The sequence below is a fragment of the Amycolatopsis sp. NPDC088138 genome, assembly GCF_044741685.1.
Classification (GTDB): domain Bacteria; phylum Actinomycetota; class Actinomycetes; order Mycobacteriales; family Pseudonocardiaceae; genus Amycolatopsis.
Genome location: NZ_JBIUTB010000012.1, coordinates 56,631 through 112,201, shown reverse-complemented (window position 1 = coordinate 112,201; position 55,571 = coordinate 56,631). Strand labels below are relative to the sequence as shown.

At 72.8% G+C, this 55,571-nt stretch carries 54 protein-coding genes (2 of these 54 cut by a window edge); 25 read left to right on the top strand and 29 right to left on the bottom strand.

Translation table 11 applies throughout. The features are described from left to right. From ACIOD2_RS49020 to ACIOD2_RS49010, 3 genes are all read left to right on the top strand, one after another. Positions 1-938, top strand: the 3' portion of a protein-coding gene (locus ACIOD2_RS49020) for an aldehyde dehydrogenase (RefSeq protein WP_400552968.1). The gene continues 541 nt to the left of window position 1, outside the view; only the last 938 of its 1,479 coding nucleotides appear in the window; its start codon lies off the left edge, out of view; its stop codon occupies positions 936-938. 106 nt (positions 939-1,044) lie between these two features. After that, positions 1,045-2,211: a glycosyltransferase gene (locus ACIOD2_RS49015; RefSeq protein ID WP_400552966.1), complete on the top strand. Its 1,167-nt coding sequence runs from the start codon at positions 1,045-1,047 to the stop codon at positions 2,209-2,211. A gap of 48 nt (positions 2,212-2,259) precedes the next feature. Further along, the gene (locus ACIOD2_RS49010; RefSeq protein WP_400552964.1) at positions 2,260-2,553 is read left to right on the top strand and encodes a putative quinol monooxygenase; all 294 of its coding nucleotides are present in this window, start codon (positions 2,260-2,262) and stop codon (positions 2,551-2,553) included. Between the two features lie 3 nt (positions 2,554-2,556). On the opposite strand, the gene ACIOD2_RS49005 is transcribed toward ACIOD2_RS49010, so the two are convergent. From ACIOD2_RS49005 to ACIOD2_RS48975, 7 genes are all read right to left on the bottom strand, one after another. Then, positions 2,557-3,156, bottom strand: coding sequence for a GNAT family N-acetyltransferase (locus ACIOD2_RS49005; protein ID WP_400552962.1), 600 nt, complete (start codon positions 3,154-3,156; stop codon positions 2,557-2,559). A 395-nt stretch (positions 3,157-3,551) separates the two neighbouring features. Further along, the gene (locus tag ACIOD2_RS49000; RefSeq protein WP_400552960.1) at positions 3,552-4,850 is read right to left on the bottom strand and encodes a DUF2185 domain-containing protein; all 1,299 of its coding nucleotides are present in this window, start codon (positions 4,848-4,850) and stop codon (positions 3,552-3,554) included. A 12-nt stretch (positions 4,851-4,862) separates the two neighbouring features. After that, positions 4,863-5,057: a ferredoxin gene (locus ACIOD2_RS48995; protein ID WP_400552958.1), complete on the bottom strand. Its 195-nt coding sequence runs from the start codon at positions 5,055-5,057 to the stop codon at positions 4,863-4,865. Next, a complete protein-coding gene (locus ACIOD2_RS48990) occupies positions 5,054-6,184 on the bottom strand; it encodes an NADH-ubiquinone oxidoreductase-F iron-sulfur binding region domain-containing protein (protein ID WP_400552955.1) in 1,131 nt (376 codons plus the stop codon). The genes ACIOD2_RS48995 and ACIOD2_RS48990 overlap by 4 nt, the downstream gene beginning before the upstream one ends. After that, positions 6,181-6,750 (bottom strand): ferric reductase-like transmembrane domain-containing protein, encoded by a 570-nt coding sequence (locus ACIOD2_RS48985; RefSeq protein ID WP_400552953.1) that lies wholly within the window; start codon positions 6,748-6,750, stop codon positions 6,181-6,183. Before ACIOD2_RS48985 ends, ACIOD2_RS48990 begins: the two co-directional genes overlap by 4 nt. Next, the gene (locus ACIOD2_RS48980) at positions 6,747-7,697 is read right to left on the bottom strand and encodes an FAD:protein FMN transferase (protein ID WP_400552951.1); all 951 of its coding nucleotides are present in this window, start codon (positions 7,695-7,697) and stop codon (positions 6,747-6,749) included. The genes ACIOD2_RS48985 and ACIOD2_RS48980 overlap by 4 nt, the downstream gene beginning before the upstream one ends. Further along, positions 7,694-7,960 carry a hypothetical protein gene (locus ACIOD2_RS48975; RefSeq protein ID WP_400552949.1) on the bottom strand — a complete coding sequence of 89 codons (267 nt, stop codon included), beginning with the start codon at positions 7,958-7,960 and terminating at the stop codon, positions 7,694-7,696. The genes ACIOD2_RS48980 and ACIOD2_RS48975 overlap by 4 nt, the downstream gene beginning before the upstream one ends. Before the next feature lie 255 nt (positions 7,961-8,215). Between ACIOD2_RS48975 and ACIOD2_RS48970 the strand changes: the two genes are divergently transcribed. The 3 genes from ACIOD2_RS48970 to ACIOD2_RS48960 are packed head-to-tail and all read left to right on the top strand — an operon-like array spanning position 8,216 to position 11,321. Next, positions 8,216-9,088 carry an alkaline phosphatase family protein gene (locus ACIOD2_RS48970; RefSeq protein WP_400552947.1) on the top strand — a complete coding sequence of 291 codons (873 nt, stop codon included), beginning with the start codon at positions 8,216-8,218 and terminating at the stop codon, positions 9,086-9,088. A gap of 5 nt (positions 9,089-9,093) precedes the next feature. Further along, complete coding sequence (locus tag ACIOD2_RS48965) at positions 9,094-10,344, top strand: MFS transporter (protein WP_400552945.1); 1,251 nt, start codon at positions 9,094-9,096, stop codon at positions 10,342-10,344. Then, on the top strand, positions 10,341-11,321 hold the full coding sequence (locus ACIOD2_RS48960; RefSeq protein WP_400552943.1) for a TolB family protein: 981 nt from the start codon (positions 10,341-10,343) through the stop codon (positions 11,319-11,321). Before ACIOD2_RS48965 ends, ACIOD2_RS48960 begins: the two co-directional genes overlap by 4 nt. 98 nt (positions 11,322-11,419) lie before the next feature. On the opposite strand, the gene ACIOD2_RS48955 is transcribed toward ACIOD2_RS48960, so the two are convergent. Both ACIOD2_RS48955 and ACIOD2_RS48950 read right to left on the bottom strand, forming a co-directional pair. Continuing rightward, the gene (locus tag ACIOD2_RS48955) at positions 11,420-11,833 is read right to left on the bottom strand and encodes a hypothetical protein (protein WP_400552941.1); all 414 of its coding nucleotides are present in this window, start codon (positions 11,831-11,833) and stop codon (positions 11,420-11,422) included. 562 nt (positions 11,834-12,395) lie between these two features. Continuing rightward, positions 12,396-13,712 carry a tannase/feruloyl esterase family alpha/beta hydrolase gene (locus ACIOD2_RS48950; RefSeq protein WP_400553065.1) on the bottom strand — a complete coding sequence of 439 codons (1,317 nt, stop codon included), beginning with the start codon at positions 13,710-13,712 and terminating at the stop codon, positions 12,396-12,398. 202 nt (positions 13,713-13,914) lie between these two features. Here ACIOD2_RS48950 and ACIOD2_RS48945 point away from each other — a divergent pair, with 202 nt between their 5' ends. After that, a complete protein-coding gene (locus ACIOD2_RS48945) occupies positions 13,915-15,126 on the top strand; it encodes an alpha/beta hydrolase family esterase (protein ID WP_400552939.1) in 1,212 nt (403 codons plus the stop codon). On the opposite strand, the gene ACIOD2_RS48940 is transcribed toward ACIOD2_RS48945, so the two are convergent. After that, on the bottom strand, positions 15,123-15,545 hold the full coding sequence (locus tag ACIOD2_RS48940; RefSeq protein WP_400552937.1) for a nuclear transport factor 2 family protein: 423 nt from the start codon (positions 15,543-15,545) through the stop codon (positions 15,123-15,125). The genes ACIOD2_RS48945 and ACIOD2_RS48940 overlap by 4 nt on opposite strands. A gap of 71 nt (positions 15,546-15,616) precedes the next feature. On the opposite strand from ACIOD2_RS48940, the gene ACIOD2_RS48935 reads away from it, so the two are divergent. The 3 genes from ACIOD2_RS48935 to ACIOD2_RS48925 all read left to right on the top strand — a co-directional run bounded on the left by ACIOD2_RS48935 (position 15,617) and on the right by ACIOD2_RS48925 (position 18,291). Next, the gene (locus ACIOD2_RS48935) at positions 15,617-16,537 is read left to right on the top strand and encodes a LysR family transcriptional regulator (RefSeq protein ID WP_400552935.1); all 921 of its coding nucleotides are present in this window, start codon (positions 15,617-15,619) and stop codon (positions 16,535-16,537) included. Between the two features lie 228 nt (positions 16,538-16,765). Continuing rightward, positions 16,766-17,026 carry a hypothetical protein gene (locus ACIOD2_RS48930; protein WP_400552933.1) on the top strand — a complete coding sequence of 87 codons (261 nt, stop codon included), beginning with the start codon at positions 16,766-16,768 and terminating at the stop codon, positions 17,024-17,026. 290 nt (positions 17,027-17,316) lie between these two features. After that, the gene (locus ACIOD2_RS48925) at positions 17,317-18,291 is read left to right on the top strand and encodes an ArsR family transcriptional regulator (protein ID WP_400552930.1); all 975 of its coding nucleotides are present in this window, start codon (positions 17,317-17,319) and stop codon (positions 18,289-18,291) included. A gap of 10 nt (positions 18,292-18,301) precedes the next feature. Here ACIOD2_RS48925 and ACIOD2_RS48920 read toward each other — a convergent pair whose 3' ends face one another. Both ACIOD2_RS48920 and ACIOD2_RS48915 read right to left on the bottom strand, forming a co-directional pair. Then, positions 18,302-18,865, bottom strand: coding sequence for an Ltp family lipoprotein (locus tag ACIOD2_RS48920; protein WP_400552928.1), 564 nt, complete (start codon positions 18,863-18,865; stop codon positions 18,302-18,304). 192 nt (positions 18,866-19,057) lie between these two features. Continuing rightward, the gene (locus ACIOD2_RS48915) at positions 19,058-19,597 is read right to left on the bottom strand and encodes a TetR/AcrR family transcriptional regulator (protein ID WP_400552926.1); all 540 of its coding nucleotides are present in this window, start codon (positions 19,595-19,597) and stop codon (positions 19,058-19,060) included. 72 nt (positions 19,598-19,669) lie between these two features. Here ACIOD2_RS48915 and ACIOD2_RS48910 point away from each other — a divergent pair, with 72 nt between their 5' ends. Then, positions 19,670-20,557, top strand: a complete 888-nt coding sequence (locus ACIOD2_RS48910) for an NADP-dependent oxidoreductase (RefSeq protein ID WP_400552924.1) — start codon at positions 19,670-19,672, stop codon at positions 20,555-20,557. On the opposite strand, the gene ACIOD2_RS48905 is transcribed toward ACIOD2_RS48910, so the two are convergent. The 4 genes from ACIOD2_RS48905 to ACIOD2_RS48890 all read right to left on the bottom strand — a co-directional run bounded on the left by ACIOD2_RS48905 (position 20,554) and on the right by ACIOD2_RS48890 (position 25,010). Beyond that, on the bottom strand, positions 20,554-22,419 hold the full coding sequence (locus tag ACIOD2_RS48905; RefSeq protein WP_400552922.1) for a helix-turn-helix domain-containing protein: 1,866 nt from the start codon (positions 22,417-22,419) through the stop codon (positions 20,554-20,556). The two genes, ACIOD2_RS48910 and ACIOD2_RS48905, sit on opposite strands and share 4 nt — an antisense overlap. A 1-nt stretch (position 22,420) precedes the next feature. Next, positions 22,421-23,749, bottom strand: a complete 1,329-nt coding sequence (locus ACIOD2_RS48900; protein WP_400552921.1) for an MFS transporter — start codon at positions 23,747-23,749, stop codon at positions 22,421-22,423. A gap of 39 nt (positions 23,750-23,788) precedes the next feature. Continuing rightward, entirely contained in the window at positions 23,789-24,538 is a 750-nt protein-coding gene (locus ACIOD2_RS48895; protein WP_400552919.1) for a 3-hydroxybutyrate dehydrogenase, read from the bottom strand. Positions 24,539-24,620: 82 nt separating this feature from the next. Beyond that, positions 24,621-25,010: a VOC family protein gene (locus ACIOD2_RS48890; RefSeq protein WP_400552917.1), complete on the bottom strand. Its 390-nt coding sequence runs from the start codon at positions 25,008-25,010 to the stop codon at positions 24,621-24,623. Between the two features lie 85 nt (positions 25,011-25,095). Here ACIOD2_RS48890 and ACIOD2_RS48885 point away from each other — a divergent pair, with 85 nt between their 5' ends. The 3 genes from ACIOD2_RS48885 (at position 25,096) to ACIOD2_RS48875 (ending at position 28,602) form a co-directional block, all read left to right on the top strand. Continuing rightward, complete coding sequence (locus ACIOD2_RS48885; RefSeq protein ID WP_400552915.1) at positions 25,096-26,031, top strand: helix-turn-helix transcriptional regulator; 936 nt, start codon at positions 25,096-25,098, stop codon at positions 26,029-26,031. A 217-nt stretch (positions 26,032-26,248) separates the two neighbouring features. Further along, positions 26,249-28,315: an AMP-binding protein gene (locus ACIOD2_RS48880; RefSeq protein WP_400552914.1), complete on the top strand. Its 2,067-nt coding sequence runs from the start codon at positions 26,249-26,251 to the stop codon at positions 28,313-28,315. Then, entirely contained in the window at positions 28,315-28,602 is a 288-nt protein-coding gene (locus ACIOD2_RS48875) for a hypothetical protein (protein WP_400552912.1), read from the top strand. The genes ACIOD2_RS48880 and ACIOD2_RS48875 overlap by 1 nt, the downstream gene beginning before the upstream one ends. 2 nt (positions 28,603-28,604) lie before the next feature. Here the strand turns inward: ACIOD2_RS48875 and ACIOD2_RS48870 are convergent, their stop codons facing one another. From ACIOD2_RS48870 to ACIOD2_RS48850, 5 genes are read right to left on the bottom strand one after another with little or no spacing between them, the layout of a single operon-like run. After that, the gene (locus ACIOD2_RS48870) at positions 28,605-29,195 is read right to left on the bottom strand and encodes a GyrI-like domain-containing protein (RefSeq protein ID WP_400552910.1); all 591 of its coding nucleotides are present in this window, start codon (positions 29,193-29,195) and stop codon (positions 28,605-28,607) included. Then, positions 29,195-29,716, bottom strand: coding sequence for a PadR family transcriptional regulator (locus ACIOD2_RS48865; protein ID WP_400552908.1), 522 nt, complete (start codon positions 29,714-29,716; stop codon positions 29,195-29,197). The genes ACIOD2_RS48870 and ACIOD2_RS48865 overlap by 1 nt, the downstream gene beginning before the upstream one ends. Positions 29,717-29,749: 33 nt before the next feature. Continuing rightward, positions 29,750-30,619 (bottom strand): alpha/beta hydrolase, encoded by an 870-nt coding sequence (locus ACIOD2_RS48860; RefSeq protein WP_400552906.1) that lies wholly within the window; start codon positions 30,617-30,619, stop codon positions 29,750-29,752. Then, entirely contained in the window at positions 30,616-31,677 is a 1,062-nt protein-coding gene (locus ACIOD2_RS48855) for a tartrate dehydrogenase (protein WP_400552904.1), read from the bottom strand. The genes ACIOD2_RS48860 and ACIOD2_RS48855 overlap by 4 nt, the downstream gene beginning before the upstream one ends. Positions 31,678-31,722: 45 nt before the next feature. Continuing rightward, entirely contained in the window at positions 31,723-32,613 is an 891-nt protein-coding gene (locus tag ACIOD2_RS48850; protein WP_400552902.1) for a LysR family transcriptional regulator, read from the bottom strand. Positions 32,614-32,755: 142 nt separating this feature from the next. Here ACIOD2_RS48850 and ACIOD2_RS48845 point away from each other — a divergent pair, with 142 nt between their 5' ends. From ACIOD2_RS48845 to ACIOD2_RS48820, 6 genes are all read left to right on the top strand, one after another. Next, complete coding sequence (locus tag ACIOD2_RS48845; RefSeq protein ID WP_400552900.1) at positions 32,756-34,075, top strand: SWIM zinc finger family protein; 1,320 nt, start codon at positions 32,756-32,758, stop codon at positions 34,073-34,075. A gap of 511 nt (positions 34,076-34,586) precedes the next feature. Continuing rightward, on the top strand, positions 34,587-35,978 hold the full coding sequence (locus ACIOD2_RS48840; protein WP_400552898.1) for a DUF5691 domain-containing protein: 1,392 nt from the start codon (positions 34,587-34,589) through the stop codon (positions 35,976-35,978). Beyond that, positions 35,975-37,063, top strand: coding sequence for an AAA family ATPase (locus ACIOD2_RS48835; protein ID WP_400552896.1), 1,089 nt, complete (start codon positions 35,975-35,977; stop codon positions 37,061-37,063). Before ACIOD2_RS48840 ends, ACIOD2_RS48835 begins: the two co-directional genes overlap by 4 nt. After that, entirely contained in the window at positions 37,060-39,246 is a 2,187-nt protein-coding gene (locus ACIOD2_RS48830; RefSeq protein ID WP_400552895.1) for a DUF5682 family protein, read from the top strand. The genes ACIOD2_RS48835 and ACIOD2_RS48830 overlap by 4 nt, the downstream gene beginning before the upstream one ends. Then, on the top strand, positions 39,243-40,412 hold the full coding sequence (locus ACIOD2_RS48825) for a VWA domain-containing protein (protein WP_400552892.1): 1,170 nt from the start codon (positions 39,243-39,245) through the stop codon (positions 40,410-40,412). Before ACIOD2_RS48830 ends, ACIOD2_RS48825 begins: the two co-directional genes overlap by 4 nt. Before the next feature lie 91 nt (positions 40,413-40,503). Beyond that, complete coding sequence (locus ACIOD2_RS48820) at positions 40,504-40,626, top strand: ribosomal protein bL36 (RefSeq protein WP_323325885.1); 123 nt, start codon at positions 40,504-40,506, stop codon at positions 40,624-40,626. 64 nt (positions 40,627-40,690) lie between these two features. On the opposite strand, the gene ACIOD2_RS48815 is transcribed toward ACIOD2_RS48820, so the two are convergent. From ACIOD2_RS48815 to ACIOD2_RS48785, 7 genes are all read right to left on the bottom strand, one after another. Next, positions 40,691-41,167 (bottom strand): DUF6294 family protein, encoded by a 477-nt coding sequence (locus ACIOD2_RS48815; protein WP_400552890.1) that lies wholly within the window; start codon positions 41,165-41,167, stop codon positions 40,691-40,693. 132 nt (positions 41,168-41,299) lie between these two features. Beyond that, positions 41,300-42,769, bottom strand: coding sequence for a flavin-containing monooxygenase (locus ACIOD2_RS48810; protein WP_400552888.1), 1,470 nt, complete (start codon positions 42,767-42,769; stop codon positions 41,300-41,302). A gap of 66 nt (positions 42,770-42,835) precedes the next feature. Further along, positions 42,836-45,208 carry a polysaccharide lyase 8 family protein gene (locus ACIOD2_RS48805; RefSeq protein WP_400552886.1) on the bottom strand — a complete coding sequence of 791 codons (2,373 nt, stop codon included), beginning with the start codon at positions 45,206-45,208 and terminating at the stop codon, positions 42,836-42,838. 147 nt (positions 45,209-45,355) lie between these two features. Next, entirely contained in the window at positions 45,356-46,810 is a 1,455-nt protein-coding gene (locus tag ACIOD2_RS48800) for an aldehyde dehydrogenase (NADP(+)) (protein ID WP_400552883.1), read from the bottom strand. 15 nt (positions 46,811-46,825) lie between these two features. Then, positions 46,826-47,956, bottom strand: coding sequence for a hypothetical protein (locus ACIOD2_RS48795; protein WP_400552882.1), 1,131 nt, complete (start codon positions 47,954-47,956; stop codon positions 46,826-46,828). A gap of 4 nt (positions 47,957-47,960) precedes the next feature. After that, entirely contained in the window at positions 47,961-49,217 is a 1,257-nt protein-coding gene (locus ACIOD2_RS48790; protein WP_400552881.1) for a glucarate dehydratase family protein, read from the bottom strand. Further along, the gene (locus ACIOD2_RS48785) at positions 49,217-50,152 is read right to left on the bottom strand and encodes a 5-dehydro-4-deoxyglucarate dehydratase (protein ID WP_400552879.1); all 936 of its coding nucleotides are present in this window, start codon (positions 50,150-50,152) and stop codon (positions 49,217-49,219) included. Before ACIOD2_RS48785 ends, ACIOD2_RS48790 begins: the two co-directional genes overlap by 1 nt. 277 nt (positions 50,153-50,429) lie before the next feature. On the opposite strand from ACIOD2_RS48785, the gene ACIOD2_RS48780 reads away from it, so the two are divergent. The 3 genes from ACIOD2_RS48780 to ACIOD2_RS48770 all read left to right on the top strand — a co-directional run bounded on the left by ACIOD2_RS48780 (position 50,430) and on the right by ACIOD2_RS48770 (position 52,935). Continuing rightward, a complete protein-coding gene (locus tag ACIOD2_RS48780; RefSeq protein WP_400552877.1) occupies positions 50,430-51,239 on the top strand; it encodes an IclR family transcriptional regulator in 810 nt (269 codons plus the stop codon). Positions 51,240-51,266: 27 nt separating this feature from the next. Next, entirely contained in the window at positions 51,267-52,073 is an 807-nt protein-coding gene (locus ACIOD2_RS48775; RefSeq protein WP_400552875.1) for an NAD-dependent epimerase/dehydratase family protein, read from the top strand. Positions 52,074-52,203: 130 nt separating this feature from the next. Further along, positions 52,204-52,935 (top strand): polysaccharide deacetylase family protein, encoded by a 732-nt coding sequence (locus ACIOD2_RS48770; RefSeq protein WP_400552873.1) that lies wholly within the window; start codon positions 52,204-52,206, stop codon positions 52,933-52,935. Here the strand turns inward: ACIOD2_RS48770 and ACIOD2_RS48765 are convergent. Continuing rightward, positions 52,877-53,866: a histidine kinase gene (locus ACIOD2_RS48765; RefSeq protein ID WP_400552871.1), complete on the bottom strand. Its 990-nt coding sequence runs from the start codon at positions 53,864-53,866 to the stop codon at positions 52,877-52,879. The genes ACIOD2_RS48770 and ACIOD2_RS48765 overlap by 59 nt on opposite strands. Positions 53,867-53,889: 23 nt before the next feature. On the opposite strand from ACIOD2_RS48765, the gene ACIOD2_RS48760 reads away from it, so the two are divergent. Continuing rightward, positions 53,890-54,474: a LuxR C-terminal-related transcriptional regulator gene (locus tag ACIOD2_RS48760; protein WP_400552869.1), complete on the top strand. Its 585-nt coding sequence runs from the start codon at positions 53,890-53,892 to the stop codon at positions 54,472-54,474. A 22-nt stretch (positions 54,475-54,496) separates the two neighbouring features. Then, positions 54,497-55,571, top strand: partial view of a hypothetical protein gene (locus tag ACIOD2_RS48755; protein ID WP_400552867.1) — the 5' portion only. It continues 227 nt past the right edge of the window; the window shows 1,075 of its 1,302 coding nt (coding positions 1-1,075); its start codon is at positions 54,497-54,499; its stop codon lies beyond the right edge, outside the window.

The following is a 55,571-nucleotide window of genomic DNA, read 5'->3' as shown; positions in this document are numbered from 1 at the left end:
AACACTCCCCCGTCTCCACGCTCGGGCTGGCCGAGCTGATCACCGAGGCCGGGTTCCCGCCCGGCGTGGTCAACGTCGTCACCGGCCTGTCCCGCGAGACGGGCGCGGCGCTGGCCGGGCACCCCGGCGTCGACAAGGTGGCGTTCACCGGGTCGACCGCCACCGGCCGGGCCGTCGCGGTGGCGGCCGCCGAGCTGCTGAACAAGGTGACACTCGAGCTGGGCGGCAAGTCGCCGCAGGTGGTGTTCCCCGACGCCGACCTGGCCGCGGCCGCGAACGGCGTGATCGCGGGCGTGTTCGCCGCCACCGGCCAGACGTGCATGGCCGGCTCGCGGCTGATCGTGCACGCCGACGTCCACGACGAGCTGATCCGCCTCATCGCCGAGCGCGCGTCGGCGATCAAGCTGGGCGACCCGAACGACCCGGCCACCGAGATGGGCCCGGTCGCCAACGCGCCGCAGTACGCGAAAGTGCTGCACTACCTGGAAACCGCGAAGGCCGAAGGCGCCACGGTCGCCTGCGGCGGGGTGGCCGACCCCGGGCTGGGCGGGCTGTTCGTGCAGCCGACCGTGCTGACCGGCGTGACGCCGGCGTCGACGGTGTTCCGCGAGGAGGTGTTCGGGCCGGTGCTGGCCGCGCTGACCTTCACCGACGAGGCGGAGGCGATCCGGCTGGCCAACGACACGCCGTACGGCCTCGCCGGCGCGGTGTGGACGAAGGACGTGCACCGCGCCCACCGCGTCGCGGCGAAGATCAAGGCCGGGACCGTGTGGGTGAACGCCTACCGCGTGGTCGCGCCGTCCGTGCCGTTCGGCGGGGTCAAGGACTCCGGCCTGGGCCGCGAGAACGGCGTCCACGCGATCGACGAGTACCTGACCGACAAGGCGGTGTGGGTCGAGCTGTCCGGAGGCACCCGCGATCCGTTCACGCTGGGTTGATTCCCCTCTCCCCTTTTCAAGGTATAGCCGAGAGGGGGACTTGCGGCAAGACCCCGGGGCGGGTCCACACTGCGGGCTCACCATTTCTCGTCGAGGGGATTCCTTCATGCGCGTGCTGCTGTCCACGATCGGTTCCCGGGGCGAGGTCCAGCCGGTCCTGGCGCTGGCGTCGGAACTGCGGGCGCTCGGCCAGGACGTCCGCCTGTGCGTACCGCCGGACTTCCGCGACTGGCTCGCCGGGCTCGGCTTCACGGTCACGCCCATCGGCCCCGAGCTGCGCGGGACGGCGAAGGCTCGTCCGTCCGGTGACCTGCGGAAACTGGCCGAGGAGACCGTCGCCACCCAGTTCGCGACGGTCGCCGAGGCGGCCGAGGGCTGCGACGTGATCGTGGCCGCCGGCGCGCCGCAGCTGGCCGCCCGGTCGATCGCCGAGCGGACCGGCGCCGCCTACGTCTACGCGAGTTTCTGCCCGATCACGCTGCCGTCGGACCGCCATTCACCGCCGCCGATGCCGTGGCGCTCGGCGGAAACGCATCACGACCGGTGGAATGAGGATGCTCAGCACTTGAACACCCTTTTCGGCGCGACGCTGAACGCGCACCGGGCGGATTCCGGGCTCGCACCGGTCGACGATCTGCAGACCCACGTTTTCACCGACCGGCCGTGGCTCGCGGCCGACGCCGCCCTGGCGCCGTGGCCCGGCCCCGCCGGCGTCGTGCAGACCGGTGCCTGGATCCGGCCCGACGAGCGGCCGCTGCCGGCCGAGGTGCGGGAGTTCCTGGACGCGGGTGAGCCGCCGGTGTACTTCGGCTTCGGCAGCATGCGCGCCGAGGACGGCCTCGCCGAGACGCTGCTGGCCGCGGCCCGGGCGCACGGCCGCCGGGCGATCTTCGCCCGCGGCTGGGCGGACCTGGCCCTGGCCGACGCGCAGCCGGACGCCCTGGGTATCGGCGAGATCAACCAGCAGGCCCTGTTCGGCCGGGTCGCGGCGGTCGTCCACCACGGCGGCGCGGGCACCACGACTACGGCGGCCCGCGCGGGTGCGCCCCAGGTCGTCGCGCCCCGGATGTACGACCAGTTCTACTTCGCCGACCGGGTCGGTGAGCTGGGTATCGGCGCATCCGGTGCGCCATCACTCGTCGAGGCTCTCGGTGCCGCGTTGCGGCCGGAGATCGCTTTACGGGCGAGCGAGTTCGCAGGCCGGGTGCGCCCCGACGGCGCGAGCGTCGCGGCGCGGCACCTGCTGGAGATGGCGCCACTCACGTCGGCCTGAGTGTCTGTCCGGCCCCGCGCCGTTCGTCGGCCTGGTATGGACTCACCCATGACTGTCATCATCGCCGGACCGGTGTTCGTCGAGCCCGCCGACCGCGACCGGGTCGTGGCCGGGCTCCGGGTCGTCGTCGAGGCGGCTCGGCAGCACCCGGGCTGCCTCGACGTGTCGATCTCCCCCGACCCGGTCGACCCGGGCCGGGTGAACATCTTCGAGCACTGGGAGACGCAGGAGATCCTGGACGCGTGGCGGGCCATCGCCCCGCCGCCCACGTCGTCGGCGGAGCTGACGGAGGACCGGGTGCGCAAGCACGTCGTCGCGCGGACCGGCCATCCGTTCGAGTAGCGGTCAGCGCAGGTCGAGCCACATGATGCGCAGGCCGACGTCGCCCAGCCGGGGGTGGCGGAACGCGCCGGGCGCGACGCCGAGGGTGACGAACCCGAGGCTCTCGTAGAGGCAGATCGCGGCGGTGTTCACGTCGACGACGGCGTTGAACTGGACCGCCGCGAAGCCGGTGCGGCGGGCCCAGGCGACCAGGTCGGTGGCCAGGGCCCGGCCCACGCCGGTGCCCCTGGCCTCGGCGGCGACCATCAGGCTCCCGGACGCGACGTGGCTGCCGGGCCCGGGCCGGTTGGCGTACATGTTCGCGGTCCCGGTCACCCGGCCCCCGTCGGTCGCGACGACGGTTCTGGCGGGTGGACGCAGCAGCCACATCCGCCGGGCGGCGTCCTCGGTCATGGCCGGGTCGTAGGGGAACGTCTCCTGCTCGGTGACGACGTCGTGGAGGATCGGCCGGATGCCCGGCCAGTCCGCCGCGCGGGCGTCACGGATCACCAGCGTCGTCCCGGCCCGTACCGCCACCGCACGCGGGAACGGCTCCACCGGTGGCGAACCGCCGGCGGCCACGAGGAATCCCCGCGCCGTGGCGAGGTTCCGCACATCGCGCATCTGTCCGAAAAGGACGGAGACCGCGCCGCGCTGCGGAACCGCCGGGTCGTCGGCGCCCGCGACGCACGCCAGGACTCCCGGCACACGACGATCTCGGTCGGTGCCCAGTCGACGTACTCCTCGGTCATGGTGACCGAGGTTAACCAGCGTCGGGCGGCGCGACGACCGATTTACCGCGCGGGATCGGTGATCAGCAGGGGGTTGCCGGCCCGCACGGGTTCAGGTGATGGCCGGCTCGGACACGCGGCCGGTCAAGAACTTGACCACCGAGCCGTCACAGAAGGTTCAGCGATCGCGGGCCGACGTGTCTGTCCCCCAGTGCAGCGGCTCCTGCGCCGGAAGGTGCGCCGCCACCGCCGCTTCGATCGCGTCCCATCCCGGGGCGGCTTCGTCGGTCATCGGCCCTCCTCCGGTATTTGCACGAACGCGACGTCCGGGCCGGCGCGCTCGAACGCCGCCGGGGCCGGATGGCCGAACAGCTCCTCCAAGCCCGGGTCCGCGCGGATCAGGTCACGCAACGGCACCAGCTGGCAGTTGGCGGCGTCGTCGAGGTAATCCTGCGTCTCGTCGCCCGCGAAGACGCGCCAGCCGCTGTCCCGGTCGTTGTCCGGGGCTTCACGGTGCAGCCACGTCACCGGCGCGCCCTCGCGCGCGACCCGGGCCGACACCAGCGCCAGCTTCGCGAGGTCGCCGAACCACAGCCGCTCGAAGCGGCGCTGGCGCCGGACGATCTCCGGCGCGCCCAGCTCCACACGCACGCGCAGCAGGGTGCCGTCGGCGGCGAGGTCGCGGAAGACGGGGTACGCGCCGTCGCCCCAGCCGGTGAACCAGCCCGTCATCGTCGCGCCGGCCACCTCGATCGCGCCCGACTCCGTCGGCGAGCGGTACATCTGCCGCAGCACGCGGTAGTGGTCGTCGTGCGGGCGGACGTCGAAGCGGAACCGCAACTCCCCCAAGTCCTGGAGTTCTCGGTGCCAGGACGCCGCTTCGTCGCGGGTAAGGCCGGTCCACCCGTACACGCCGTCGTCGTCCACAGTGGACGCCGAAACCCGGTCCGCGACCGTGGAGGCGTCGGCGCCCCAGAACACGAGGTCGTACCGGCCGTCGTACGGCTCGTCGTTGCGCCAGCCGTTCAGCGCGGCCGGGTCGGCGAACAGCAGCCGGGCCTCGTCCACCAGCACGTACCCGCACTCGACCGTCTTGACCGGCGCCCCGTCGGCGCACTCGACCCACACCGAGTGCCACTTGCCGGCGTCCGGGCCACCGGGGTCCATCCGCTCGCCGAGCACCCGCAGCTCCCGCCCGGCCGGCACCCCGCGCACCGCCACCGCCCAGCCGCCGGGGAACGGCACCTCGGCGCCTTCGGGGTGGTCCTCGAGCAGCCGCCGGACGCGGGTGTGGTGCGCCGTCCGCGGGGTCGGCCGCAGGGTGGCGTCGAGCCCGGTCGTCCGGCAGACCTCCGCGACCTTGGCGGCCACGGCACTGCCGTCCTCGAGGTCGAACGCGTACCGGCCCTTGACGACGGCCAGGTCGAGCGCGGCCGCGACCGCCCGGGCGTCCGGGCCGGTGATCTCGAAGTCCGTCTCCGGGCCGGGCTCCGGCACCCGGTCACCGGACCACAGGCGCAACAGCCCGAAGTCGATCAGCAGGACGTCTCCGGACGGGAACGACGCGGTCCCGAGCAGCTCTCCCATGTGGACATCCAATCAGGACGGCCGCAGCCGCAGGGCCAGAACGGGGCAAGCCGCCGCCGCGCGGCGGGCTTCGGCCACCAATCCCGACGGGACCGGACCCGACGCCATGATCGGGTAGCCCCATTCGTCGAGCCGGATCCGTTCCGGGAGCAGGTCCGCGCACAGCCCGTGCGCCCGGCAGCCGATCGGGTCCACCGTGAGCCTCATGCCACACCCGCCGGGACCCGGCACCGGCCGCCGGCCAGGTGCGCGTCGACGTCGGCCGCGAACGTCCGCAGCGCCGACGCCGCGAGCCGCGCCGCGCCGTCCGGGTGGGCGCACGCGCCGCGGCCGCTCAGCAGCGGGACGCGGCGGGCGAGACGGTCCGCCGAGGCGCCGCCGCGGACCAGCTCGGCGAAGTCCGCCGCGACGGCCGGGAGGCCGAACATGCACGGCCCGCACTGCCGTGCCGACTCCGCAGCGAGAAACGCCAGCACCTTCGCCGTGTAGTCGAGCCCGCACGCCGACGCCGGCAGGACGTGCACCGCCGCGATCCCGGACAAACCGCCACGCAGCTCGGCCGTCCAGGTTCCGCCGTAACCGCCGACGAGCACCGCCTGCACCGGCTCGGCCTCGCCGCCCGCGGCCTCGAGTATCTCGGCCAAAGTCGCGCCCGGCCGCACCGAGACGACGCCTGGCCGGCGCACCGCGCCGGTCACCGTGACCAGGTCCGTCCGCGCCGCGCGGTAGTGGTGCGGCCCGAGCAGGACGACCAGCGCGAGCTGGGCCAGGGTGTCGACGTTGTCCACCAGCGTCGGCCGTCCCCGCACCCCGCGCTCGGCGGGCCGTGGCTCCTTGCCGAGCGGCCGCGCGTCCCCCGACGTCAGGTAGTGGACGAGCGCCGACTCCTCGCTGGCGACGTACCGGCGCGGGATCTCCGCGACGCGCACCGGCACCCGGTCGTCCCGCTCGGCCAGCGCCGCGGCGACGCTCCCGAGCACCGGGCTGCCCGCGTGCACGCACAGCACGGCCTCGGCGGCGCCGATCGCGTGCGCGGCCAGCTGCAGGCCGTCCAGCACCAGGTGCGGGGCCAGCGCGAGCAGGGTCGTGTCCTTCCGGCTCAGGGGGTCGCCCTCACAGCCGTTCGCGACGACGATCGAGCGCCGGGCCCGGGCCGCGCGCAGCTTGACCGCGGTCGGGAACCCGCCGCCGCCGCGGCCGCGCAGGTCCGCCGCCCGGGCGGCCTCGATCAGCCGGTCGCGGCCGTCGTCACCGTGGTAGGCGACCCAGGGCACGACGCCGTGGTGCCGCCGGTGACCGGCCAGGTCGAGGCGATGCGGGGTGAGCGTGCTCATCGGGTGCCTCCGAGCGGGGAGAGCCTGCGGGTTTCGGTGTCGGCGTGCCGGGTGCCGGCGCGGAAGGCGATCCCGCCCAGCACGGCGAGCACGCACAGGACGTCGAGCGCGATCAGCCAGCCGTGCGCGGCGTCGCTCTCGGCCATGCCGATGCCGTGCACCAGCGCGACCGGCCAGCACAGGTAGGCCAGCCAGTGCACGGCCTTCCACGCCTTCGCCGGGATGCGGGTGCGTACCAGGCTGGTGACGACGATCGCGAGCAGCAGGTCGATCGCGACGGCGCCGAGGCCGACCCAGAACGGCTGGTAGTCCGCGCCGAACGGGATGACGACGTCGAGCCAGCTCAGCGAGACGTACCCGTCGAGGATCGCCGACGCGATGTGCACGGCGAGGAACACGAGGCTGGTCAGGGCCAGGTTCCGGTGCACCGCGGCGACGGTGAACCGCGGCCACTCGCGCGTCGCGAACCGGCCGGCGCCGAGCGCGCCGAGGACGACGACGGCGGTGAAGAGCACCAGCGACACCAGCCCGGTCGCGCGGCTGAAGTACCAGACGGCGGAGCTCACGACGCCTCCCGCAGCCCGGTCTCGCGCGGCCAGCCCGGCGTCGTGACGACGTCGCCGCCGACGCCGACGAGCCGCGCGGGCAGGCCGCGTCCGGCGAGCCACGACGGCGCGGCGTCGCCGAGGACGACCGCCGCGGTGCTCGCGGCGTTGGCGTCCACAGTGGACTTCGCCGCGACGGAAACCGTGCGCCAGCGCGGTTTCGGCACGTCGCCGGTGCGCGGGTCGACGATGTGGTGCACCGCGCGGCCGCCTCGTTGCCAGCGCCGCCGGGTCGTCCCGGACGTCGCCAGCCCGCCACCGGACAGCGCGACCGTCGTGTCCGGCCGGGTGACGGCGTCGGCGTGGTCGTCGCCGATCGCGACCTGCCAGCCGCCCGCGGGTGCCGGGCCCTCGACGCGGAGGTCGCCGCCGAGGTTCACCAGCGTCCCGCAGCCGGTCGCGGTGTGGATCCGGCGGGCCGCGCGGTCGGCGGCCAGCGCCTTCGCCGTCGCGCCGAGGTCGAGGTGGACGCCCCGGGGCAGCACGACCAGCGCGCGGACCGGGTCGAACAGCACCCGGTGCCAGCCCGGGGCGGGTGCCGCCGCGCCGAGCGGGCCGTCGGTGACGGCGGCGAAGTCGCGGTCGTACCCCAGCGCCCGGACGGCCGTCCCGACGGTCGGGTCGACCAGCCCGCCGGTGAGCCGGGCCGCGCGCAGGGCGGCGGCCAGGGCCTCGGTGAGCAGCGGGCCGACCCGGACCTGCCGTCCGGCGGCGTCGTGCAGCCGGGAGATCTCGGAGTCGGCGCGGAACCGGCTGCATGCCGCGTCGACCGCGTCCAGCTCGTCGTGCAACAGCTCGACGGCGGTATCGAGGCGGGCCGGGTCGGTGACGAGCACCTCCGCGGTGGTGCCCAGCGCGCGGAACGCCGCCGCAGCGACGCCGCTCGGGGCAGCACTCGCGCTGGTCACGACGCACCCGAGCCGGTGTGCGCGCTGCCGGAGCCGGAGTCGAAGCCGCCGCTGTCCGGCGACTGCAGCTGGTCCTGCGACGTGGTGTTGTCGGTGGTCGTGGTCTGCGTGGTGGTGTCGTCGGCGGCGTTCGCCGACGACAGGCCGAAGCCGATCGCGCCGACGGCGGCCGCGCCGAGCACGGCGGCGGCCGCGGTGGCCAGCGCGGCCTTGCGGCGGCCGTGCTCGCGGCGGGCGGTCCTGGCTGTCGTTTCGGGGTCCATGGGAACGAGTCTCGGCGCCGCTCCTGTGAGCCCCCTGGGAACAACCTGTCAGATCCCTACTACCCATTCCTGCTACCAAAGGAGGTTGACGCCGGAAAGCGATTCACCCACCCTTTCCCTTGTCCGACGGTGGTTTCCCGGTGTTCACGTGCTGGACCGCAGCACGGCACGCACCGGCTCCCTGCCGTCGGCACCATGAGGCGCTCCCACCACGAAGCCCGCGGCCGGACCGGCCGCACCAGCGCTGGAGGACCCATGATCCGCAAGCGGATCTTCGCCGTGTTCGCCGCAGCCGCCCTCGTCACCGCCGGTGCCGTGACGGCGGCCGTCGTCACCCGGCCGGCCGAGCCCGCCGTGCAGCCGACGGCGGCGGCCGTGCCCGCGTTCGACCACATCGTCCTGGTGATGTTCGAGAACAAGAAGTACTCGTCGATCAACGGCAGTTCCAGCGCGCCCTACTTCAACACCCTGGCCTCGCAGAGCGCGAAGTTCACGAACTCGTTCGCGATCACGCACCCGAGCCAGCCCAACTACGTCGCCCTGTTCTCCGGCGCTACGCAGGGGGTCACCAGCGACAGCTGCCCGGCGAACCTCGGCGCCAAGGACAACCTGGGCCAGCAGCTGATCGGCGCCGGGAAGACGTTCAAGGGCTACTCCGAGTCGATGCCGTCGGACGGCTACACCGGCTGCTCCAGCGGCACGTACATGCGCAAGCACAACAGCTGGGTGGACTTCTCCAACGTCCCGGCGGCGAGCAACGTGCGCTACACGAGCTTCCCGACCGACTTCACCCAGCTTCCGACGGTCGCCTTCGTGACGCCGAACATGTGCAGCGACATGCACGACTGCTCCGTCGGCACCGGCGACACCTGGCTCAAGGCCCACCTCGACGCGTACGCCCAGTGGGCCAAGACGCACAACAGCCTGCTGATCACCACCTTCGACGAGGACAGCGGCACGTCGGTCAACCAGATCTTCACCTCGTTCACCGGCGCGCACGTCAAGGTCGGCAGCTACAGCGAATCGATCAACCACTACACCGTGCTGCGCACGATCGAGGCGTCCTACGGCCTGCCGGGCATCGCCGGTGCCGCGAGCAAGTCGCCGATCCTCGACGTCTGGCAGTAGGCCGCGTGTACCTCTCGACCATCGGCCGCCGAGAGCATGCCGGGGCAGCGTCGCCTCGCAAGCTCTCGGCGGTCGGCGCCAACGTGTTCGCGCTCGGCGCCGTCAGCCTGGTCACCGACGTCTCCTCGGAGATGGTCACCGCGATCCTGCCGGTCTACCTGGTGCTCGGCCTGCACCTGAGCCCGGCGGCCTACGGCCTGTTCGACGGTCTCTACACCGGCGCGACGGCGTTGCTGCGGCTCGTCGGCGGGTATGTCGCGGACCGGGTTCGGCGCCGCAAGGTCGTGGCCGGCGTGGGTTACGCGCTGTCCGCGGTGATGAAGCTCGGCCTGCTCGCGGCCGGGTCGTCGGCGGCCGCGATCGGTGCCGTGATCACCCTCGACCGCACCGGCAAGGGCCTGCGGACGGCGCCCCGCGACGCGCTGATCACGTTGTCGGCGCCCGAACCCCTGCTCGGCCGGGCGTTCGGCGTGCACCGCGCGATGGACAGCATGGGCGCGTTCGCCGGCCCGCTGGTCGCGCTCGGCGTCCTCGCGGTGGTCGGCGCCACGAACCCCGAGGCGTTCGACGCGGTGTTCGTCGTGAGCTTCTGCATCGCGGCCATCGGCGTGCTGCTGCTGGTGCTGTTCGTGCGCGACCGCCGGACGCCACGAACGGCCGCCGCGGTGTCCCCTCGTGCGGCACTGGGACTGCTGCGCGGCAGCGGCGTCCGGCGACTGCTGGTCGCGGCGTGCGTGCTCGGGCTGGCGACCGTCGGCGACGGGTTCGTCTACCTGCTGCTGCAGCACAAGGAGGACGTCGCCACCGGCTGGTTCCCGCTGCTCGCGGTCGGCACCAACCTCAGCTACCTGCTGCTCGCGGCGCCGCTGGGCGCGCTGGCCGACCGCGTCGGGCGGCTGCCGGTGGTGCTCGGCGGCTACGGCGCGCTGGCCGTCGTCTACCTGCTGCTGGCCGGGCCGGTGACGGGCTGGCCGCTGTTCGCGCTGGCGCTGGCGTTGTACGGCGCGTTCTACGCCGCCACCGACGGCGTGCTCATGGCGCTGGCCGGGCCGCTGCTGCCGGAAGCGTTGCGCACCACGGGGATTTCGCTGGTGCAGACGGCGCAAGCGCTAGCGTACTTCACCTCGTCCGTCCTTTTCGGACTGGCCTGGCAGTTCTGGGGCGCGGAACAGGCGATCGGCGTCGCGGCCGGCGCGGCGGTGGTCGCGATCGGCGTGACGTTCGCAGTCCTCACCCCGCGGAAGGTGACGGCGTGAAGGCGCGGATCCTGATCGCGCTCGCCGGGGTGCTCGTGCTGGCCGGGGTGGCCGTCGCGTACGTCGGGTTCGCCAGCGCGCGCAACCACGACGTCACCGCGACCGGGTCGGTCAGCCTCACGCCGGGGCCACGGCTGCTGTTCCGCAGCACCGCGGACGCCGACCGCGGGCACGTCACCACCGTCGCGGCCGCCGACCCCGGCGGCGCGCGGACGGTGTCACCGCTGTCGTGCGCCCGGGTCTACGCCGCCGGCGGCACCGGCCTCTGCCTGCGCCCGGACGGCGACCTGACCACCTACCAGCTGGTGGTCCTCGACGCGCGGCTGGCGTCGCAGCGGGAGATCCCGCTGGTCGGGCTGCCGAACCGGGCGCGGGTGTCGGCGAGCGGCCGGATGCTGGCGTGGACGGTGTTCGTCACGGGCGACTCGTACAACGGCGGGATGTTCTCCACGCGCGCCGGCATCCTCGACACGGCGACCGGTGACCTGGCCGGCACGCTGGAGGACTACGCGGTGACGCTCGACGGGAAGCCGTACCAGGCGGCCGACCTCAACTTCTGGGGCGTCACGTTCACCCGCGACGACCGACACTTCTACGCGACGATGTCGACGGCCGGGCACCGCTACCTGGTCACGGGCGACTTCGCGGCGCACACGATCCGCACGCTGCGGGAGAACGTCGAGTGCCCCTCACTCTCGCCGGACGGGACGCGGGTGGCGTTCAAGTCCGCGATCGACGCGGACCCGGCCAAGGGCTGGCGGCTTTCGGTCCTGGACCTGGCGGATTCGCGGGTGACACCGCTGGCCGAGACCCGCAGCGTCGACGACCAGCCGGCCTGGCTCGACGATCACACGATCGGGTACGGCGTACCCCGCGGCCCGGGCCACGCGGACGTCTGGTCGACCCCGGCGGACGGCACGGGCGAACCCCGCCTCCTGATCCCGGACGCCGAGTCCCCCTCGGCGCTCGCCCCCTGACCCCGGGAACCTCGAATGCCGTGAGGGGCACCTTCAGGGACCTGGAGTCCCTGAAGGTGCCCCTCACGGCTTTGTGGCCAGGCGACCGGGGTGGGCGATTAGTCCATTTTGCGAAGACCGTCCAGGATGCGGCGCATCAGGTCGTTGTCCGGGGGCGCGAACGCGTAGCGGGACACCGGCATCGGGATCGGGATGAAGCCCGAGGACGGGCTCGGCGGCGGGATGGTGCGGGGCACCCGCCACGGCAGCCGGTCCGGTGAGGAGTCGCGGCCGATCTGCTCGGGGATCGGCAGGGTCGGCAGCGCGATCGTGCCCGCGTCGGCGAACCGCCGGGCGGCCTGCTCGAAGCGGAGCCGGGCCTGGATGCCGGCCACCGTCCAGTCGGGTTCCTGGTCGGGCAGGCCGGGCCCGCGGCGCGAGCGCCGCTCGAGCGAGATGGCCCAGGCCGCGGCGGCGAGCGCCGGCAGCAGCACGCCGGCGATGATCGCGAGACCGGGCAGATCCGCGGCCATCAGGCGGCCCCGGCGACGGGTAGCAGCATGAGGTTCACTTCCGGACGGACGGTTCTTCCGAAGCATGCGCGGCACCTGGATATTCGACGTAATCGATTGTTCACGGACCCCGAGGACCATCATGAACGACGTACAACGGTCCCGCAAGCGGCCGAACGGGGTCGCCCATCCGGGCGGTGAAACAGCTGGTCAGAGCGTTTTTGCGATGGCTCGACCAAGCCCCTCACTGGGTAGTACGCACACCGGTTCGATCCGGTTCACTTTTCTTTTGCACGACGCTTGTACCGCACCCCGGCACGCTGCGGAAATGCGCATCACGACCGGTCTCGTGATCGTCGCGGCCGACGGGTGACCCGATCGAGAAGGCGAACGGCTTCTGCGTCGATCCGGACGGCAACGCGGCCTCGTGGGGTCCATGATCACCCGGAAGAAGGACGGGCCGGCCCGATCAGCTCGGCGCCGGCCCGGCACTGATCACCGGTGACGACCGCGTGCCGAACGCCCCAATGTGGCGTTGGGTGCGTCTGACGCACCGAACGCCACATTGGGGCGCGTGAGGGTGTCAGCGCAGCGAGCAGGTGCGAGCCAGGTCCGCCGGGGTCGCCCCGGCGGGCCGGGCGATCGTCGCCGACTCCGGCGGGCGCGCGCCGCCCAGCCAGCCCGCCAGTGCGTCGAACGCCGTCCGGAAGCACGGGCCGAGCGGGCGCAGCTGCTCCGGGAACTGGTCGACGAGCCCGTCGACGTGGTTGCCGCCCTCGACGCGGTAGTAGCGGTGCAGCGCGCCGCGGCCGGCGTCGGTGATCATCCGGTCGTAGACGTCCGAGTCGCGGGTGATCGGCAGGAGCGTGTCGAGCGTGCCGTGCAGCGTCAGCAGGGGCTTGCCGATCCGGCCGGTCAGCGAGATCCGCTCCACCGCGCGGGCCACCGAAGCGGGCCGGGACGCGTAGGCGTAGTCCGCGTCGCACGACGGCGTGCCACTGGCGCAGAACGGGACCCCGGCGGCGAGCGCGCCGTCGAACGACGGGTCGACCTCTTCCCGGTAGATCCGCTGCGTCAGGTCCCAGTAGACGCGGTAGTGGTAGTCCCACAGGAACTCCGAGCCCGGCGCGAACCCGGCGTCCACAATGGACTGGCGGGCGGCCTCGGAACCGGCGGCGTAGGCCGGATAGGCGCGCATCGCGGGCGGCAGGAACGTGAACAGGTTCGGGCCGCCGGCCCGCCACAGGGTGCCTTCCCAGTCGACGCCGCCGTCGTAGAGCCACGGCCGGTTCTCCAGCTGCCACCGCACGAGGTACCCGCCGTTGGACAACCCGGCGGCCAGGGTCCGCGACGGCTGCCGGCCGTAGTGCAGCAGCGCAGCCGCCTTCGCGGCCAGCGTCAGCTGGGTGACGCGCGTGTTCCACTCGGTCAGGGCGTCGCCGGGCCGGACGCCGTCCTCGAAGAACGCGGCGCCGGTGTTGCCCTTGTCGGTCGCGGCGAACGCGTAGCCCTCGGCCAGCACCTGGTCGCCGATCGCGCGGTCGTTCGCGTACTGCCGGCGCGTCCCCGGCGAGCCGGCGACGACCAGGCCGCCGTTCCAGCGGTCCGGCAGGCGCAGCACGAACTGGGCGTCGTGGTTCCAGCCGTTGTTGGTGTTCGTCGTCGAGGTATCCGGGAAGTAGCCGTCGACCTGGACGCCGGGGACGCCGCCCGGCGCGGGCAGCCCGGCCGACGTCAGCCCCGCCCAGTCCGCCTGGACGGTGTGGCCGGACGCGAGGGTGCCGGTCGTCGTCAGGTCGTCCAGGTGGACGGCGACCTGCTTCTGGGCGCCGGGCACGAAAACCCGGGAAGCCGACGCCGGTGCGGGCACCGCCGTCGCCAGAACAGAAGCCAGCACCACAGCAAGCCAACCGCGCACGGTCCACCTCCGGTCTCGGACGAGGTCTCGGATGAGACAGAACCCAAGCGCGCGCGGACCGGAAGAGCCATCCCGGCCGCCACCATGAATTCCCGCGCCGATGTGGTGCGGAGCCACATGGTCAGGCCTTCGCGGCCGACCTAACGTCGTCGGAAACCCTCTCAACGCCGAGAAGGACGTCACTATGCGCAAGCTCGCCTTCGCCGGACTCGCCGCGATCACCGCCGCCGTGCTCACCACCGTCGGGGTGGCCTCCGCCGACCCGCCCGCCGCGTCCCTCGTCCAGGTCTCGTCGTTCGGCGCCAACCCGGGCGCGCTGGCGATGTACACCTACACCCCGACCGGCCTCGAGACCGGCCGCCCGGTCGTCGTCGCGCTGCACGGCTGCACGCAGAGCGCGTCGGACTATTACGCCCACTCCGGCTGGCCCGCGCTGGCCGACCGGTGGCGGTTCGAGGTCGTGTTCCCGCAGCAGTCGACCGCGAACAACTCCCTGAAGTGCTTCAACTGGTTCGGCACCGCCGACGACACCCGCGGCAACGGCGAGGCCGCGTCCGTCAAGTCCATGGTGGACAAGGCGGTCGGCGACCACGGCTCGGACCGCTCCCGGGTGTTCGTCACGGGCCTGTCGGCGGGCGGCGGCATGACGGCGGACCTGCTCGCCGCCTACCCGGACGTCTTCGCCGGCGGCGGCATCATGGCCGGGCTGCCTGCGCAGTGCGCCACCAGCGTCACGCAGGCGACGAACTGCCAGCAGAACAACCAGAACCTGACCCCGGCGCAGTGGGCGTCCCGCGTCACGGCGCAGTACCCCGGTTACGGCGGCCCGTGGCCGCGCGTCGCGATCTGGCAGGGCACCGGCGACTACACCGTCTACCCGGTCAACGGCACCGAGCTGCGCGACCAGTGGACCGCGGTCCACGGCCTCTCCCAGACGCCGACGAGCACGCAGTCCCTGCCGGGCGGCACGACGCTGACGAACTACGGCGACAAGGTCCAGCTGTACTCGATCGCGGGCATGGGCCACGGCACCGCGGTCGACCCCGGCTCCGGCACGACGCAGTGCGGCAGCACGGGCGCGTACTTCCTCGCCGGCATCTGCTCCAGCTACTACACGGGTGTGTTCTTCGGGTTGGACAAGGGATCCGGGACCACGCCGCCCCCGACCACCACCCCGCCGACGACGACCACGACCACGACCACGCCGCCGCCGTCGGGTGCCTGCGTGTCGGCCAGCAACTACGCCCACACCCAGGCGGGCCGCGCGCACCAGAGCAGCGGCCAGACGTACGCGAACGGCTCCAACCAGGCGATGGGACTGTGGAACACCTTCACCACCCACGCCCTGCGCGAGACGTCCACGGGCTACTGGGTGCTGGCCGACGGGCAGTGCTAAGACGCGGGTCCTGGGCCGGGGATCCGGGCCAGGACCCGCTCCACCAGCGCGGTGTCGCAGTGTTCGACGACTTCGCGCAGCCGGCCGCCGGTGACGCGGTAGACGAAGCAGTACGTCTGGTCGTACCGCTCGCCGCGCAGCGTGGTGGCGTGGCTGCGGGCCTGGACGACGACCTGGTCCCCCTGGGCGACGATCCAGTCGGCCTCACACCGGTAGTCGCCGGCGAACTGCGCCATCAGCGGCCGGAGCAGCCCGTGCACGACCTCGGACTTCGGTTCCCAGGTGCCGGACCACGACCAGTGGCCGGGGAAGGTCCAGCGGAAGTCGTCGGCCATCGCGTCGGTGAGGGCCCGGCCGTTGCCCGCGGCGAGCTGGGCGAAGATCTCCCGCAGGAGCTTTTCGTTCTGTGCAGCGCTCATGCGACCGAGCCTAGGATCGGCGGAGCCATGCGACAAACGACTGTCTCGCATATGTGCTATCAGTAGTACGCATGAGTGAGTTCACCGTCGCCGGCCTGCGGGTCGTGCGCGAAGCGGCCCGGCACGGCTCGTTTTCGGTGGCGGCGGACCGGCTCGGGTACACGCAGTCGGCGATCTCGCGCCAGATCGCGCTGATGGAACAGGCGGCGGGACGGCCGTTGTTCGACCGCCTGGCGCGCGGGGTCCGGCCCACCGAAGCGGGGCTGGTCGTCGTCCAGCACGCGGAGGCGGTGCTCGGCGAGCTGCAGGCCACCCGCCAGGCCCTCCAGGACCTGGGCGACCGGCCGCCCTCCCGGCTGCGCGTCGGCGCGTTCTCCACCGCCATGGCGGCCTTGGTGCCGCGTGCGATCGCCGCGTTCGCCGGCCGCGAGCCGCGCACACGCGTGCCGCTGCGCGAAGGCCTCAGCCCGGGGTTGCTGAAGGCGGTCGCCCGGGGACGGCTCGACCTCGCCGTCGTCACCCCGCCCCGGCAGCCACCCGCCGAGGTCGAGCTGGTCACGATCCTGGAGGACCCGCTGTTCGTGGCGATGGCGCCGGGCCACCCGCTCGCGCGCCACCCGAGCGTCACCGGGGAGATGCTGCGCGACCAGCCGTGGATCACGGGCAGCACCGAACCGGGCACGACGCTGCTCGGCGCGTGGGCGGCCCCGTCGTGGCAGCCGGAAATCGCTTTCGTGGCCCGGGATTGGGTCGCGAAGTTCGGCCTGGTCGCCGCCGGGCTCGGCGTCACGGTCGTGCCCGGGCTGGCCGTGCCGGCGCTCCCGCCGGGGATCGTGATCACGCGCATCGACCACCCGGCGGCGGTCCGCACGACGGCCCTCGCGTCCCGTCCGGGCGGCGAGCCCGGTCCCCGCCGCGCCTTCGCCGAGTCCCTTCGCGACGCCGCGGCCGACCTCACCGCCGAGGTCCGGCACCGGCTGCGCACACCCTGATCCGTAACACCTCGGGGCCCGGCCGCGACCACGTAGTGCATCGCCGGACGTGATCACGTCCTGTGCCGCCACCCTGCGAAGAATCACCATGTCCGAACCCGTATCGACGAACTCCGTCGGCGCCATCGTCCCGAACCCCCAGTACCCGGCCGCGGTCGAGCGGGTTCCCGTGGCGACCGGGCCGGCGATGAAGAAAAGGAGACGGCGGAGTTCGACCGCCGCCGTGCCGTGCCGGTCGCCGGGCCGCTGCTCGTCCTGCTGTTCCTCAGCTGGACCTTCATCGCGCCGTTGATCAGCTACTACAACACCGGGAACCGGATCCGCACGGCCCAGAACGCGGCGGGGCTGCGGCCCACCTGCTCAGCCGGCCTCGGCTGCGTGCTGACGCTCGTCTTCGGGCTCGGCGTGCTCTACTACCAGCTCGAGCTGAACAAGATCGCCGACGCGCACCGGGTTCCGCCGGGCAGCCAGGTCCCGCTGTTCACCTGAACCCAGGCGGACGAACACCACCGTCGTCACCTCGATCCTCCTGACACACCCCTCCGGCGCGGGACGGCAGGGTGCGCTGATCCGGTGCACCCTGCCCGGCCGCCAGTACAGCTGCGGCCGGGCACCGCCCGCCTCCGCGCCGGAGGCCGGGGGTACCAGCGTCACGGAAAGCGCCACGACCGCCGCCCACAGGATTCGCCACACCCGGTCACCCAACCCGGTGGGCGCGGCGAACCGGAAGGCATTCGAGCCGGTTCAAATCCGCCACGGCGGCTGCTACCGTCGATCCGGTGTTCACGCTGCGGGTCGACGCCGAGACGGTGTCCCGGACCCGCCTGTCGCCTTCGCCGGCTTCGGAATCCGTGGCGTGGCTGAAACTCACCACCGCGGCGGGACACCACCCGGTCTTCGGGGATCCCGGGCCCCTCGCCCGCGCGTCACTCGCCCACCCGGACGTCGCCCTGCTCGCGCACCTGCTGCCCCGGGGCGGGGCCGGCTACACCCCCGACCTGCTCACCCCGCAGCCGGGCGCGGGAACCGCCTACCACGACCTGCTCGACGAGCAGATCGCCCGGATCGAGGCGACGGCGCAGGAGGACCTCGAACTCCAGGTGCTCACCGGCACCCAGGCCCACTGGTCCCGGCCGTTGCCCGCCGCGGTCCGGCAGGTCGCCGAGTCGGGGCGGATGCAGCGACGCCTCGCGTCGGGGCTCGCCCGGTTCTGGCGCGACGCCCTGTCCGACGGCTGGCCCGAGCTGCGCTCGATCATCGACCAGGACATCACGCACCGCGCACGGACCGTCGTCGGCCACGGCGTCGGCCGGGTGCTCGGGTCGCTGCACCCCGGCATCGGCTGGACGGGCGACGCGATCACCTTCGACTCGGCCTGGGACGGCGAACTCGACGTCACGGGCCGGGATCTGGTGCTCGCCCCCAGCGTCCTGAGCTGGCCCGGCGCCGTCATCCAGGTCGACGTGCCCGGGCAGGTCGTGCTCTACTACCCGGCCCACCGGGTCGGCACCGGCCGCGACCGCAAGCCGGCCACGATCGCCCGGGTGGTCGGCGCGGCCCGCGCGGCGCTCCTGGCGGACCTCGAGACGGCCCGGTCGACCACGGAGCTCTCGACCCGGATCGGCTACACGCCCGGCACGGTGTCCTACCACCTCAGCGCGTTGCACCGCGCGGGCCTGGTGAGCAAGGTGCGGGACGGGCGTTTTGTGTTGTACCAAAGGACTTCTCAGGCGGGCGTCCTCACGGAGGACTAACCGGTCGGCCTCACTTGCACGCGTCGCTGTGGCCGGCTCCGTAGGCGGCCTGCGCCTTGGTGAAGCCTTCACCGGCAGACGACGAGAGCTGCTGCTTCAGGCCTGAGCAGGAGAACGACGTGAAGCTCAGGTAGCTCTCGGCCGACTTGACGGCCTGCGCGTTCCAGTCGACCGACAGGCTGTCCACGGCTTCGGTGGCCACGGCTTTCGGAAAACCTTCCCCGGCGTCCGAGGAAAGCTGCCGAATCAGGCCGGTGCGGGAGAACGCGCTGAAACCGAGGTAGCTCTGCGCCTTGTCGCGGGCCATTTCCACCTGCGGCGAGAACTGTGCGGCCGCCTCCACCGTGCTCGTTTCGGCGCTCGTTTCGGTGGTGTGGCTCGGGCTGGTCGGCACCGGCGTGCTGGGCGGGTAGGTGACCAGCTGAGTGGTGGCCGGCGGGCTGGTAACCAGCTGGTCAGCGGCCGCGGCGGGCTGCTCGGTCGGCGCGGACGCCCGGGGTGTCGGGCTATTGCAGGCCGTGGCGATCACGAGCAGGGCGAACCCGATACCGACGCCGATAGCGATCTTCTTCATGGCGGTTCGCTCTTTTCTGAATTGTCGCCCCCGGGCGTGCCTGTGCGCAGCGGGGGCGGAAGATCAGTGGCGACGATGATGTTGTCGATAAGGTCGAAAACGGCGGCCACTGTGTTACGCCCGCAGAGTGGTAGTCCGGTGGGGACGGTCAGCCGTTTCCTGCTGCACCCACAGACTCCCGGACGCCGAGGGCTAACCGCTCAGCAGTCCCGTCAGCAGCACCCCGGTCAGCTGCCGGACCGCCGGCAGCGCTCGCGCCGACGTGATCGCCGTCAGTGCGAGGCGGGCGTCGTCGACCGTCACCCGGGGTCGCAGCACTCCGTCGGCTTGAGCCCGCTCGATCAGCCGGCCGAACGCCTCCGCGTGTTCCCGGCGCCGGTCGGCGAAGGCCGCTCCACCCAGCGCCTCGACCAGGCCGCGCTCCTGGACCTGCCATTCGCCGAAGCGGTGGAACGTCCGGGTCAGCGCGCGGCGGCTGTCCGGGTCCGCGAGCGCGGCCCGCAGCTGCCGCTCGCACCGCTCGACCTGCCCGGCGAGCACGGCGGCGAGGAGGTCGTCGCGGGAGGGGAAGTGGCGGTGGACCGTCGCCGGGGCCAGGCCCGCGCGCCGCGCGATCTCGCGCACCGGCAGGTCCGGGCCGTGCTGGGCGAACGCGGCGTGCGCCACCGCCACCAGGTGACGGCGGTTGTGCTCGGCGTCCGCCCGGCGCTTCTGCGTCACTTCGTCACGCACGGCTCTCACTTCCCCGCTCAAGACCGGTGATCACTTCTACCGTAGGCGCAAATCCCCCGTGAAGGAGTGAGCGTGTTCGCAGCCCGGTTCGAGCGGTTCGGCCCGCCCGAGGTCCTGTCCGTCGGTGCGCTGCCGGAGCCGCACGCCGGCCCGGGCGAGGTCCGGATCCGCGTGCGGGCGGCCGGGGTCTCGCCCGTCGACCTGGCGATCCGTGCCGGGAAGTCGCGCTCGCCCGTCACCCTGCCGCACATCCCCGGGGTGGACGGGGCGGGCGTCGTCGACGAAGGTCCCGGGATCGGCGACGAGGTCTTCGGCGCCGTCGACGTCGCCCGCCTCGGCGGGGCGAGCGCCGAGTTCGCCGTCCTCGCGTTCTGGACGCCGAAGCCGCCGTCGATGCCCTGGGAGCAGGCCGGCGGCGCCGCGTCCGGTGTCGAGACGGCGACCCGCGCGCTCGACCTCCTGGACGTCGGCGCGGGCTCGACGCTGCTGATCGACGGCGCGTCCGGCGGGGTCGGCAGCCTCGCGGCCGTCCTGGCCATGGCCCGGGGCGCACGGGTGCTCGGCACCGGCGCCCCGGAGAACCGGGAGTTCCTCGCCGGGCTGGGCGCGATCCCCGTCGAATACGGCCCCGGCCTGCACGAACGCGTCTCCGAGACGGTCGACGCCGCGCTCGACGTCGCCGGGAAGGGGTCGCTGCCGGAGCTGATCGAGCTGACCGGCTCACCGTCCACAGTGGTCACGCTGGCCGACTTCAGCGGCCCGGAGCACGGGGTTCGCGTGTCCGTCGGCGCGCTGGGCGGGCAGCCGGACGGGCGGCACGGCCTCGCCCACGCGGCCCAGCTCTTCGAGGAAGGCCGCTTCCACGTGCCGGTGCAGCAGGTCTTCCCGCTGGGCGAGGCCGCCGCGGCGCACGCCGTCACCGGGCCGCGGCGGGGCAAGATCGTGCTGCGCGTGTCCTAACCGAGGCGGTGCAGCCGCAGCGCCAGCTGGATCTCCAGGGCCCGGTCCGGCGCCTGCCAGTCCTCCCCCAGCAGCGACGCGATCCGCTCCAGCCGCTGCACCACGGTGTTGACGTGGACGTGCAGCACGTCCTTCGTCCGCGCCAGCTGCGAACCGCTCGCGAAGTACGCCCTCAGCGTCGCGACCAGATCGGTGCCGCGGCGCTCGTCGTAGTCGAGGACCGGCCCGAGCGTCGCGCGGACGAACGCGCCGAGGTCGGCCTGGTCACCGAGCAGCTGGCCAAGAAAACCGAGACCCGCCATGTCCGCGCCCTCGCCGGTCCGGCCGAGCGCGAGCAGCGCCCGGACGCACCGCGCCGCTTCGGCGTGGGCCGCGGCCAGGGCCTCCGGACCGCCCGCGGGCCCGGCCGCGCCGACGGTGACCGGACGTCCGGTCACCCCGCCGAGGTCGGCGGCGACGCGGCGGGCGAGCTCGCCCGGGTCGCCGGTGCCCAGCAGGACGACCTCCTCGGCGTGCACCCCGACCAGCGTCGCGTGCCGCGCGGCGGCGCTGGCGAGGCGGCGCCGGGAGACGTCGCCGGTGTGCACGACCAGCACCCCGTGCGGCGCGGCGAGGTCGATGCCGAGGCGGCGGCCGCGGGCCAGCAGCGCCCGCGGGTTGCGGCCGGGCGCGGTGAGCAGGTCGGTCAGCAGCTCGCCGCGGACCTCGTCCTCGGCCCGCACCACCGACCGCCGCAGCATGAGCAGCAACGCCGTCACGACGCCGGCGCGTTCGAACAGCCGCCGGTCCGGGTCGGCGAGGTCCGCGCGTCCGGTGAGCACGAGGCTGCCGAGCAGTTCGGGACCTGCCTGCACCGAGCAAACCCAGGTGTCCTTTGTAGACACCGCCCGGCCGGTCGCCCGGGACGCGGCGAGCGCGGCCGGGTCGTGGCACGCCGGTTCCGCCGAGTTCGCCAGCACCGCGCCTTCGGTGTCGAACACCGTGAGCGCACCGTGCAGCACCCCGGCGACGGCCGCCGCGACGTCCGGCAGGTCACCGCCGCGCAGCACCAGGTCGGTGAGCCGGTCGTGGGCGTCCTCGGCGCGTTCCATCGCCTCGTTGTGCGCGCGGATCGTCGCGTTGGCCTCGTTCAGCTCGGCGACGGCCCGGCGCGTCTGGTCCAGCAGGTTCGCGCTGTCCAGGGCGATCGCCGCGTGGTCGGCCAGTGACGAGAGCAGCGCGACCTCGTCCGCGGAGAACTCGCGGGTGCCGCGGTCGGAGGCGAAGAGCACGCCGAGCACCTTCGAGCCGATGGCCAGTGGCACGCCGAGGATCGCGGTCAGGCCTTCGTCCTGGACGCCGGAGTCGATGTGGCGCGTGTGCCGGAACCGGTCGTCGTTGAAGTAGTCCGCCGTCGCGTACGGCCGCGCGGTCTGCGCGACCAGCCCGCCGAGACCCTCCCCCATGCCGAGCACGATCTGCTGGAACTCCGCCGACACCGAGCCGTCGCTGACCCGGACGTAGGTCTTGCCCTCGGCCTCGTTGTTGAGGCTCAGGTACGAGACGTCGACGCCGAGCAGCGCCCGCGCGCGGCGGACGATCGAGCGCAGCACGGTGTCCGGTTCGGACAGTCCGGCCAGCTCGCTCGCGGTGTCGAACAACGCGACCAGCTGGGCCTCGCGGCGCCGGTGCTCGGCGAGCGTCTCGCGGATCCGCAGGGCCAGCTCACCCGCGTCCGCCACCGCGGCGAGGTCGGCGGTGCCGAGGGCGCCCTCGGCGCGCGCGGCCACGACGACGTGCGCCAGCTGCTCGGTGCTCGCCCCGGAGGCGAGCAGGTCGAGCAGCCGGCGCAGCGCGTCCGAGGGTGCGGTCACGGCGGTCATGCTAGGGCGAAACGGTCGCCGTTTCCGCCTGGACGTCGTCGTCGTGCAGGGATTCGCCGCGCGTCTCGCGGGAGGCGAGCAGCGCGACGACCGTGATCAGGCACATCGCCGCGACGTACAGCGACACCGGGATGGTGCTGCCCCAGCTCTGGAACAGCGCCACGGCGATCAAGGGCGCGACGGCCCCGGCCGCGATCGACGACAGCTGGCCGCCGACAGAAAGCCCGGTGTAGCGGACGCGGGTCGGGAACTGCTCGGCGAAGAACGCGGCCTGCGGCCCGTACATCGCGCCGTGCAGCACCAGCCCGACGGTCGTCGCCAGCACGATCACCGCGGACGACTTCGTGTCCAGCAGCGCGAAGAACGCGAAGCCCCACAGAGCCATGCCGATCGCGCCGAACAGGTACACCGGACGGCGGCCGACCCGGTCCGAAAGCGCGCCCCACAGGGGAATCGTCACGAAGTGGACGGCCGAACCGATCAGCACCGCACTCAGGCCGAGGCCCTTCGCCAGGTGCAGCCCGGTCGTGACGTACACGAGGATGAACGCCGTCAGCACGTAGTACGAGACGTTCTCGGCCATCCGCGCGCCGATCGTGACCAGCACCTGGCGCCAGCTGTCGCGGAAGACCTCGACGACGGGGACGTGCTTCTCGACGCGGTCCTCGGCGCGGCGCTGGGCGGCCAGGAACACCGGCGACTCCGAGACGGCCAGCCGGATCCACAGGCCGATCACCAGCAGCACGCCGGAGAGCAGGAACGGGACCCGCCAGCCCCACGCCAGGAACGCCGCGTCGGACTGCGTCGCCGACAGGATCGCCAGCACGCCGGTGGCAAGCAGGTTGCCGCCGGGCGCGCCGCACTGGGGCCACGACGCCCAGAACCCGCGCCGCTTCGCGTCCCCGTGCTCGGAGACGATCAGCACCGCGCCACCCCACTCGCCGCCGAGCGCGAAGCCCTGGACGAGGCGAAGCAGCGTCAGCAGGATCGGCGCGGCGACGCCCGCGGTGGCGTAGGTCGGCAGGACGCCCATCAGGCACGTCGAGCCGCCCATCAGCACCAGGCTGAGGACCAGGAGCTTCTTGCGGCCGAGCCGGTCGCCGTAGTGGCCGAAGACCAGCCCGCCGATCGGGCGGGCGAGGAACCCGACGGCGTAGGTCAGGAACGCCAGCAACGTGCCGGTGAGCGGGTTCGCCGTCGGGAAGAACAGCTTGTTGAACACCAGCGCGGCGGCGGAGGTGTAGAGGAAGAAGTCGTACCACTCGATGGTGGTGCCGATCAGGCTCGCGCCGACGATCTTGGCGATCGCCGACCGCTGGGGTTGGCTCACTGCGGGCTCCACTTCGTCGTGGGTTTTCGGGCGGTTTGGTTAAGCAGCGGTCCAGCCGCCGTCGAGCGGGATGGAGGCCCCGGTGACGTGGCCGGCGTGCGGCGAGCACAGCCACGTCACCAGGGAAGCGACGTCCCCGGGTTCGATGAGCTTCTTGATGGCGGCGCGCTTGAGGAGAACCTCGGCGACGACGTCCTCTCGCGGGATGTCGTGCTCGGCGGCCTGCGCGTCGATCTGCCCGTCGACGAGCGGCGTGCGCACGTACCCGGGGCTGACGCAGTTGCTGGTGACGCCGTGTTCCGCCCCCTCCAGCGCGGCGACCTTGGAGAGCCCCTCAAGGCCGTGCTTCGCGGCGACGTAGGCGGCTTTGTAGGGCGAGGCCCGCAGCCCGTGGACGCTCGACATGTTGACGATCCGCCCCCACCCCCGCGCGTACATGCTCGGCAGGGTCCGGCGGATGAGGAGGAAGGGCGCCGTGACCATCAGCGCCTGGATGCGCGTGAACGCCTCGGGCGGGAAGTCCTCGAGCGGCGCGACGTGCTGGATCCCGGCGTTGTTGACCAGGACGTCGACCTCGGCGGGCAGCGTGTCGACGGCGGCCGGGTCGGTGAGGTCGGCGGCGTGCGCCCACCCCCCGACCTCCCCCGCGGCGGCCTCGGCCTTCTCCCCGTCGACGTCGACGACGTGCACCTTGGCCCCGGCCGCGGCCAGGGCGCGGACGCAGGCCAGGCCGATACCGCCGGCCCCGCCGGTGACGAGGGCGGTGCGCCCGTCCAGATCGCTGGTCATGGACGGGAACGGTAAGCGTGACGCCGGTCGCGAGCCATGTGCGCGAAACCCACAACCCGGCAAGATCCAGTGGCGGCGGCCGCTACCGGTCCTCGAGCACCGACAGGTAGTGCACGTTGGTCATGACACCCAGGACGTTGCCGAACGGGTCTACGACCGACGCCGTCACGAAGCCCGGGCCGCGCTCGGTGATCGGCTCGTACTCCTTCGCCCCCAGCTCGTGCAGCCGCGCGACGGTCGCCTCGAGGTCGTCGACGTGCCAGTAGACGATCTCGCCGCCCGGCGTGTCAGCGCCGGCCGGTGCGTACTTGCGATCGATGAGGCCCAGTTCGTGCTGGTAGTCGCCGAGGCGGAACTCGGCGTACCCGGGGCGGTGGAAGTACGGCTCGACGCCCAGGAACTCCGTGTACCAGGCCTGCGCGGCCGCGTGGTCGTCGGCGAAGTACGAGACGGTGGCCATTCCTCGCAGCATGTCTGCTCCTTCTTCTTGGTCTGGTCACAAGCATGCGGGGTGAAAGTGCGCATCGAGTGAGCACTTTGTTTGCGAGACTGGTCCCATGCGCGCCGACCGCCTCGTGGCCACCCTCCTGTTGATGCAGACCCGCGGCCGCGTGACCGCGGGCGAGCTGGCCGCAGAGCTCGAGATCTCCGTCGCGACCGCCCGCCGTGACCTCGAGGCGCTGTCGGCAGCCGGGGTGCCCGTCTACCCGCAGCCCGGCCGGGGCGGCGGGTGGCAGCTCGTCGGCGGCGCGCGGACCGACCTGTCCGGCCTCACCTCCCGCGAGGCGCAGGCGCTGTTCCTGCTGGCCGGGCCGGCGGCGGCGATCGCGCCGGAGGTGAAGTCCGCGCTGCGCAAGCTGATGGGCGCGCTGCCCGGCACGTTCCGCGCGGACGCCGAGGCCGCCGCGGACGCGGTGTTCGTCGACCAGGTCGGCTGGGGCGAGCGCCCGAAGGACCGGCCGCCGATGGTCGAGGCGCTGCGGGACGCCGTCATCGCGCGCCGCAAGGTCCGCCTGACCTACGCGGGGCGCGCGACGTCGGAGCGGCTCGTCGACCCGTGGGGCCTGGTCGACAAGGACGACGTCTGGTACCTCGTGGCCGGCACGGACAAGGGACGCCGCACGTTCCGCGTCGACCGGATCGTCGCGGCCGAGCCGACCGGCGACACCGCGGACCGGCCCTCGGACCTGGAACTGGCCAAGGTGTGGGAAGAAGTCGTCGAAGAAGTCGAACGGCGCCGCTCCCCGCTCACCGCGGACGTCGTCCTGGACCGGCGGTACCTCCGGGTGCTGCGCGACCGGTTCGGCCGGCACTGCGAGCTGATCGGCGAGCTGCCCGGGGACCGCGTCCGGGTCCGCGTCGCGGCGCCCGCGCCGATCATGATCGCCCAGGAGCTGGCCGGCTGGGGCTCCTTAGTGGACGTCGAGGGCCCGGAATCGGTCCGCGCGGAGCTCGCTCGCCTCGGTTCGGAGCTGGTGAACCGGTACGGGTGAAGATCTTTTAGCGCACCCACTGAGCGTGCGCTTTTCCGTGCCATACTCGGTAAACACCGTTAATCGGTACACTGTGGACAGTACGAGGACCCACCAAGAGTGTCCGTTACTCTCCGGTATCATGCCGTTCGGAGTACCGCCGATCACCCGTTTGCTGCTACCGTAACGCCTCCGTGACCTGAACGTGTGTTCGGTGACACTTCGGTGAGGGCAGACGATGCGTGACGATGTGGTCGAGGCGAGTGCCGTGGTCGGGCATCCGCCGGACGTGGTGTGGCAGATCGTCGGGTCGCCGGAGTGGTATCCCCGCTTCGTCCCGGAGATCAGCTGGAGCGAGGTGCAGGAGCCGGCCTCGCGCGGGCGGGGCCCCAAGGGCCTGATCCGGATCGTCGCCGACCGCCGCCCGATGCTGGAGACGCAGGTCCAGGCCGTCGTCTACCGGCCGGGCGAGCACGTCGTGTGGTGCGGCGTCCCCGACGACGGCACGTGGGTCTCCCTCGAGCTGAGACCGCTGGCCGGCGGGAAGACCGAACTCTTCGTGCGGATGATGCTGCAGCCGGCGCACATGGAGCTGGTGGCCTCCATCAAGAAGGACATCCGTGCCGTCGCGCGGCGCCTCGACCTGCACCTGTCGGGTGAGCCCGACCCGGACGCCGGTCCCGCCGGCGTCAAGGCCACCAAGCTGCGCACCACGAGCATCCTGGTGCGCGCCGGGGTGCTCAGCCCCGGCCGGCCGGACAAGCTGGCGCGCCAGCTCAGCTCCGTCTCGCAGTGGGGCGCCACCATCGCCGGTGGCTACCAGGCCGCCGCGGCCCGCGCCGCCGACGACGTCGCGCTGCACGACGAGCGCAACGTCCGCACCTTCGCCCAGGTCCAGGAACGCAGCGACCGGCTCACCAACGCGCTCAGCGAGCTCGGGGTCAACGAGCGCGACCGGATCGCGCTCATGTGCCGCAACCACTCCGCGATGGTCGAGTCGTTCGTCGCGGCCAGCAAGCTCGGCGCCGACGTCATCCTGCTCAACACCGGCCTCTCCGCGTCGTCGGTCAAGGACGTGCTGGCCGAGCACCGGCCGGCCGCCGTGCTGGCCGACGACGAGTTCGCCCGGACCATCGCGAACGTCCCCGGCGACTTCGCGCGCATCAGCACCTGGCCGGACGCCGAGACCGGCTACCCGACCGTCGACGAGCTGATCCAGTCCGCCCCCGCCGACCGGCCCAAGCCGGCCGAGCGGCCGGGCCGGCTGGTCGTGCTCACCTCCGGCACCAGCGGGACGCCGAAGGGCGCGCGCCGCCCGACCCCGAAGGGCATGGGCGCGGCCGCGTCGATCCTCGACCGCATCCCCCTGAAGGCCGGCGACCGGATCCTCGTCGCGGCACCGCTGTTCCACAGCTGGGGCCTGGCCGCGATGCAGATCGGCATGGCGCTGCGCTCGACGCTGGCGCTGGTCCGCAAGTTCGACGCCGAAGAGACACTGAGGACGATCGCCGAGCAGAAGTGCGACGCGCTGTTCGTCGTCCCGATCATGCTGCAGCGGATCATGGACCTGCCCGAACGGGTCCGCGCGCGGTACGACCTGTCGTCGCTGCGGATCGTCGCGAGCAGCGGCTCGGCGATGTCCGGGACGTTCGTGACGGCGTTCATGGACACCTTCGGCGACGTCCTCTACAACTTCTACGGCTCGACCGAGGTGTCCTGGGCGAGCATCGCCGACCCCGCCGACCTGCGCGCCGCGCCGACCACCGCGGGCCGGTGCCCGCTCGGCACGAACGTCGCGATCCTCGACGAGGAGCGCAAGCCGGTGCCGCCCGGCGGCGAGGGCCAGATCTTCGTCGGCAACGACATGCTCTTCGACGGCTACACCTCCGGCATCGACCCGGCGCGGGCGGCGGACCTGATGGCCACCGGCGACGTCGGCTACCTCGACGCGGCGGGCCGGCTGTTCGTCACCGGCCGGGCCGACGAGATGATCGTCTCCGGCGGCGAGAACGTCTTCCCGCGCCCGGTCGAGGAAGCCCTGGTGGCGCTGCCCGGCGTGCACGACGCGGCGGTGGTCGGCGTGGCCGACGCGGAGTGGGGCCAGCGCCTGGCGGCCTACGTCGTCCCGCGGCGCGGCGCCTCGCTGCACGCGGAGGACATCCGGGCCTACATCCACCAGCGCCTGGCCCGCTTCGCCGTGCCGCGTGACGTCTACTTCGTGCCGGACCTGCCCCGCAACGCCACGGGCAAGATCCTCAAGCGCCTGCTGCACGACGACACCTGGCCCGTCACCACCGACTACTGATGCCGGAACACACCCCGGACGGCCGCTACATCGTGGTCGGCGGCCGCCGCTGGCGCGCGACCGACCCGGAGATCCCCGGCGACGTCCGCGACCGGCTGCAGAAGCACCTGATGGCCGCGCGGCGCGCCGTCGGGGCGGCGGGCGACGACGACGCGGCTCGCGCCCAGGCGCGCGAGCGCGTCCAGCTGGCGAAGGTGGCACTCGGCGAACGCGGCGAGCCGTGGTGGGAGCAGACGTCCGCCCAGCGCCGGGAACGCTGGGAGCGCGGCCTCGCCGACCTCGACTGACCTCAGGAAACCGGCTGCCGCAGCACGGTCTTGAGCTTCGCGGGTTCCGTGCGCCGGGGGTCGCCGAGGTAGACCTCGTGGTGCAGTCCGGACGGCTTCAAGCCTTGCGCGGCAAGGAAGTCTTCGTGCAGCCGGGCCAGCAGCGGGCCCTCGTCGTCGTAGGAACCGACGTGCAGCGCCTGGGCGCACCGGCCCTCGGTGAGGGTCTCGAACCGGACGTCGGCGTCGAGCTTCTTCTTGCGGCGCACGGTTTCCCGGGCTTCCTCGACGGCGTCCCCGTCGATCCACTCCGGCTGGGCGATGAGCATCGTCCACTGCCAGCTGTCCTTGGCGCGGACGGTGAACGCGGCCATGTCCTCGGCCCACCACAAGCCTTCCAGCGGCCCCACGACGAAGTCCCGCTCCGCGGCCCGCTTGAGCGTGTACGCGACCGCGTAGAGCGCTTCGACGGCGCGCTGGTAGCTCTCGGCGGTGTTCGGGTTTCCCCGGCCGTCGATCGCGATGAACCGCTGCGCGGGCACGTCCAGCAGCGCCCAGTCGGTGTTCTTCGGCGCGTACAGCTGCTTCAGGTCCTTCTTGATGTCGTACGGCATCAGGGTGTTCCTTCGGTCCGGGTGGCCAGCCACGCGGCTTCGGCTTCGAGCTGCGTGATCGAGTAGTCGAAGATCGCCCGGACGAACGGCGGCGCGGACGGCTGGGCGGCGGCCGCCCGGCGCACCTCGGCCAGCCGTGCGTCGACGGCTTCGGCGCGCCTGGCCAGCGCCGAGGCGAGCCGCTCGGGCGGGAGGAGCGGGCTGTTCGCGAGCCCGGCCAGCACCGGCGGGTGCACCGGGCGCAGCTCCGCGATGGCCGCCTCCGCGGCTTCCGCGCACGCTGCCCGGCCGGCTTCGGTGGCCGTGAACGTCTTCTTCGCCTTCGCGTGCGCGCGGTCGGCCGCGACCTCGGCGATCAGGCCGCGGTCGCGCAGCTTGCCGAGGACGTAGTAGATCGAGCTGAAACCGAGGGCGGTCCAGTCGCGCATGCCGCGTTCCTCGACCACTTCGTCCAGCTCGTAACCGTGCCTCGGCCGCTCGGCCACGAGGCCGAGCACCGTCAGCTCCGCGTCGGTGAGCACCCGGCTATTCTAGTGCTGGAATAGGTCGTGCCGTCAACCGAAGAACCGGGTCAGCTCCGCCGCGACCTCGGCCGGCGCCTCCTCGGGCAGGTAGTGGTCGGACGGCAGGGCCCGGCCGGTGACGTCGGCGGCGTAGCCGCGCCAGACGTCGAGGACGTCGTGGTTCCGGCCGACGAAGCTGCGCTCGCCCCAGAGCGCCCGGACCGGGACCTGGAGGCGGCGGCCCGCGTCGGCCTCGTCGTGCTCGAGGTCGAGCGTCGCGGCGGCGCGGTAGTCCGCGCAGGACGCGGCGATCGACGCTTCGTCGAAGCACCGCACGTACTCGGCCATCGCGGCCGGGTCGAACGGCGTGCCGCCCGCGTGCCGGGACGTCATCCGGGCGCGGATCCAGAACTCCGGGTCGGCGCCGATCATCCGCTCCGGGATGCCGTGGCCCGCGGTGAGGAAGAACCAGTGCCAGTAGCCGGTCGCGAAGTCCCGGTCGGCGTGGGCGAAGGCGTGGCGGGTCGGCACGATGTCGAGCACGGCGAGCGCGCGCACGGCGTCCGGCCGGTCCAGCGCCATCCGGTGCGCGACGCGGCCCCCGCGGTCGTGCCCGGCGACGGCGAAGCGGTCGAACCCGAGTGCGGCCATCACGGCCACCTGGTCGGCGGCCATGGCCCGCTTCGCGTACTCCGCGTCTCCTTCGCTGGGCGCGGGTTTGCCGCTGTCGCCGTACCCGCGCAGATCGGCCGCCACGACCGTGAAGCGCTCCGCGAGCAGCGGCGCGACGGCGTGCCAGATCACGTGCGTCTGCGGATAACCGTGCAGGAGCAGCACGGGCGGGCCCTCGCCGCCGACGGCGCAGCGGATCGGGACACCGGCCTCGACCGTGCGGTACCGGAACGGCAGCGGGACGCTCATCGGGCTCCTCCCAGCTCGTCGAGCACCGCACGGGTGAAGCTCACCGTCGTCGCGGTGCCGCCCAGGTCGGGCGTGCGCAGCCGAGTCTTCGCCAGCACCGCGGCGAGCGCACCTTCGACGCCGGCGGCGGCCTCGGCGTGGCCGAGGTGGTCCAGCAGCAGCGCGGCCGTCCAGATGGCGCCGATCGGGTTCGCGATCCCCCGCCCGGCGATGTCCGGCGCGGAGCCGTGCACCGGCTCGAACATCGACGGGAAGTCGCGCTCGGGGTTGAGGTTCGCGGCCGGGGCGAGGCCGATCCCGCCCGCGACGGCGGCCGCGAGGTCGCTGAGGATGTCGCCGAAGAGGTTGGACGCGACGACGACGTCGTAGCGGCCCGGGTCGAGCACGAACTTCGCGGCGAGGGCGTCGATGTGCTCGGACTCGACGTCGACCTCGGGCTTCGTCGCGGCGCGTTCGGCGACGATCTCGTCCCAGAACGGCATGGTGTGCACGATGCCGTTGGACTTCGTCGCGGACGTCAGCCTCCCGCGGCGGCGCCCGGCGAGATCGAGCGCGAAGTCGACGACCCGCGTGACGCCGGGCCGGGTGAACACGGCCTCCTGCACCGCGAGTTCGTCGGGCAGGCCGCGGTTGAGCCGGCCGCCGATCTCGCTGTACTCCCCCTCGACGTTCTCGCGCACCACGACGAAGTCGACGTCACGGGCGCCACGGACCGGGCTGTCGAGGCCGTCGAACACCCGGATCGGCCGGAGGTTGACGTACTGGCGGAAGCCGCGGCGCAGCGGGATGAGCAGGCCCCACAGGGAAACGTGGTCGGGCACGCCGGGCGCGCCGACGGCGCCGAGGAAGAGCGCGTCGTGGTGGCGGACGCGGTCGAGGCCGTCGGCGGGCATCATCGCGCCCTCGGCGAGGTAACGCTCGCAGGACCAGTCGAACTCGTCGTAGCGGAAGCTCACGCCGTGCCGCGCGCCGGCCGCGTCGAGCACGGCGCGGGCCGCCGGGGTCACTTCGCGGCCGATGCCGTCACCGGGGACGAGGGCGATGCGGTGGGAGGTCATGCCCTCGATGTCAGCAGGCGGTGACGGCCCCCGTCCAAGACCGGATCACGGCTCGGTTGATAGGCCCTGCCTATCGATCGTGGCGACGAAGGCCGCCGCCGTCGGGGTGAGCGCCGCCCGGCCGACCAGCGCGACGTGCAGGTGGGCGGGCGGATCCAACGCGAACACCCGCGCGCCGGCCCGCTGCGCGAGCGACGTCCACGAGTCGGCCAGCACCGCCATCCCGACCCCGCCCAGCACCAGCGGCAGGATGGCCTCGCGGTGCTCGGTCTCCACCACCGGCACGACGTCGACGCCGCTCGCCCGGATGTCGTCGACCAGCCGCCGCATGCCGGTGCCCGGCTGGCCGACGATCAGACGACGGCCGGCGAGCAGCTCCCGTGGCACCGGCTCGCCGTCCGGGAACGGCACGTCCGGGCCGGTGACCAGCACGAACCGCTGCCGGCCGCACGGGACGACGTCGAGCCCAGGCGCTTTCAGCGGCTCCGGACCGGCGGCGAGGCCGAGTTCGGTGACCCCGCTGCGCACCATGCCGAGGACGTCGTCCGGGGTGAACGCCGAGCGCACGGCCACCGTCAGCCCGGGGTGGCGCTCCGTGAACCGGCGGATCATGCCGCTCAGCGGCTCGACCGCCTGCGACGGCATGGCGGCGATCTCGACCCGCCCCGCTTCGAGCCCGCCGACCGAATCGACGGCGGCCCGCGCGGCGGCGAGCCCGCGCACGATCTGCCGCGCCGGTTCCACGAGCGCGTGCCCGGCCTGGGTCAGCACGAGCCGGCGTCCGACGCGGTCGAACAGGCTGGTGCCGAGGTCCCGCTCGAGGACGCGGACGGCTTGGGAGAGCGACGGCTGCGCGATGTAGAGCGCCTGGGCGGCCCGGCTCATCCCGCCGTGGTCGACCACGGCGAGGAAGTACTCGAGCTGCCGAGCGTCCACACTCACCTCCGGGGCGGCCCAGCATAGATCGCAGGCCTGACCTGCGCTCACGGAAATTGTCGGTGGGTACTGGCATGCTTCGTCGGGTAAGCCACCCCGGGCCACCGCCCGGGGAGAACCGACCGGACGGCAAAGGAAACCAGTGGGGGGACAGGTGGTGACGGCGGTGCCGTGGACCGCGGAACGCGTGGCCGGGCTCGCGCCGGATCCCGCTTCGGAGAAGGCGGGCCGGGCGCTCGCGACACCGGCGAAGTGGTCCGGCGCGGGCGTCTCGAGCGAAGCGATCTGGGGCTTTTGCCAAGGCAGCGGCAAAAAGCCGTACCAGACGTGCTGCGAGCTGGCCGAGCCCGCGTTCCGGTGTTCCTGCCCCAGCCGCAAGTTCCCGTGCAAGCACGCGCTCGGCCTGCTGCTGATGTGGGCCGCCGGCCGGATCGACGCCGCGGACCCGCCGGAGTGGGTGCACACCTGGCTCGCCGAGCGCGCGGACCGGGCGCGGAAGGCGGAGAAGCGCGCGGAAGCCGCGGGCCCCAAGGACGAAGAGGCCGCGGCCAAACGCGCCGAGGGCCGCGCGGCGCGCGTCGAAGGCGGTGTCGCGGAGCTGAAGGTGTGGCTGACCGACCGGGTCGGCGCGGGGTTCGCGGGCTTCGACCGCAGCGGGTCCGAGGAGCTGCGCACGGTCGCCGCCCGGATGGTCGACGCCCAGGCGTCGGGCCTGGCGGGCGGGCTGCGGCGGGCGGCCGGGATCGTCGGCCGCCGCGACTGGCCGGACGCGCTGCTGGCCGAGCTGTCGCTGTTGTACCTGCTCGCGGACGCGGCGGGCCGGCTGAATGAGCTGCCGCCCGGGCTGGCGGAGACGGTGCGGACGCGGCTCGGGTTCTCGGTGGAGACGGCCCGGGTCGTGGAGAGCGGCGAGCGCGTCTCGGACGACTGGCTGATCACCGGCGCGGCCGACGAGGAGAACGACCGGCTGCTGACCCGGCGCACCTGGCTGCGCGGGAGTCGCACGGGGCGCGACGCCCTGGTGCTTTCGTTCGCGCCGCCGGGCCGGCCGCTCGACGCGTCGCTGCCGCCCGGGCACCTGCTGACCGCGGAGCTGGCGTTCTACCCGGGCGCCGCTCCCCTGCGGGCGCTCGTGGCCGAGCGGGGCATCCCGCTCCCGGCCCCGACGGCCTCGGGCGGCTCGATCGCGGAAGCGCTGGCGGCGTACGCCACGGCGATGGCGGCGGACCCGTGGCTGGAGCGCTGGCCGGTCCTGCTGTCGGAGGTGACCCCCGCCGAACACGGCGACGGCTGGTGTCTGTCCGAAAAGGACGGAACAGCGCTGCCCTTGGTTCCGTACGCCTTCCCATGGTCCCTACTGGCGCTTTCGGCCGGCGGCCCGCTGACGGTGGCGGCCGAATGGAGCCAGGCAGGCCTGCGCCCGCTGACGTGCTGGCACGAGAACCGGGCGGTCCGCCTGTGACCCCCACCCCCGTGTCGACCCCCCAATCACACGTGTCGACCCCCCAATCACCCGTGTCGTCCATCCAGATACGCGAGTCGTCCACCCAAGTACGCGTGTCGTCCCTCCAGGCACGCGAGTCGCCCCTCCGGGTACGCGTGTCGACCCTCCAGGTACGCGTGTCGACCCTCCAATCACACGTGTCGACTCCCCAATCACGGGTGTCGACTCCCCAAACACGCGTGTCGACCCTCCAGGCACGCGAGTCGACCCTCCAATCACGCGAGTCGACTCCCCAATCACGGGTGTCGACTCCCCAAACACGCGTGTCGACCCTCCAGGCACACGTGTCGACCCTCCAGGCACGCGAGTCGACTCCCCAGGCACGCGAGTCGACTCCCCAATCACGCGAGTCGACTCCCCAATCACGCGAGCCGACCGTCCAGACACGTGTACCGACTCCGTACCCAGACGGGCCGGGATCCCGCACCAACCCACCGAACGAACGCCGGCAGACCAAGGAGGTGCGCTCATGAAAGCCTGGGAAGACCTCGTCGGCACCGCGCTCCTCGGCACCCGCCGCCGGCCGCTCGATCTCAGCGGACAACCTGCCGCCGTGCAGGAGCTTGCCAACGTACGCAGCGAGCCCGCCGAACAGCTGCTGGCCGCCGCCGCGGTGCTCACCACCTACAAGCGGGCCGGGCGGCGGTCGCTCACCGACGTCAAGCCGCTGCCCGTCGCCGCGCCCGACGAACGGCCTTTCGTTCCCGCTCTGGCGCGGGAACGGCTGGCCCGGCTGCTCGCCGCGAGCCATCCCGACCTGCTCCAGGAGTGGCTCGGCATCCTCGCCGGCACGCACTACCGCGTCCCGCCCGAGTTCCTGCCCCTGCTGGCCGAAGCCGCCCGCTCCAAGACGGCCCTGCGCGGGCCGCTCGTCGCGGTCGCCGGGCCCGTCGGGGCCTGGCTCGGGCAGCGGAACCCCGACTGGGCCTTCCTGGCCGCGCCCGCCGAAGAATCCGGTGACGTCTGGCAGTACGGCAGCCTCGCCCAGCGCCGCCGCTGGCTGGCCGCCCGCCTGATCGACGACGCCGGCGCGGCCCGGGAAGCGCTGACGACGTCGTGGAAGAGCGAGCCCGCCGACGTCCGCGCCGACTTCCTCGGCGTGCTCGCCGGGCACGTCCGGGACGACGACGAGGACTTCCTCGAAGCCGCCCTCGCCGACCGCGCGGCCGCCGTCCGGGAGAAGGCGGCCGACCTGCTCGGACGGCTGCCGGACACCCGCCACGGGCACCGGATGGCCGAGCGGCTGCGGCCGCTCGTCCGGCGCCACGGCCGCGTCCTCGACGTCGCCCTGCCCCAGACCGAACGCGGCAAGGACGAGGGCACCGTCCGGCTGCGGACGCTGGTCTCGGCCGCACCTTTATCCTTCTGGACGGAGTTCGGGCCGCCCGCCGAAGTGGTGCGGATGACCGTCGAGGGCTGCCCGCCCGGCGTCCTGCGTGACGCCTGGGCCGCCGCGGCCCTGCGCCAGCGCGACGAAACCTGGGCGCACGCCCTGATCGGCGCCGACCCCGGCGGGCGCACCACCCCGCCGCTGCTCGGGGTGCTGGGCGCGGCGAGCCAGGCCGCCACCATCGGGCACCTGGTCGGGCGGCTGCCCACCGAGTCGTTCGCCCGGCTGGTGCACGAGCTGCCCCGGCCGTGGACCGCCGAGCTGGGCACCGCGCTGCTCGACTGGATCGCCCGCCAGGACGACCACCGCCTGGTCTCGCACGCCGCCGTCGTGATCGCCCGCGCGGTCCCGCCCGGCTGCCTGCGCCACCCGCTGGCCACCACCCGGCTGACCATGGACGCCGGGCCGTGGCGCCGGGCGCTCACCGAAACGTTGAACTTCCGCCGCGAAATGTACGAGGAGCTCGCATGACCGCCCCCGCCACCGTCCTGAGGCCGCACGCCGAACAGGAGCACGCCGCCGAACTGGCCGCGCTGGCCGCCAACGACGACCGGGCCAAGCCGCCCAACTGGAACCTCTCCCCCTGGGCGGTCGTCGAGTACCTGCTCGGCGGCACCCTGCCGGACGGCACCGTCATCACGCCGAAGTACGTCGGCCCGCGGCGGCTGATCGAGGTCGCCGTCGCCACCCTCGCCACCGACCGCGCGCTACTGCTGCTCGGCGTGCCGGGCACGGCGAAGACGTGGGTGTCCGAGCACCTGACCGCCGCGATCAGCGGCGACTCGACACTGCTGGTGCAGGGCACCGCGGGCACGTCCGAGGAGTCGATCCGCTACGGCTGGAACTACGCCCGGCTGATCGCCGAGGGCCCGAGCGCAGCCGCCCTCGTCGAAAGCCCGGTGGTGCGTGCGATGCGCGACGGGAAAATCGCCCGGCTCGAGGAGCTCACCCGCATCCCGGCGGACGTCCAGGACACGCTGATCACCATCCTGTCCGAGAAGACGCTCCCGATCCCGGAGCTGGGTGACGAGGTCCAGGCGCGGCCCGGCTTCAACATGATCGCGACGGCGAACAACCGCGACAAGGGCGTCAACGAGCTGTCCAGCGCGCTGCGGCGGCGGTTCAACACCGTGGTCCTGCCGCTGCCCGACAGCGCGGAGGCGGAGATCGAGATCGTCAGCCGGCGGGTCCTGGAGCTGGGCACGTCCCTGCAGCTGCCGGCCGAAGCCGCCGAGCTGGCCGAGATCCGCCGGGTCGTGACGGTGTTCCGCGAGCTGCGCTCGGGCCGCACCGAAGACGGCCGCACGGCGGTGAAGTCGCCGTCCGGCACGCTGTCCACCGCCGAGGCGATCAGCGTGCTCACCGGCGGCCTGGCCCTGGCGACCCACTTCGGTGACGGCGTGCTGCGCCCGCACGACATCGCGGCCGGCATCCACGGCGCGGTGGTCAAGGACCCGGTCGCCGACCGCGCGATCTGGCTGGAGTACCTGGAAACGGTCGTCCGCGAGCGCGACGGCTGGTCCGACTTCTACCGGGCGGGCCAGGAGATTTCGTGACCATCACCCACCTGCTCGGCATCCGCCACCACGGTCCGGGCTCGGCCCGGGCCGTGGCGGCGCGGCTGGCGGAGCTCGAACCGGACGTCGTGCTGATCGAAGGGCCGCCGGAAGCCGACGCGCTCGTCGAGCTGACCGAGGACCCGGCGATGGCGCCGCCGGTGGCGCTGCTGGCGTACGCGACCGACGACGTCTCGCGGGCCGCGTTCTGGCCCTTCGCCGTGTTCAGCCCCGAGTGGCAAGCGCTTGCGTACGCTCGCGAAGCCGGTGTCCCGGTGCGGTTCTGCGACCTGCCCGCCGCGAACACCTTCGCCGCCGGGCCGGACGAGCACGCCGGGCCGCCCGGCGACCCGCTCGCGTCGCTGGCCGCCGCGGGCGGCTACGACGACCCGGAACGCTGGTGGGACGACGTCGTCGAGTCGCGGCGGGACAACGCGTCGCCGTTCGAGGTGATCGCCGAGGCGATGACCGCGCTGCGCGAGGACGAAAAACCGCCGCAGGGCAACGAAGCACGCCGTGAGGCCTACATGCGCTCGGTGCTGCGCAAGACCCGCAAGGACGGCTTCGAGAACATCGCCGTCGTGTGCGGTGCCTGGCACGTGCCGGCGCTGGCCGACCCGCTGCCGCCCGCGTCGCACGACCAGAGCGTCCTCAAAGGACTGCCGAAGCGGAAGGTCGCGTGCACCTGGGTGCCGTGGACGCACGGACGGCTCGCCGCGGCCAGCGGCTACGGCGCGGGCGTGCTGTCGCCGGGCTGGTACCACCACCTGTTCACCACGGCCTCCGACGTCACCACGCGCTGGCTGGCCGGTGTCGCGGCGGTGCTGCGCGAAGAGGACCTGCCGGTCTCGACCGCGCACGTCATCGAGGCCGTCCGGCTGGCCGAGGCGCTGGCCGCGCTGCGCGGCCGGTCGTCGGCCGGTCTGGCGGAGGTCACCGAAGCCACCCGGTCGGTGCTGTGCGGCGGGGACGACGTGCAGGTCGCGCTGGTCACCCGGCGGCTCGTCGTCGGCGAACGGCTCGGCGAGGTGCCGGACCGCGTCCCGCAGCCGCCGCTGGCCGCGGACCTGACCGCGACCGCGAAACGCCTGCGGCTCAAGAAGGACCCGGTCGTCAAGGAGCTCGACCTCGACCTGCGGACGCCGGGCGGCCTCGACCGCTCGAAGCTGCTGCACCGGCTGCGGATCCTCGGCATCGAGTGGGGCACGCGGGAGGCGTCGGCGCGGCGGAACCGGGGGACGTTCCGGGAGACCTGGGCGCTGTGCTGGGAACCGTCGTTCGAGGTCGACCTCGTCGCGGCCGCCGTCCACGGCACGACTGTTCCGTCGGCGGCCACCTCCGCGGTCCGCGGCACGGTCGAAGGCACCCCGCCGCTCGACGAGGTCACCACCGCCGTCGAGAACTGCCTGCTCGCGGACCTGGCCGACGCGCTGCCCGACGCGCTCGCGGCGCTCGACGCGCGGGCCGCGGCCGACTCGGACGTCGCGCGGCTGATGTCCGCGCTGCCCGCGCTGGCCAGGGCGACCCGCTACGGCGACGTCCGCGGCACCGACACCGGCTCCCTGCGCGCGGTCGCCCTCCGCATGCTGGACCGGGTCTGCGCCGGGCTGCCCCCGGCGACCCACGGGATCGACGACGACGCCGCGACCCGGTTCTGCAAGCTGGTCGACGGCGTCCACGACGCCACCGCGTTGCTGGGCGAGGACGCGAAGGCACGCTGGCTGGCCGCGCTCGCGCGGCTGGCCGAACGCCCGTCGCTGCCGCCGCTGCTGGCCGGGCGGCTGACCCGGATCCTGCACGACGCCGGGCTGCTCGGCTCGCTCGACATCGAACTGCGGCTCGGCCGGGCACTCACGCCGGGCATCACCCCGTCGGCGGGCGCGGCGTACGTCGAGGGCTTCTTCGACGGCGGGGCCCTGCTCCTGGTGCACGACGAAGCCCTGCTGCAGGTGATCGACGCCTGGCTCGCGGCGATCCCCGCCGACGTCTTCACCGAGGTGCTTCCGTTGCTGCGGCGCACTTTCGGGGCGTTCAGCGGGCCCGAGAAGCGGGCGATCGGGCAGCGGGCGGCCGGGTTGACCGGCGCCGCGCGGGCCGTCGTGCCGACGGCCGACGAACTGGACGAGGAACGGGCCGAGCGCGTGCTGCCCGTCATGGCGACTTTGCTGGGGGCCGGAGTATGAGCGTGGACACGGACCGGTTGCGCCGCTGGCGGCTGGTGCTGGGCGGCGAAGGCGGCGGGCCGGGCTCGGGACTCGAAGACGCCCAGCTGTCCGAAGAGGACAGTGGCGTGGACAAGGCCCTGGCGGCCCTCTACGACAAGCCGGACGAGGAGTCCACCGGCGGCCCGCGGAGCGCGAACCTGGGCGCGTCGGCGCCGCGGGTCGCGCGCTGGCTCGGCGACGTCCGGCGCTACTTCCCCAGCACCGTCGTGCAGGTGATGCAGCGCGACGCGGTCGACCGGCTCGGGCTGACCCGGATGCTGCTGGAGAAGGAGCTGCTCTCGGCGGTCGAGCCGGACGTCCACCTGGTCGGCACCCTGCTCTCGCTCAACAGCGTGCTGCCCGAGGAGACCAAGGAGACCGCGCGCGAGGTCGTCCGCAAGGTCGTCGAAGAGCTGGAGGAACGGCTCGCCGACCGCACGCGCGCGGCGATCAAGGGCGCGCTCGACAAGGCGTCGCGCACCCACCGGCCGCGTCCGGGCGACATCAACTGGGCCCGCACGATCCACGCCAACCTCAAGCACTACTCCCCCGAGCTGCGCACGATCGTGCCGGAGAAGCTGATCGGCTTCGGCCGGCGGCAGCAGGCGGTGCAGCGCGACGTGATCCTGGCCGTCGACCAGTCGGGCTCGATGGCGGAGTCGGTGGTGTACTCCGGGCTGTTCGGCGCGGTGCTGGCGTCGATGCGGGCGCTGAAGACGTCGTTCGTCGCGTTCGACACCGAGGTCGCCGACCTCACCGAGCACCTCGCCGACCCGGTCGACGTGCTGTTCGGCACCCAGCTGGGCGGCGGCACCGACATCAACCGCGCGATCGCCTACTGCCAGGGCCTGGTCGGCCGCCCCGAGCAGACGCTGCTGGTGCTGATCAGCGACCTCTACGAAGGCGGCGACGAGGACGAGCTGCTGCAGCGGATCGCCGAGCTGGTCAACTCGGGCGTCCAGGTGGTGACGCTGCTGGCGCTGTCCGACTCGGGCGCGCCGTCGTACGACCACGAGAACGCGGCGGCGCTGGCCGAGCTGGGCGTCCCGGCGTTCGCGTGCACCCCGGACCAGTTCCCGGAGCTGATGGCGGCCGCCGTCCGCGGTGACGACCTGCAGGCCTGGGCTGCCCGCGAGAGCAGCTGAGTTGCGGGATTAAACCCACCCCGGCCGCTGTTGAAGCCACCGTGGGACGTTTTCGGGGCCCGCACCGCCGACCAGGAAGGGACGGCTCACCATGAAGGTCCGCAGTTCGCTTCGTTCGCTCGCCCGCCAGCCGGGCGCCCAGGTCATCCGCCGCGGGACGCGCGTGTTCGTCATCAACAAGGACAACCCGCGCTCCAAGGGCCGCCAGGGCTGAGCAAAGACGGCCGGGCCCGGAACCACACGGTTCCGGGCCCGGCCGTTTTGCTGCCCGCGGGACTTCAGCAGTGGTAGTCCATCCGCAGGGTCCCGATCAGGCCGTACCAGTTGGCCGGAAAGTGGCCGGTCGCGAACCACCGGTACTGCAGGCTGCTGTCCGGCAGGTTCTTCGCGAACTCGTTCCCGTCCGGGGTGTTCGGGAACGTGTTGCCGAGCAGGCCGAGCTCGGCGCCGTTGCGGTCCAGCACGTGCACCCACATCAGCCAGGCGTCGTTGTCGTCGCTGCTGGTGACCGTGCCGTCGAACGAGGCCGTGCCGTCCGGGTTCAGGGTCCAGCTCGCGCCGTGGAACAGGGTGCAGTCACCGGAGTGCAGGTCACCGTTCCAGGTGAAGCGGATCCCCGCGGCCGTGGACGCCGGAGCCGCGGTGACCGTGGACGGCTGAGCGGCCGAGGCCGGGGTGGTGAGCGCGAACCCGCTCGCCAGGACGGCCAGCGCCACCGCCGTCGATTTCGCCAGGGAAACGAACTTTCGTCGCATCAGGTGTTCCTCCCGTAATCACGTGAATGCGTACGTCCATCACCGTGACACGGCCGGGAATCGATCACCAGAAGCGAACGGACACGGAATTCCACCCACAGGGGCGGCCTTTCCGCTGCCCGAAAACGCAGGCTAAGCGGGCACCGGGGATTCCGCGCGGCCAAAGCGCATCACGCCGTCCTCGAGGCGGTTGAAGCGCATGTCCGCGAGGTCCAGCAGGTAGTTCTGCCGCATCATCCAGGGCCGTCGCTCGCCTTGCTTCGGCAGGTTCGCGGCGGCCCGTTTGATGTACCCGGACGCCAGGTCGACGATCGGGCGCGGACGGCCCGCGCTCGACGCGCCGGCCGCGTCCGGGGTGCACGACACGAACCCGCGGCGGTCCATGTGTTCCAGGAGGCGGCAGACGTACCGGGACGTCAGGTCCGCGCGCAGCGTCCACGAGTTGTTCGTGTAGCCGACGCACCACGCCAGGTTCGGGATGCCGCCGAACATCATGCCCTTGTAGGCGCGCTGCTCCCCCGGCTCGATCTCGCGGCCGTCGACGCTCAGCGTGATCCCGCCGAACGCCACCAGCCGCAGCCCGGTCGCCGTCACGATGACGTCCGCGGGCAGTTCACGGCCGGACTCCAGAAGCACGCCGCCAGAAGTGAACCGCGTGATCCGGTCGGTCACGATGTCCGCCTTGCCCGAGCGCAGCGCATGGAAGAGGTCCGCGTCCGGCACCAGGCACAGCCGCTGGTCCCACGGGTTGTAGTCCGGCACGAAGTGCGGGTCGACCGGGATCGACGCGGGCAGCTGCGCCGCCACCCGGTCGCGCAGGGTCCGGGACGCCCGGTCCGGCAGCCGCCGCAGCAGCTGGAAGAAGAACGTGCCCATGACGACGTTCTTGCCGCGCACCACCCGGTGCGCGAGGTTCTCCGGCAGCAGCGCGCGGATCCGGTCGGCGAGCGCGTCCCGCCCCGGCCGCGCCACGATGTACGACGGCGAGCGCTGCAGCATCGTCACGCGGGCCGCGCGCGGGGCCATCGCCGGGACGAGCGTCACCGCCGTCGCGCCGCTGCCGATCACGACGACCTGCTTGCCGTCGTAGTCCAGCTCGTCCGGCCACTGCTGCGGGTGCACGATCTCGCCCGCGAACTCGCCGCGGCCCGGGAAGTCGACGACGTGCCCGCCCGCGTAGTCGTAGTAACCGCTGCACAGGTAGAGGAACCGGCAGGTGAACGTGGCTCCGTGCGCGGTCGAGACCGTCCAGAGCGCGTCGGCGGACGACCAGCTCGCGGCGGCCACCCGGTGCCCGAACCGGATGTGCCGCTCGATGCCGTACGCGGCCGCGGTCTCGCGGACGTAGGCGAGGATCGACGGGCCGTCGGCGATCGCCTTCGCGTCCTTCCACGGGCGGAACGGGTAGCCGAGGGTGAACATGTCCGAATCGGACCGGATGCCCGGGTACCGGAACAGGTCCCAGGTTCCCCCGATCGTGTCACGCGCTTCGAGGATCGCGTAACTCTTGCCCGGCAACCGTTCCTGGAGACGGCAGGCCGCGCCGACGCCGGACAGGCCGGCGCCCACGATCAGGACGTCCACGTGCTCCGCGCTGGTCATGAAATCCAGCGTAACGGAGGTGGGGACCCCGCCGGGCCGGGTCGGGGCACCGGCCCGGCGAGGAAACTACGGCAGCGGCACGACCTTCGTCGCACCGAAGGTGCCCTTCAGCGGTACCACCACGGACTTCCCGCGCACCGTCACCGTCACGCTGTCCTGCGTCTGCGTCGGGTCCGACACCGCGAGCTGCCGGCCCCAGCCGCACCGCCCGATCGCCACGGACGCCGGCCCGGACACCCGCACGTCGCCGACCGAACCCGCCGCGAAGAAGTTCGCCAGCAGGGTTTCACCGACCTGGACCGCCTGGACCGTCGCGGTGTTGGCCCGGACCTGCCATGCCGAAAACACTCCGGCCGCGCCGACCGTGCCGAGGACCGACGCACCGGGCAGCACCGCGTACGCGTACTTCGCGTTCGACGGCTTGATCCCATGCTCCAGCACCAGCTTCTGGTACCGGCGCGTGTTCGGTGTCGTGGTGCCCTTGGTGTTGGCGCCGGTGTCGATGTCGCGCCACGCGCCGGTGCGGTCCTCCCGCAACGCCGTCACGGACGCGTCGTCGAGCAGGACGTACCCGCTGACGTTCTCCAGGTGCAGCCACTTCGGCCGCAGCGCGGAGGCCTTGCCGAGGTCGGTCGCGACGCGCCGGAAGTCCGCGGTCAGCGCGCCCTTACCGCCCTCGCCGAGGTTGCGGTTCTCGATCGTCGTGCGGACCGCCGACGCCGACGTGCTGGTGATCCCGGCGCCCAGGCAGACGACCCCGGACGGGGTGAAGAACCACGACTTCTTCGCGACCAGCGAACCGTCCCAGGACTTGAAGTCGAACGCGTAGGCGCCGTGCTTGTCGTCCCAGCGGACGCCGCCGGTGTGGGGGTTCGGGCCGACCGGCACGTTGCCGAACGCCGGGTCGACCGGGCCGTCGTTCTCGGTCGTGCCCGGCAGCAGCAGCGGGTCGACAGTCGGCCAGTACGCGTCGGTGTAGTGCCCCTTGGCGTCGGGCAGGAACGTGTAGAGCACGCCGTCGCCGACGTAGTAGCCCTTGAGGTTCTGGCCGTTGATGGACTCGTAGCGGGAGATCCGCGTCGAGCTGACGCCGAGCGACGACGTCCAGTCCTCGGTGACGTGCACCATCCGGTCCTGCTGGCCGAAGATCCGGTGCGCGGCCGTCGTCCGGGCGGGGCGGGTGTGCGCGGCGAGCATGTCCTGGGCGAACTCGATGCCCGGCGTGGCCACGAGGTCCGGGCCGGGCGCGAACCGCTCGGGGTCCGGGATCTTGAGGAACGGCGCGTACGTGCCCTCGGTGATCCACTTCGCGGCCAGCGCGTTGAGGTCGGTCTTGGTCTTGCCCGCAGCCGTGCGGGCCAGCACCAGCGTCGCGACGGTCAGCTGGTGGCCGATGTCGTGCGCGGTCTCCCCCTGCCGCGACAGCATCCGCCCGCGTACCGGCTCCAGCAGCGCGCCGGCGTAGACGAACGGCGCGAACGCGTCCGCGACCAGCGCGTAGATCTTGTCCTTCAGCGGCTGCGGGAGCGCGTACTCGGTGCCCTGCGTGACGTGGATGGCGCCGGCCAGCGCGGTGAGCAGCACGATGCCGTAGTGCCCGGGGTACGGGATGGTGTCGTGCTGGATGAACGAGCCGTCGACGTGGAAGCCGTCGCCCGCCGCACGGTCCAGCCGCGCGACGACGCTCGCCGCACCTCCGCCCGCGACGTCGGTGAGCGCGTCGATGCCCGTCTTGATCCAGGCCGCATCACCGATCAGCGCGCCGGCGACGATCGAGATCAGGCCCTTGTCGGCGCGATTGGCGCCGGTCTCGACGAGCGCGGTGTTGTTCGCGCGGACGTTCGGGTTGCCGACGAACCGCTTGATCGGGCTGACGTACCGGGCCAGCTCGTCGGCGGTCAGCTGGTCGGCGACCACCGACAGCGTGTGCAGGACGTAGTACGGGACGCCGATTTCGTAGGTGTACCAGTTGCCGATCTCGCCGACCGTGGTGTTGTACTGGCTTTGGTAGATCAGCTCCAGCGCGGCCTTGATCCGGGTCAGGACCGCGGGATCACCGTAGAGCGCGCCGCCCGGCGTGCCCCAGTCGACGGCGATGGCGCGCAGCCGCGCGTACATCGACGTCGTGTAGTCGCTGCCGGGACCGAGCGGCAGGTCCGTCCACAGTGGAGCGCCACCGCCCGCCACGGACAGGCTGTCGTTGTACGCCTTGGCGACGCGGCCCACGTTGGCCAGCGCCGCGGTGCGTTCGGGCGAGGGCCGGTTGATGCCGCTCTGCAGCTGCCGGTAGGCCGCGACGATCGGCGCGGTCGCGGCGGGAACGCCACTCGCCGCCGCCACCGGGGTGGCCGCCGAAGCGAACGCGGGACGGGTGAGGAACACGGTGGAAGCGGCCGCCAGGGCGCCGCCGCGCAGGGCGTTTCTCCGGTTCACGGGCATGACAATGCCTCCCAGGATCAAGACATCCTTGGCTTGCGGGAAAAGGGAACAGAAACTGCGGCGGCGTGGGTGGAACGCCCCGGCACTTTCACGTGAAAGCGCCGGGGCCAGGTGGGCACTTTCACGTGAAAGTGCCGCGTCGTCGGGTCAGCGGGTTCCGTCGGTGCGCCGGGGCAGCTGCCAGGGGTTGGCCTCCTGCAGGGGTTCGGGCAGTAGCGCGTCCGGGAAGCCCTGCCAGGCGATCGGGCGGAGGAACCGCTCGATCGCCGCGGTGCCGACGGACGTCGTGGTCGGGGCGGTCGTGGCCGGGTACGGGCCGCCGTGCTGCTGGGCCCAGCTCACCGTGACGCCGGTGGGCCAGTCGTTCCACAGCAGCCGGCCGGCGACGCGGGCCAGGGACGGCAGGACCGGCCGGAGCCAGTCCGCGTCGGACTCCTCGCCGTGGATCGTGGCGGTGAGCCCCGGTTCGACGACGTCGAGCAGGCTCAGCAGCTCGGCCTGGTCGGCGTAGGTGACGATCAGGGACGCCGGGCCGAAGCACTCCTGGTGCACGGCCTCGCCGCCCTCGAGGAACTGATTGCCGGTGGTCGCCAGCAGCGTCGGGGTGAACGCGGGCGCCTCGGACGGCGACGCCGACACGACGTCGACCCCCGGCACCTCACGCAGCTTCGCGAGCGTCGAGGCGTACCCGCTCGCGATGCGGTCGTTGAGCATCGGCTGGGGCGCCGCACCTTCCAGCGCCGAGCGCAGCGTCTCGGTCAGGCCGTGGTCCTCCGGCAGGAAGAGCAGGCCCGGCTTGGTGCAGAACTGGCCGGCGCCGAGGGTGAACGACCCGGCGTAGCCCTTCGCGACGGCCTCACCGCGGGCGGCGATCGCGCCCTCGGTGACGACGACCGGGTTCACGCTGCCCAGCTCGCCGTAGAACGGGATCGGCCGCGGCCGCGCGTTCGCGATGTCGAACAGCGCCCGCCCGCCCGGGATCGACCCGGTGAACGACGCCGCCGCGATCCGCGGGTCCTTCAGCGCGGTGACGCCCTCGTCCTGGCCGAAGATCACGTTGAACAGGCCGGCGGGAGCACCCGCCTTGAGCAGCGCCTCGCGCACGATCAGGCCGGTCTGCGCGGACAGTTCCGGGTGGCCCGGGTGCGCCTTGAGGATCACCGGGCAGCCCGCGGCCAGCGCCGACGCCGTGTCGCCACCGGCGACGCTGAACGCGAACGGGAAGTTGCTGGCCGCGAACACCAGCACCGGGCCGATCGCGGTCTTGACGCGCCGGATGTCCGGGCGCGCCCCCATCGGCCAGTCCGGGTCGGCGTGGTCGACGGTGGCGCCGAGGTACTCGCCCTCGGTGAGGACCTCGGCGAACAGGCGCAGCTGGAACGTGGTGCGCTTCAGCTCGCCGGCCAGCCGCGGGGTGGCGGGCAGGTGCGTCTCGGCGTGGGCCAGCGGGACCAGTTCGTCGGCCGCGGCGTCGAGCGCGTCGGCGACCGCGGTCAGCCAGCGGCCGCGGTCGGCCGGGGTGGCCTCGGCGGCCGGGCGGGCGGCTTCGGCGGCGGCCGCCAGGATCTTCTCGAGCGTGGCGGCGTCGGTTGCCTGGCTCATTTCGGGTACAGCTCCTCAGTTCTCATGGGCGGCGGCGGTGGCGGTGTCCAGGTCGCGCCAGCGGCCCGGACCGGCCAGTCCGAGGTGGTACAGGTGCAGCTCGGCCGCGCCCGCTTTGGCGAGCTCGCCGACGTAGGCGGCGATGTCGGGCACGGGGGCGGCCGCCACGGCGGTGATGTAGCTGCCGATCGCCACCCGCTCCGGCAGGGCCTCCCTGGCCGCGGCGACGGCGTCGGCTCCCGTCGCGGGCGCCCAGCCGAACAATACGACGGAATCGGCGTCCTCGATGGCGCCCGGCGTGAGGCCGGGCAGCGCGCCGGTGACCCACGGGTCGAGCGCGCCGTGCAGCACGATCCGGGTGCCCTCCGGCAGCGTCGCCAGCACGGCGGCCCGCAGCGCGTCGGTGGCGGCCTGCCGGACCCGCAGCAGCGTCTGGGTCAGCGACGGCGGCAGGGCGTCGGCCGTGACGCCGAGGTCGCCGGTGGCGACGAGCCGCCGGACCTCCTCGACGAGCTGGGCCCGGACGGTGTCCGCATCGACGTCCCACGAAGAAGCGCACGCGTCGCAGCAGCAGATCGACAGCAGCCGGGCCACCGCGGGCGCCCACACACCGTCGGTCTTCTCGTGCTGGTGCTGGTGCACCGCGCCGAGCGGACCGCAGGCTTCGAGGATCACCGACGACAGGTCGAGCCCGGCGACGGCTTCCGCGGTCAGCGCCGCGGCGTACTCGCGCACCGCGGGCCGCGACGGGCAGAGCGCCCACGGGTAGACCTCGCCGAAGCAGTTCCGCACGGCGACGTCCGGGTGCTCGTAGCCGAGCTGCGAGTTGTGCGTCAGCACGATCCACGCGGCGGCCGGGATCCCGGCCTCGTTGAGCAGCCGGACGGCGTCACCGCCACTGTCCTCGGAGGACACCCAGTCAGGCGCGGCCGGGCTCAGCGCGCCCCAGGCGCCGGAGCGCACCGGCCGGTAGAACGCGGCGTGCCGCGCGACCACCGCCGTGCGCGAGGCCGACCACGGCGTCGCCGCGCGGGTGCTGTGGTACGACAGCGCCACGGCCACCTCGTCGACGCCCAGATCGCGGGCCCGCGCGGCGAACCCGGCCTCCAGGACGTCCCACGGGTAGGCGTATCCGGTCACCTTCACCGGGTCACCACCTCGCCGTGTTGGGCTCGAAACCCTCGACGTACTTGCGCATGTAGGTCACGTCGTCCCGTTTTGTCTGTCCACATCGGACGTAGTTCTCGTGCAGCTTCGCCAGCGCGTCCTCGTCGATCGTGACGCCCAGGCCTGGGGTCGTCGGCACCGCGACGGCGCCCTCGCGGAACTCCAGCACACCCGGGTTGATGACGTCCTCGACCTTCCACGGCCAGTGCGTGTCACAGGCGTAGGTCAGGTGCGGAGTCGCGGCGGCGACGTGCACCATCGCGGCCAGGCTGATCCCGAGGTGGCTGTTGGAGTGCATCGACAGGCCGACGCCGAAGCTCTCGCACGTCACCGACAACGACTGCGTCGCCCGCAGGCCACCCCAGAAGTGGTGGTCCGAAAGGAGAACGCCGATCGCGCGCGCCCGGAAGCCGGGCTCGATGTCGCCGAAGTTCACCACGCACATGTTGGTGGCCAACGGCATCGACGCCCGCTCGGCCACCTGGGCCATGCCCTCGATGCCCGGTGTCGGGTCTTCGAGGTACTCCAGGACACCGTCGAGTTCCTCCGCCACGCGAATGCCGGTCTCGACCGTCCACGCGGCGTTAGGGTCGATCCGCAGCGGGTGCCCGGGGAACGCCTCGGCCAGCGCGCGGATCCCGTCGACCTCCTGCGCGGGCTCGTAGACGCCGCCCTTGAGCTTGATCGAGCGGAAGCCGTACTCGTCGATCATCCGCTTCGCCGAGCCGACCAGGGTTTCCGGCGTGGTGATCTCGCCCCAGGAGTCCTCACGGCCGTCGATGTGCTTGCCGTACTTGTAGAACAGGTACGCGGAGAACTCGACGGCGTCGCGGGCCTTGCCGCCGAGCAGGTCGGACACCGGGCGGCCGAGCAGCTGCCCCTGCGCGTCCAGGCAGGCGACCTCGAACAGGGAGTACACACTCCCGACGGTCTTGCGGATGGAGAAGCCGCCGATCAGCCCGTGCGCGTCGGTCAGCACCGTGCCCGAGAGCGCGTTCGCGACCAGGCGCTGCAGGCCGGGCAGGTCGAAGACGTCGTGGCCGCGCAGCTGCGGCAGCACCTTGCGCACCTCGCCGAGGAACGCTTCGTCCCCATAGGACTCACCGAGCCCGACGATCCCGTCCTCGCACTTGACCTGGACGATGCCGCGCAAGGCGAACGGCTCGTGCACGCCCATGACGTTGAGCAGCGGCGGGTCGGCGAACGCGACCGGGGTCAGCACCACATCGAGGATCTTCATCAGCCGAGCGCCTTCAGCGTCGCGAAGCCGTCCTCCACGATCTTCTGCAGCCGGTCGATCTGCTCCGTCGTCGGCTCGACCAGCGGCGGGCGAACCGAGCCGACCTTGTCGCCGCGCAGCCGGGCGGCGGCCTTGACCAGCGACACGGCGAAGCCGGGCGACTCGTCGCGCAGCGCCACCAGCGGCAGGTAGAACCCGGCGAGCAGGGTGTCCATCACCGCGGTGTCACCTTCGGCGAGCGCGCGGTGGAAGCGGTGGGCGATCTCCGGCGCGAAGCAGTGCACGGCCGAGGAGTAGCGGGCGACGCCGATCGAGGCGTACGCCTTGGCCGAGACCTCGGCGGTCGGCAACCCGTTGAAGAACAGGAAGTTCCGCGCGCGGTCGGTGTCGAGGGAGCGGATCGTGGTGACGATCCGGGTCATCACCTCGACGTCGCCGTAGCCGTCCTTGAGTCCCACGACCGAGGGAATGTCGAGCAGCGACGCCGCGGCCGGCGCGGTGAAGACGCCGGTGCCGCGGTGGTAGACGATTACCGGCACGGACGTGTCGCCGACGGCGTAGCGGACGAAGTCGACCAAGCCCGACTGCGGCCCGGACACGAGGTACGGCGGCAGCAGCAGGACGCCGTCCGCGCCACCGGCCGCGGCCGCCGCGACCCCGGCCCGCGCCGACGCGGCGCCGCCACCGGCGCCCACCCAGACCGGCACGCGGCCGGCGGCCACCTCGCGGGACCGGGCGAGCACCGCGGCGTGCTCGGCGGGCGAGAGCGAGCTGAACTCGCCGGTGCCGCACGCGACGAACAGCGCACCGGCGCCGGCCGCGATGTGGCTCTCCACGTTCTCCGCGAGCGCGTCGAGGTTGACCTCGAGGTCCTCGCCGAACGGGGTGAGGGGGAACGCCAGCAGGCCGTCCAGCTCGATCTCGGTCTGTGCCATCAGATTCTGCTCTCTCGTCCTTTTGTCGGTTTCGGCCGTGATCGGCGCTGCTTCGCGGTGCTGCACCAGGTCCCCCATGCCTCCGTTGTACTCGAGCGGCTTCACTGGCACATGAGCGAGCGAGACGATGGCATGCGCGGCGGGGGTGCGAGTCCCGAGGACCTATTCACATCCTTGAACGCAGTCTGTTATAGTGATTATGTTCATCCATAAGAACGCTGTTCGGGACGCTAATATGGCCGGAGTCACAAGTCAACGGCCGGACGGAGGCGCGAAAATGCCGCAGAAGGTGGACAACCCGGCGGTGACCGACGGCGCCCCCGCCGAGTCCTCGGGCGTGAAGTCCGCGCGCCGCGCGGTGGACCTCATCGAGACCTTCGCGGCCAACGACGTCTGGCTCTCGCTCTCCGACCTGCACGCGCGCACGGGGTTCCCGCGCTCCTCGCTGCACGGGCTGCTGCGGACCCTCCTGGAAGCCGGCTGGCTGGAGGCGGACGCCAACACCGCCCGCTACCGCCTCGGCGTCCGCGCCCTGATCTGCGGCACGGCCTACCTCGACCGCGACGCTGTCGTCCCGTTCGCCACCGAGGCCCTCGAGCGGATCCGGGAGAAGACCGGTTTCACCGCGCACTTCGCGCGCCGCAACGCCACCGAGGTCGTCTACCTGGAGACGCGGGAGTCGCAGCGCTCCACGCACCTCGTCTCGCGCGTCGGGCGGACGCTGCCCACGCACGCGACCGCGCTGGGCAAGGCGCTGCTGGCCGAGCTGACGCACGACGAGATCGAGGCGCTGATGCCGCCGTCGCTGATCGCGCTGACCCCGAACACCATCACCTCGCTCGACGCCCTGCACGCCGAGTGCGCCGCGACCCGCGAGCGCGGGTACGCCGCCGAGATCGAGGAGGGCACGCTGGGCGTCCGGTGCGTCGCCGCGGTGATCCCCTACCGGATCCCGGGCACGGACGCGATCAGCTGCTCGATGCCCATCTCCCAGGTGACCGACGCCGACGCCCAGCGCGTCGGCGAGCTGCTCGCCGAAATCACCACCGAGCTCGGGCAGCAGCTGCGCCGGGCCGGGATCCGCTGACCGCCGCCCTTACCGAGAGGAAGTCCATTGACGGACCAGCGTGTGCTCATCACCGGGTCGGCGGGTGTCGTCGGCACCCTGATGCGCCCCCGCCTGCGGCGCTCCGGCCGGGTGCTGCGCCTGCTCGACGTGGCTCCGCAAACGGCGTCGGACGACGCCGAGGAAATCGTGACGGCGTCGGTCACCGACGCGGCGGCGATGGCGTCGGCGTGCGAAGGCGCCGACGCGCTGATCCACCTCGGTGGCCACAGCCGCGAGAACTCCTGGGAAGCGACGCTCGACGTCAACATCAACGGCACCCACACGGTCCTGGAGGCGGCCCGCGCGGCCGGGGTCGGGCGCGTGATCCTGGCGTCGAGCAACCACGCCGTCGGCTTCCGCCGCAACGACGAGGACCTGCCCGCGGACTCGTCGCCGCGCCCGGACACCTACTACGGCGTCAGCAAGGCGGCGATCGAGGCGCTGGGCAGCCTGTACCACTCGCGGTTCGGCATGGACGTCATCGTGATCCGCATCGGCTCGTGCTTCGAGACGCCGTTGCCGCTGGGCCCGCGCGGCCTCACGACGTGGCTCTCGCCGGACGACGGGGCGCGGCTGTTCGAGGCGTGCTTGAGCGCGCCGTCGCCGGGGTACCGCCTGATCTGGGGCGTCTCGGACAACACGCGCCGGATCTACTCGCTGGCCGAGGCCGAGGCGCTGGGCTACAAGTCCCTGGACAACGCCGAGGTCTACGCGGACCAGCTGGCGGGCAAGCCGGCCCCGACGGGCGCGGCGGCCGAGTTCGTCGGCGGCCCGTTCTGCACCGCCCCGCTGGGCGAGTTCAACCCGCTCTGACCCCACCTCCCGCGGTGGTCCGTGAATGGCCCATTGAGGGACTTCAAGTCCCTCAATGGGCCATTCACGGCTTTGGTACTAGTACCTTCGCGCCTTCCGGGGGCCGCGAGGGTGACGCCAGGGTGGCCGCATGATCTTGAAATCCCGGCGTGCGCGGAAGTGGACCATCGGCGTGGCGAGCGGCCTGGTAGTCGTGCTCGTGGGTGCCTACGCGCTGCTGCAGGTCGCCGACTCGCGGACGTTCCAGTTCTTCGGCACCCTCGTGAACCGCGTCGACACCACCGAAAAGGTCGTCGCGCTGACCTTCGACGACGGGCCGGACCCGGCGGGCACGCACACCATCCTGGACACGCTGAAGAGCCGTCAGGTGCCCGCGACCTTCTTCCTCATCGGCCGCGAGATCGCCGCGCACCCGGACCTGGCCCACGACATCGCCGCGGCCGGGCACGAGGTCGGCAACCACAGCTTCTCCCACGACCGGATGATCGGCGTGACGCCCGCGTGGGTCGCCGACGAGGTCGAGGCCACCGACGCGCTCATCCGCACGGCCGGCTACTCCGGCGACATCCTGTTCCGCCCGCCCAACGGCAAGAAGCTCTTCGCCCTCCCGCACTACCTGGCTGAGCACGGCCGCACGACGATCACCTGGGACGTCGAGCCGGACTCCGCGGGCACGCCGGACGCCACGACCGTCCGCGACACCACGCTCGCTCAGGTGCGGCCCGGCTCGATCGTCCTGCTGCACGCGATGTACGCGTCACGCGCGCAGACGCGCCAGGCGATCGGGCCGATCGTCGACGGGCTCAAGCAGCGCGGCTTCCGGTTCGTGACCGTGTCGCAGCTGCTGGCAGCACCACACTGACGACCCACTCGCCGTCACGCGATCCGTGGCGCAGTGCACCGCCGGCCGCGGCGGCTTGTTCCGCGAGCCCGGCCAAGCCGTAACCGCCGCCCGCGCGCGGTGTGCCTTTGAGCGTGTTGCGGGCCGTGATCATCACGCCGTCGCCGCTCCGGACGTCGAGGCGCAGCCGGACACCGGGACCGTTGTGCCGCAACGCGTTCACCGCCGTCTCCGCGACGAACCGTTCGGCCAGCTCGCGCACCGGACGCGGCAGCGCGGGCAGCACCGGGTCGCGGTCGAGGACCAGTCCGGCGGTGCGGAGCCGGGCCAGCACCTCGGCGAGGTCGGGCGGGCGGTCCTCGTCGTCGTGCAGGTCGTCGAGGGTGCGGCGGACGAGCGTCAGCGCGCCGCGGCCGGCCGACAGCAGCGTGTCGAGCCGCGCGCGGTCGGCGTCGGTCAGATCGCCGACCGCGCGCAGCGTCTCCGCCTGCACGAGCATCACGGCCGTGGTCTGGGCGAGCGTGTCGTGCAGCCGCCGCGCGGCGCGTTCGGCCCGGTCGGCGAGCGCACGGCGGCGTTCGGCGCCGAGCAGCCAGGCGACCGCGCAGATCGTCACGGCCAGCACCGTGCCGTCGAGCGGGCCCTTCGCCGGGAACACCGCCACGCCGATCGCGAGCGCCGCGGACGCCGCGAGCCATCGCCGCGGGGTGCTGTAGAGCGCCAGCAGCACCGGGACGTACATGGTGTTGCGCGGCTGGTCGAGCAGCAGGTGCCCGGCCGTGGCGAGGGTGACGACCACCAGCACGACGGCCGGCGCGCGCCGCGACCACAGCAGCGGCACCAGCTGCACCGCGCTGAGCAGGGCGGCGACCCAGCCCTGGTGCGGGGTCCAGGCCCCGGCGGCGAGGAACACCGCGGCCGCCGCGGCCGTCGTGACGAGGGACTGGCGCATGGGCCCGACAGTAGAGTGCGGGCATGATCCGGGTGCAGGTCGTCGACGACCACGCGGTGGTGCGCGAGGGACTCGCCCTGGTCCTGGGCGCCCGGCCGGACCTCGACGTCGTCGCGCAGTACGGCAGCGGGCCGGAGCTGCTGGCGTCGTCCGTGGCCGCCGACGTCGTGCTGCTCGACCTCTACCTGCCCGGCATGGACGGCCTCGAAGTCCTGCGCCGCCTCCGGTCCCCGGCGCCGCGCGTGCTGATGCTCACCACGGTCGGACGGCCGCGCGAGATCCGCGAGGCCCTGGCCGCGGGCGCGGCCGGGTTCGTGCTGAAGGACTCCTCCGGCGAGGAGCTGGCCGCCGCCGTCCGGGCCGCCCACGAGGGTGTGACGGCGCTGAGCCCGGCGGTCGCGGCGGCACTCACCGCGGGCGGCACGCTGACCCCGCGCGAGCGGGACGTGCTGGAGCTGCTCGGCGATGGACTGTCCAATAAGGACATCGCGGCCCGGCTGCGGCTGGCCGAGCGGACGGTGAAGGCGCACGTCGGCAGCGTGCTGGCGAAGCTCGGCGTGACCAGCCGCACCCAGGCGGCGCTCGCCGCGCGCGCCCGCGACGGCTAACCTCGGTCAAAGGGGGATCGACATGAGCTATCACGTGATTCGCGACGGCTCGGCCGTCCCGTCCGCTGTGGTCAACGTGGTCCGCGAGTCGGCGAAGGCGTTCACCCGCGATCTGGCATGGGTGCCGGCCGACCTGCCGGGCGCGACCGCCGAAGAGTGCGGCTACGAGGACTTCGAGCAGTACCTGTACGCGATCGCCCGGCACGCCCGGGAGGAACTTCAGCGCACCGAATGGCGAGGTGAGTACGAGTACTTCGTGCACCTCGAAAGCGCCTCTTGCGCCGATACGCTGAAGCCCCCCGAAGCTCTGGTGCGCTGTCGCGAGGGTGTCCGCGAACGGCTCGGCGCCGACGGAACTTGGCGGGCGGCGGAAGACCCGCCGGGCACCGTGTCCCTGCCGGTCACCGAGGCGGAACACGACCGGCTCCGCTGGCGGGTCGCCGCGCCACAGTGGTCGGTGGCCCGGGACGACCTGTCCTACCCCGTCGCCGTCGTCCGCCGCATCCCGGCGTTCGCCGAGGCCTACACGCGGAACTTGCGCTGGGAGCCCGTTCCGCCGGGGCTTCGGCTCGAGGAGATCCGCGAGAGCCAGGCCGGAGACCTTCTGTTCGCGCTCACGACCGGCGTCCGGCAGGCGCGCCGGACCGGCACCGTCGAGTACTTCGGGATCCTGCCCGGCCGGTCCACCAGCATCGACCTCGACGACGTCTTTTCCGTGGTCCGGCGCGACAACGGCGTCGAAGAGGTCTATGTCCGCGACGGGTTGTGGGTTCGCTCCGACCGGCTCCGCGACGACTGGCACCGGAACCTGCCGCTCGGCGCCGAGGAGGTCGAGCGGATCACCGCGCGGCTGCCCCGGTCACGCTGTTTCCTGGTCGACGACGGACGCGCCTTTCCGCGCGCGGTGGTGCACCTCGACGACGGAACCGAGCGGGCCTTCGGGCGCGACCTCGCGTGGACGGCGTCCGGACTGCTGGCGGAGGTCGCCGAGCACCCGTACTGGACGGTCGAGGAAGCCGACCCGGACACCGAAGTCACGCACGCCTTCCTGCTGGCCCGGCGGGTGCGCCAGTTCAAGCAACGCCACGTGTGGCAGG

Bases quoted from the DNA above. Each gene is read 5' to 3' on its own strand.
- ACIOD2_RS48995 (WP_400552958.1), bottom strand. From the start codon at position 5,057: ATGAGGCTCACGGTGGACCCGATCGGCTGCCGGGCGCACGGGCTGTGC.
- ACIOD2_RS48885 (WP_400552915.1), top strand. From the start codon at position 25,096: ATGCGCGCCGACCGCCTCGTGGCCACCCTCCTGTTGATGCAGACCCGC.
- ACIOD2_RS48835 (WP_400552896.1), top strand. From the start codon at position 35,975: ATGACCGCCCCCGCCACCGTCCTGAGGCCGCACGCCGAACAGGAGCAC.
- ACIOD2_RS48905 (WP_400552922.1), bottom strand. From the start codon at position 22,419: ATGACCGCCGTGACCGCACCCTCGGACGCGCTGCGCCGGCTGCTCGAC.
- ACIOD2_RS48880 (WP_400552914.1), top strand. From the start codon at position 26,249: ATGCGTGACGATGTGGTCGAGGCGAGTGCCGTGGTCGGGCATCCGCCG.
- ACIOD2_RS48890 (WP_400552917.1), bottom strand. From the start codon at position 25,010: ATGCTGCGAGGAATGGCCACCGTCTCGTACTTCGCCGACGACCACGCG.
- ACIOD2_RS48860 (WP_400552906.1), bottom strand. From the start codon at position 30,619: ATGAGCGTCCCGCTGCCGTTCCGGTACCGCACGGTCGAGGCCGGTGTC.
- ACIOD2_RS49000 (WP_400552960.1), bottom strand. From the start codon at position 4,850: ATGGGAGAGCTGCTCGGGACCGCGTCGTTCCCGTCCGGAGACGTCCTG.
- ACIOD2_RS48765 (WP_400552871.1), bottom strand. From the start codon at position 53,866: ATGCGCCAGTCCCTCGTCACGACGGCCGCGGCGGCCGCGGTGTTCCTC.
- ACIOD2_RS48840 (WP_400552898.1), top strand. From the start codon at position 34,587: ATGAAAGCCTGGGAAGACCTCGTCGGCACCGCGCTCCTCGGCACCCGC.
- ACIOD2_RS48785 (WP_400552879.1), bottom strand. From the start codon at position 50,152: ATGGCACAGACCGAGATCGAGCTGGACGGCCTGCTGGCGTTCCCCCTC.
- ACIOD2_RS48760 (WP_400552869.1), top strand. From the start codon at position 53,890: ATGATCCGGGTGCAGGTCGTCGACGACCACGCGGTGGTGCGCGAGGGA.
- ACIOD2_RS48790 (WP_400552881.1), bottom strand. From the start codon at position 49,217: ATGAAGATCCTCGATGTGGTGCTGACCCCGGTCGCGTTCGCCGACCCG.
- ACIOD2_RS49015 (WP_400552966.1), top strand. From the start codon at position 1,045: ATGCGCGTGCTGCTGTCCACGATCGGTTCCCGGGGCGAGGTCCAGCCG.
- ACIOD2_RS48940 (WP_400552937.1), bottom strand. From the start codon at position 15,545: ATGAGCGCTGCACAGAACGAAAAGCTCCTGCGGGAGATCTTCGCCCAG.
- ACIOD2_RS48825 (WP_400552892.1), top strand. From the start codon at position 39,243: ATGAGCGTGGACACGGACCGGTTGCGCCGCTGGCGGCTGGTGCTGGGC.
- ACIOD2_RS48780 (WP_400552877.1), top strand. From the start codon at position 50,430: ATGCCGCAGAAGGTGGACAACCCGGCGGTGACCGACGGCGCCCCCGCC.
- ACIOD2_RS48770 (WP_400552873.1), top strand. From the start codon at position 52,204: ATGATCTTGAAATCCCGGCGTGCGCGGAAGTGGACCATCGGCGTGGCG.
- ACIOD2_RS48975 (WP_400552949.1), bottom strand. From the start codon at position 7,960: ATGGACCCCGAAACGACAGCCAGGACCGCCCGCCGCGAGCACGGCCGC.
- ACIOD2_RS48855 (WP_400552904.1), bottom strand. From the start codon at position 31,677: ATGACCTCCCACCGCATCGCCCTCGTCCCCGGTGACGGCATCGGCCGC.
- ACIOD2_RS48805 (WP_400552886.1), bottom strand. From the start codon at position 45,208: ATGCCCGTGAACCGGAGAAACGCCCTGCGCGGCGGCGCCCTGGCGGCC.
- ACIOD2_RS48990 (WP_400552955.1), bottom strand. From the start codon at position 6,184: ATGAGCACGCTCACCCCGCATCGCCTCGACCTGGCCGGTCACCGGCGG.
- ACIOD2_RS48895 (WP_400552919.1), bottom strand. From the start codon at position 24,538: ATGACCAGCGATCTGGACGGGCGCACCGCCCTCGTCACCGGCGGGGCC.
- ACIOD2_RS48920 (WP_400552928.1), bottom strand. From the start codon at position 18,865: ATGAAGAAGATCGCTATCGGCGTCGGTATCGGGTTCGCCCTGCTCGTG.
- ACIOD2_RS48955 (WP_400552941.1), bottom strand. From the start codon at position 11,833: ATGGCCGCGGATCTGCCCGGTCTCGCGATCATCGCCGGCGTGCTGCTG.
- ACIOD2_RS48875 (WP_400552912.1), top strand. From the start codon at position 28,315: ATGCCGGAACACACCCCGGACGGCCGCTACATCGTGGTCGGCGGCCGC.
- ACIOD2_RS48815 (WP_400552890.1), bottom strand. From the start codon at position 41,167: ATGCGACGAAAGTTCGTTTCCCTGGCGAAATCGACGGCGGTGGCGCTG.
- ACIOD2_RS48820 (WP_323325885.1), top strand. From the start codon at position 40,504: ATGAAGGTCCGCAGTTCGCTTCGTTCGCTCGCCCGCCAGCCGGGCGCC.
- ACIOD2_RS48800 (WP_400552883.1), bottom strand. From the start codon at position 46,810: ATGAGCCAGGCAACCGACGCCGCCACGCTCGAGAAGATCCTGGCGGCC.
- ACIOD2_RS49005 (WP_400552962.1), bottom strand. From the start codon at position 3,156: ATGCGCGATGTGCGGAACCTCGCCACGGCGCGGGGATTCCTCGTGGCC.
- ACIOD2_RS49010 (WP_400552964.1), top strand. From the start codon at position 2,260: ATGACTGTCATCATCGCCGGACCGGTGTTCGTCGAGCCCGCCGACCGC.
- ACIOD2_RS48810 (WP_400552888.1), bottom strand. From the start codon at position 42,769: ATGACCAGCGCGGAGCACGTGGACGTCCTGATCGTGGGCGCCGGCCTG.
- ACIOD2_RS48935 (WP_400552935.1), top strand. From the start codon at position 15,617: ATGAGTGAGTTCACCGTCGCCGGCCTGCGGGTCGTGCGCGAAGCGGCC.
- ACIOD2_RS48970 (WP_400552947.1), top strand. From the start codon at position 8,216: ATGATCCGCAAGCGGATCTTCGCCGTGTTCGCCGCAGCCGCCCTCGTC.
- ACIOD2_RS48870 (WP_400552910.1), bottom strand. From the start codon at position 29,195: ATGCCGTACGACATCAAGAAGGACCTGAAGCAGCTGTACGCGCCGAAG.
- ACIOD2_RS48945 (WP_400552939.1), top strand. From the start codon at position 13,915: ATGCGCAAGCTCGCCTTCGCCGGACTCGCCGCGATCACCGCCGCCGTG.